54 protein-coding genes and 1 tRNA gene (1 of these 55 only partly in view) are annotated in these 56,907 nt (G+C 71.4%); 27 read left to right on the plus strand and 28 right to left on the minus strand.

The features are described from left to right. Positions 1 to 2,705, plus strand: a 2,705-nt coding sequence (locus QSK37_RS12965) for an amidase family protein (protein WP_285620110.1), incomplete at its 5' end; no start/stop codon positions are given. 152 nt (positions 2,706 to 2,857) lie between these two features. Here QSK37_RS12965 and QSK37_RS12970 read toward each other — a convergent pair. The 7 genes from QSK37_RS12970 to galU form a co-directional block, all read right to left on the minus strand. Continuing rightward, positions 2,858 to 2,931 (minus strand) — tRNA-Ala (locus tag QSK37_RS12970). A 150-nt stretch (positions 2,932 to 3,081) separates the two neighbouring features. Then, positions 3,082 to 3,705 carry a divisome protein SepX/GlpR gene (sepX, locus tag QSK37_RS12975; protein ID WP_285620112.1) on the minus strand — a complete coding sequence of 208 codons (624 nt, stop codon included), beginning with the start codon at positions 3,703 to 3,705 and terminating at the stop codon, positions 3,082 to 3,084. A gap of 169 nt (positions 3,706 to 3,874) precedes the next feature. Further along, positions 3,875 to 4,489 (minus strand): GNAT family N-acetyltransferase, encoded by a 615-nt coding sequence (locus QSK37_RS12980; RefSeq protein WP_285568816.1) that lies wholly within the window; start codon positions 4,487 to 4,489, stop codon positions 3,875 to 3,877. Positions 4,490 to 4,549: 60 nt separating this feature from the next. Next, positions 4,550 to 5,029 (minus strand): MogA/MoaB family molybdenum cofactor biosynthesis protein, encoded by a 480-nt coding sequence (locus QSK37_RS12985; RefSeq protein ID WP_285620113.1) that lies wholly within the window; start codon positions 5,027 to 5,029, stop codon positions 4,550 to 4,552. Next, on the minus strand, positions 5,029 to 5,523 hold the full coding sequence (gene moaC / locus QSK37_RS12990) for a cyclic pyranopterin monophosphate synthase MoaC (RefSeq protein ID WP_285620114.1): 495 nt from the start codon (positions 5,521 to 5,523) through the stop codon (positions 5,029 to 5,031). The genes QSK37_RS12985 and moaC overlap by 1 nt, the downstream gene beginning before the upstream one ends. Continuing rightward, positions 5,520 to 6,728: a molybdotransferase-like divisome protein Glp gene (gene glp / locus QSK37_RS12995; RefSeq protein WP_285620115.1), complete on the minus strand. Its 1,209-nt coding sequence runs from the start codon at positions 6,726 to 6,728 to the stop codon at positions 5,520 to 5,522. The genes moaC and glp overlap by 4 nt, the downstream gene beginning before the upstream one ends. After that, positions 6,725 to 7,633, minus strand: coding sequence for a UTP--glucose-1-phosphate uridylyltransferase GalU (galU, locus tag QSK37_RS13000; protein WP_285568808.1), 909 nt, complete (start codon positions 7,631 to 7,633; stop codon positions 6,725 to 6,727). The genes glp and galU overlap by 4 nt, the downstream gene beginning before the upstream one ends. 111 nt (positions 7,634 to 7,744) lie before the next feature. Here galU and QSK37_RS13005 point away from each other — a divergent pair, with 111 nt between their 5' ends. From QSK37_RS13005 to QSK37_RS13020, 4 genes are all read left to right on the plus strand, one after another. After that, positions 7,745 to 8,332, plus strand: coding sequence for a 5-formyltetrahydrofolate cyclo-ligase (locus QSK37_RS13005; RefSeq protein WP_285620116.1), 588 nt, complete (start codon positions 7,745 to 7,747; stop codon positions 8,330 to 8,332). A gap of 94 nt (positions 8,333 to 8,426) precedes the next feature. Further along, entirely contained in the window at positions 8,427 to 9,437 is a 1,011-nt protein-coding gene (locus QSK37_RS13010) for an NAD(P)-dependent oxidoreductase (RefSeq protein WP_285620118.1), read from the plus strand. A gap of 104 nt (positions 9,438 to 9,541) precedes the next feature. Next, a complete protein-coding gene (locus QSK37_RS13015) occupies positions 9,542 to 11,023 on the plus strand; it encodes a potassium/proton antiporter (protein WP_285620120.1) in 1,482 nt (493 codons plus the stop codon). 97 nt (positions 11,024 to 11,120) lie between these two features. Next, positions 11,121 to 11,462, plus strand: coding sequence for an FmdB family zinc ribbon protein (locus tag QSK37_RS13020; RefSeq protein WP_285620121.1), 342 nt, complete (start codon positions 11,121 to 11,123; stop codon positions 11,460 to 11,462). Between the two features lie 40 nt (positions 11,463 to 11,502). Here QSK37_RS13020 and QSK37_RS13025 read toward each other — a convergent pair whose 3' ends face one another. Next, positions 11,503 to 13,563: an MMPL family transporter gene (locus QSK37_RS13025; protein WP_285620123.1), complete on the minus strand. Its 2,061-nt coding sequence runs from the start codon at positions 13,561 to 13,563 to the stop codon at positions 11,503 to 11,505. Between the two features lie 133 nt (positions 13,564 to 13,696). Here QSK37_RS13025 and QSK37_RS13030 point away from each other — a divergent pair, with 133 nt between their 5' ends. Then, positions 13,697 to 14,515 carry an S-methyl-5'-thioadenosine phosphorylase gene (locus QSK37_RS13030; protein ID WP_285620125.1) on the plus strand — a complete coding sequence of 273 codons (819 nt, stop codon included), beginning with the start codon at positions 13,697 to 13,699 and terminating at the stop codon, positions 14,513 to 14,515. Between the two features lie 241 nt (positions 14,516 to 14,756). Then, positions 14,757 to 15,341: an SAF domain-containing protein gene (locus QSK37_RS13035; protein WP_285620126.1), complete on the plus strand. Its 585-nt coding sequence runs from the start codon at positions 14,757 to 14,759 to the stop codon at positions 15,339 to 15,341. Here QSK37_RS13035 and QSK37_RS13040 read toward each other — a convergent pair. Further along, positions 15,322 to 17,469: a hypothetical protein gene (locus QSK37_RS13040; protein WP_285620127.1), complete on the minus strand. Its 2,148-nt coding sequence runs from the start codon at positions 17,467 to 17,469 to the stop codon at positions 15,322 to 15,324. The genes QSK37_RS13035 and QSK37_RS13040 overlap by 20 nt on opposite strands. Before the next feature lie 203 nt (positions 17,470 to 17,672). Between QSK37_RS13040 and QSK37_RS13045 the strand changes: the two genes are divergently transcribed. After that, positions 17,673 to 18,488 carry an SDR family oxidoreductase gene (locus tag QSK37_RS13045; protein ID WP_285620128.1) on the plus strand — a complete coding sequence of 272 codons (816 nt, stop codon included), beginning with the start codon at positions 17,673 to 17,675 and terminating at the stop codon, positions 18,486 to 18,488. 127 nt (positions 18,489 to 18,615) lie between these two features. Here QSK37_RS13045 and QSK37_RS13050 read toward each other — a convergent pair whose 3' ends face one another. Continuing rightward, a complete protein-coding gene (locus QSK37_RS13050) occupies positions 18,616 to 18,975 on the minus strand; it encodes a Rossmann-fold NAD(P)-binding domain-containing protein (RefSeq protein WP_285620129.1) in 360 nt (119 codons plus the stop codon). A 172-nt stretch (positions 18,976 to 19,147) separates the two neighbouring features. Continuing rightward, the gene (locus QSK37_RS13055; RefSeq protein WP_285620130.1) at positions 19,148 to 19,741 is read right to left on the minus strand and encodes a TetR/AcrR family transcriptional regulator; all 594 of its coding nucleotides are present in this window, start codon (positions 19,739 to 19,741) and stop codon (positions 19,148 to 19,150) included. 154 nt (positions 19,742 to 19,895) lie between these two features. Here QSK37_RS13055 and QSK37_RS13060 point away from each other — a divergent pair, with 154 nt between their 5' ends. Both QSK37_RS13060 and QSK37_RS13065 read left to right on the plus strand, forming a co-directional pair. Beyond that, complete coding sequence (locus QSK37_RS13060) at positions 19,896 to 21,140, plus strand: FAD-dependent monooxygenase (protein WP_285620131.1); 1,245 nt, start codon at positions 19,896 to 19,898, stop codon at positions 21,138 to 21,140. After that, a complete protein-coding gene (locus QSK37_RS13065; protein ID WP_285620133.1) occupies positions 21,137 to 22,411 on the plus strand; it encodes a M24 family metallopeptidase in 1,275 nt (424 codons plus the stop codon). The genes QSK37_RS13060 and QSK37_RS13065 overlap by 4 nt, the downstream gene beginning before the upstream one ends. A gap of 117 nt (positions 22,412 to 22,528) precedes the next feature. Here the strand turns inward: QSK37_RS13065 and QSK37_RS13070 are convergent, their stop codons facing one another. From QSK37_RS13070 to QSK37_RS13080, 3 genes are all read right to left on the minus strand, one after another. Then, positions 22,529 to 23,953 carry an ATP-binding protein gene (locus QSK37_RS13070; protein WP_285620134.1) on the minus strand — a complete coding sequence of 475 codons (1,425 nt, stop codon included), beginning with the start codon at positions 23,951 to 23,953 and terminating at the stop codon, positions 22,529 to 22,531. Continuing rightward, on the minus strand, positions 23,950 to 25,584 hold the full coding sequence (locus QSK37_RS13075) for an NAD(P)/FAD-dependent oxidoreductase (protein ID WP_285620136.1): 1,635 nt from the start codon (positions 25,582 to 25,584) through the stop codon (positions 23,950 to 23,952). Before QSK37_RS13075 ends, QSK37_RS13070 begins: the two co-directional genes overlap by 4 nt. A gap of 248 nt (positions 25,585 to 25,832) precedes the next feature. Continuing rightward, positions 25,833 to 26,207 (minus strand): hypothetical protein, encoded by a 375-nt coding sequence (locus QSK37_RS13080; protein ID WP_285620138.1) that lies wholly within the window; start codon positions 26,205 to 26,207, stop codon positions 25,833 to 25,835. A gap of 61 nt (positions 26,208 to 26,268) precedes the next feature. Between QSK37_RS13080 and QSK37_RS13085 the strand changes: the two genes are divergently transcribed. Then, positions 26,269 to 27,327 (plus strand): D-alanyl-D-alanine carboxypeptidase family protein, encoded by a 1,059-nt coding sequence (locus QSK37_RS13085; RefSeq protein WP_285620139.1) that lies wholly within the window; start codon positions 26,269 to 26,271, stop codon positions 27,325 to 27,327. 275 nt (positions 27,328 to 27,602) lie between these two features. Here the strand turns inward: QSK37_RS13085 and QSK37_RS13090 are convergent, their stop codons facing one another. Both QSK37_RS13090 and QSK37_RS13095 read right to left on the minus strand, forming a co-directional pair. Further along, positions 27,603 to 28,265, minus strand: a complete 663-nt coding sequence (locus QSK37_RS13090) for a choice-of-anchor P family protein (RefSeq protein WP_285620140.1) — start codon at positions 28,263 to 28,265, stop codon at positions 27,603 to 27,605. 79 nt (positions 28,266 to 28,344) lie between these two features. Next, a complete protein-coding gene (locus QSK37_RS13095) occupies positions 28,345 to 29,100 on the minus strand; it encodes a L,D-transpeptidase (protein WP_285620141.1) in 756 nt (251 codons plus the stop codon). Positions 29,101 to 30,304: 1,204 nt separating this feature from the next. Between QSK37_RS13095 and QSK37_RS13100 the strand changes: the two genes are divergently transcribed. Continuing rightward, on the plus strand, positions 30,305 to 30,691 hold the full coding sequence (locus QSK37_RS13100; protein ID WP_285568755.1) for an SCO5389 family protein: 387 nt from the start codon (positions 30,305 to 30,307) through the stop codon (positions 30,689 to 30,691). 87 nt (positions 30,692 to 30,778) lie between these two features. Here the strand turns inward: QSK37_RS13100 and QSK37_RS13105 are convergent, their stop codons facing one another. From QSK37_RS13105 to QSK37_RS13115, 3 genes are all read right to left on the minus strand, one after another. Beyond that, entirely contained in the window at positions 30,779 to 31,750 is a 972-nt protein-coding gene (locus tag QSK37_RS13105; protein ID WP_285620143.1) for an ATP-binding protein, read from the minus strand. A 484-nt stretch (positions 31,751 to 32,234) separates the two neighbouring features. Then, entirely contained in the window at positions 32,235 to 32,651 is a 417-nt protein-coding gene (locus tag QSK37_RS13110; RefSeq protein ID WP_285620145.1) for a Fur family transcriptional regulator, read from the minus strand. Positions 32,652 to 32,686: 35 nt separating this feature from the next. Then, positions 32,687 to 33,484, minus strand: coding sequence for a TrmB family transcriptional regulator (locus tag QSK37_RS13115; RefSeq protein ID WP_285620147.1), 798 nt, complete (start codon positions 33,482 to 33,484; stop codon positions 32,687 to 32,689). Between the two features lie 240 nt (positions 33,485 to 33,724). Here QSK37_RS13115 and QSK37_RS13120 point away from each other — a divergent pair, with 240 nt between their 5' ends. The 3 genes from QSK37_RS13120 to QSK37_RS13130 all read left to right on the plus strand — a co-directional run bounded on the left by QSK37_RS13120 (position 33,725) and on the right by QSK37_RS13130 (position 38,694). After that, on the plus strand, positions 33,725 to 35,665 hold the full coding sequence (locus QSK37_RS13120) for a putative Ig domain-containing protein (protein ID WP_285620148.1): 1,941 nt from the start codon (positions 33,725 to 33,727) through the stop codon (positions 35,663 to 35,665). Between the two features lie 178 nt (positions 35,666 to 35,843). Continuing rightward, the gene (locus QSK37_RS13125) at positions 35,844 to 37,256 is read left to right on the plus strand and encodes an amino acid permease (RefSeq protein ID WP_285620149.1); all 1,413 of its coding nucleotides are present in this window, start codon (positions 35,844 to 35,846) and stop codon (positions 37,254 to 37,256) included. 112 nt (positions 37,257 to 37,368) lie between these two features. Next, positions 37,369 to 38,694 (plus strand): S41 family peptidase, encoded by a 1,326-nt coding sequence (locus QSK37_RS13130; RefSeq protein ID WP_285620151.1) that lies wholly within the window; start codon positions 37,369 to 37,371, stop codon positions 38,692 to 38,694. A gap of 15 nt (positions 38,695 to 38,709) precedes the next feature. On the opposite strand, the gene QSK37_RS13135 is transcribed toward QSK37_RS13130, so the two are convergent. Further along, a complete protein-coding gene (locus QSK37_RS13135) occupies positions 38,710 to 39,930 on the minus strand; it encodes a cytochrome P450 family protein (protein ID WP_285620153.1) in 1,221 nt (406 codons plus the stop codon). A gap of 218 nt (positions 39,931 to 40,148) precedes the next feature. Between QSK37_RS13135 and QSK37_RS13140 the strand changes: the two genes are divergently transcribed. Then, positions 40,149 to 41,108, plus strand: a complete 960-nt coding sequence (locus tag QSK37_RS13140) for a helix-turn-helix transcriptional regulator (RefSeq protein ID WP_285620155.1) — start codon at positions 40,149 to 40,151, stop codon at positions 41,106 to 41,108. A 20-nt stretch (positions 41,109 to 41,128) separates the two neighbouring features. Here the strand turns inward: QSK37_RS13140 and QSK37_RS13145 are convergent, their stop codons facing one another. Further along, positions 41,129 to 42,100 carry an aldo/keto reductase gene (locus QSK37_RS13145; RefSeq protein ID WP_285620156.1) on the minus strand — a complete coding sequence of 324 codons (972 nt, stop codon included), beginning with the start codon at positions 42,098 to 42,100 and terminating at the stop codon, positions 41,129 to 41,131. Between the two features lie 71 nt (positions 42,101 to 42,171). Continuing rightward, complete coding sequence (locus QSK37_RS13150; RefSeq protein ID WP_285620158.1) at positions 42,172 to 42,834, minus strand: GntR family transcriptional regulator; 663 nt, start codon at positions 42,832 to 42,834, stop codon at positions 42,172 to 42,174. Positions 42,835 to 43,056: 222 nt separating this feature from the next. Here QSK37_RS13150 and QSK37_RS13155 point away from each other — a divergent pair, with 222 nt between their 5' ends. The 5 genes from QSK37_RS13155 to tsaA all read left to right on the plus strand — a co-directional run bounded on the left by QSK37_RS13155 (position 43,057) and on the right by tsaA (position 47,919). Further along, a complete protein-coding gene (locus QSK37_RS13155; RefSeq protein WP_285620160.1) occupies positions 43,057 to 43,782 on the plus strand; it encodes a DUF969 domain-containing protein in 726 nt (241 codons plus the stop codon). Beyond that, entirely contained in the window at positions 43,779 to 44,747 is a 969-nt protein-coding gene (locus tag QSK37_RS13160) for a DUF979 domain-containing protein (protein WP_285620162.1), read from the plus strand. The genes QSK37_RS13155 and QSK37_RS13160 overlap by 4 nt, the downstream gene beginning before the upstream one ends. A gap of 11 nt (positions 44,748 to 44,758) precedes the next feature. Further along, positions 44,759 to 45,763, plus strand: coding sequence for a DUF2891 domain-containing protein (locus tag QSK37_RS13165; protein ID WP_285620164.1), 1,005 nt, complete (start codon positions 44,759 to 44,761; stop codon positions 45,761 to 45,763). Between the two features lie 81 nt (positions 45,764 to 45,844). After that, positions 45,845 to 47,422, plus strand: coding sequence for an MFS transporter (locus QSK37_RS13170; RefSeq protein WP_285620166.1), 1,578 nt, complete (start codon positions 45,845 to 45,847; stop codon positions 47,420 to 47,422). An 80-nt stretch (positions 47,423 to 47,502) separates the two neighbouring features. Continuing rightward, positions 47,503 to 47,919 carry a tRNA (N6-threonylcarbamoyladenosine(37)-N6)-methyltransferase TrmO gene (gene tsaA / locus QSK37_RS13175; protein WP_285620168.1) on the plus strand — a complete coding sequence of 139 codons (417 nt, stop codon included), beginning with the start codon at positions 47,503 to 47,505 and terminating at the stop codon, positions 47,917 to 47,919. Here the strand turns inward: tsaA and QSK37_RS13180 are convergent. Then, positions 47,916 to 48,854 carry an NAD-dependent epimerase/dehydratase family protein gene (locus QSK37_RS13180; protein WP_285620169.1) on the minus strand — a complete coding sequence of 313 codons (939 nt, stop codon included), beginning with the start codon at positions 48,852 to 48,854 and terminating at the stop codon, positions 47,916 to 47,918. The genes tsaA and QSK37_RS13180 overlap by 4 nt on opposite strands. A gap of 128 nt (positions 48,855 to 48,982) precedes the next feature. Here QSK37_RS13180 and QSK37_RS13185 point away from each other — a divergent pair, with 128 nt between their 5' ends. Together QSK37_RS13185 and QSK37_RS13190 are read left to right on the plus strand one after the other, a co-directional pair. After that, positions 48,983 to 49,393 (plus strand): MarR family winged helix-turn-helix transcriptional regulator, encoded by a 411-nt coding sequence (locus tag QSK37_RS13185; protein ID WP_285620170.1) that lies wholly within the window; start codon positions 48,983 to 48,985, stop codon positions 49,391 to 49,393. Between the two features lie 87 nt (positions 49,394 to 49,480). Next, positions 49,481 to 50,470, plus strand: coding sequence for a LacI family DNA-binding transcriptional regulator (locus QSK37_RS13190; protein WP_285620172.1), 990 nt, complete (start codon positions 49,481 to 49,483; stop codon positions 50,468 to 50,470). Positions 50,471 to 50,491: 21 nt separating this feature from the next. On the opposite strand, the gene QSK37_RS13195 is transcribed toward QSK37_RS13190, so the two are convergent. From QSK37_RS13195 to QSK37_RS13205, 3 genes are read right to left on the minus strand one after another with little or no spacing between them, the layout of a single operon-like run. After that, positions 50,492 to 51,319, minus strand: a complete 828-nt coding sequence (locus tag QSK37_RS13195) for an ABC transporter permease (protein WP_285568708.1) — start codon at positions 51,317 to 51,319, stop codon at positions 50,492 to 50,494. Next, complete coding sequence (locus QSK37_RS13200; RefSeq protein WP_285620173.1) at positions 51,276 to 52,082, minus strand: ABC transporter ATP-binding protein; 807 nt, start codon at positions 52,080 to 52,082, stop codon at positions 51,276 to 51,278. The genes QSK37_RS13195 and QSK37_RS13200 overlap by 44 nt, the downstream gene beginning before the upstream one ends. A gap of 13 nt (positions 52,083 to 52,095) precedes the next feature. Beyond that, entirely contained in the window at positions 52,096 to 52,581 is a 486-nt protein-coding gene (locus tag QSK37_RS13205) for a MarR family winged helix-turn-helix transcriptional regulator (RefSeq protein WP_285568704.1), read from the minus strand. 69 nt (positions 52,582 to 52,650) lie between these two features. Here QSK37_RS13205 and QSK37_RS13210 point away from each other — a divergent pair, with 69 nt between their 5' ends. From QSK37_RS13210 to QSK37_RS13220, 3 genes are read left to right on the plus strand one after another with little or no spacing between them, the layout of a single operon-like run. Beyond that, positions 52,651 to 52,821, plus strand: coding sequence for a hypothetical protein (locus QSK37_RS13210; RefSeq protein WP_285620174.1), 171 nt, complete (start codon positions 52,651 to 52,653; stop codon positions 52,819 to 52,821). Positions 52,822 to 52,832: 11 nt separating this feature from the next. Continuing rightward, on the plus strand, positions 52,833 to 53,540 hold the full coding sequence (locus tag QSK37_RS13215) for a pyrimidine reductase family protein (RefSeq protein ID WP_285620175.1): 708 nt from the start codon (positions 52,833 to 52,835) through the stop codon (positions 53,538 to 53,540). A 36-nt stretch (positions 53,541 to 53,576) separates the two neighbouring features. Next, entirely contained in the window at positions 53,577 to 54,347 is a 771-nt protein-coding gene (locus QSK37_RS13220) for a glycosyltransferase (RefSeq protein WP_285620177.1), read from the plus strand. Here the strand turns inward: QSK37_RS13220 and QSK37_RS13225 are convergent. Next, positions 54,315 to 55,055: an SDR family oxidoreductase gene (locus tag QSK37_RS13225; RefSeq protein ID WP_285620178.1), complete on the minus strand. Its 741-nt coding sequence runs from the start codon at positions 55,053 to 55,055 to the stop codon at positions 54,315 to 54,317. The genes QSK37_RS13220 and QSK37_RS13225 overlap by 33 nt on opposite strands. Positions 55,056 to 55,185: 130 nt before the next feature. Here QSK37_RS13225 and QSK37_RS13230 point away from each other — a divergent pair, with 130 nt between their 5' ends. Beyond that, positions 55,186 to 56,082, plus strand: a complete 897-nt coding sequence (locus tag QSK37_RS13230) for a helix-turn-helix domain-containing protein (protein WP_285620180.1) — start codon at positions 55,186 to 55,188, stop codon at positions 56,080 to 56,082. A 52-nt stretch (positions 56,083 to 56,134) separates the two neighbouring features. Here QSK37_RS13230 and folP read toward each other — a convergent pair whose 3' ends face one another. Then, on the minus strand, positions 56,135 to 56,907 hold the 3' portion of the coding sequence (gene folP / locus QSK37_RS13235) for a dihydropteroate synthase (protein ID WP_285620182.1). The gene runs 34 nt beyond the window's last position; only the last 773 of its 807 coding nucleotides appear in the window; its start codon lies beyond the right edge, outside the window — the gene reads right to left on this strand; the stop codon is at positions 56,135 to 56,137.

Genomic DNA, 56,907 nt, shown 5'->3' on the forward strand with positions numbered 1-56,907 from the left:
GGGACGGGCTCTTGAAGGACCTGACCTGGACCGTGAACCTTTTGCGGGCGATGGCCGCGGGTCTGGTGGTGGCCGGGGGGACGTACCGGGAGGCGGACGGGACGATCGCGGAGGGGCTGGGCGGGCCGGGCCCGGCCGGGCAGGATCCACCGCGGTGGGCACGGATGCCGGAGTCCTACGTCCTGCCGCCGGTCCCGGGTGGCCTGCCGGCCGCGGCGCCTGCGCCGGATGTGTGGGCCTGGGCCGAGAAGGTACTGGGATGGTGCGGGATACCGGTCGCGTGGCCCGAGGGGGACCTGACCGCGCTGGCCGATCTGCGCGATGCCGCGCTGTCGATGAAGAGCGTGCTCGACGAGGTGGCCGAGGAGGTGGCCGGGCACGCCAGACGGGTCGGTGACGGATCCGGTGCGGCGACCGAGGCGTTCGCCGCGACCGCGAACGTGGTGCACGGCGAATCCGGCCTGCTGAGGTCCCTCGCGCACCGGTGCGGGGAACTGGCGCGCTACTGCGACGACAGCCGGCGCGCGATCATCAGCGCACGGTGGCAGTGCGTCGCCACGGCGGTGTTCGTGGTGGCGCTGACCCTGCTCGCGGGTGCGCTGGGGCGCTGGGTCCAGGGCCTGGTCGCGCGGTTGATCAAGCTGGAGGGCGCGGCGCTGTGGATCGCGCTGCGGGTGATCCGGGACGCGGTGCTGGGAATGGCGTTCACGGCCGGGACCGGGGAGATCGGTCTGCTGTTCCACGGCGACGGCCTTGATTTCGGTGCGCTCGCCCGCCTGGCGCTGGAAGGACTCCTCGTCGGGGGGCTGACCGGCTTCGCCGTCCACGGGGCGCTGCCGGCCCTGCTACGGCGGTCCCCGGCGCTGGAATGGCTGTCGCGGTGGAGCCGGTCCCCCAGCGCACGAGGAGTCACCACCCGGTACGCCCTGTCCGGAAGCGCCGGCACCGCCGCGATCTGGACCGCCGGAGGACTCACCGGCCACGGCTGGGGTCTCGACCAGCTCCAAGACGCCGCCAAATACGGCTTCGGCATGGCTTTGACCGGCACCGGAACCGAACTGGCCGGCCGCCTCTTCCACCACTCCCCATCCGCACCACCGGCTGGACCGGTCCACAGCACGGCACCCGGCCCGCTCGACGGCCCGGCCACCGCGGGGCTCGGCGGCGTCCACGACCACCCGGTGAACCCCGGCAGCGTCCACGATCACGTGGTGAGCCCCGGCGACCTCACCGCCAGACTCGATGCCGGGGCCGGAGCCCCCCATCTCCAGCACGTCCCACCGGCCTTCCCCGAGACGATGACCGTCCAGGACCTGCGAACCGAGATGGCCGCCGGCCGGCTGACCTCAGAAGAACTGACGCAGCGGTGCCTGGACCGCATCGACGCGATGAATAAGGAACTGGGCGCCGTCATACCGGGCTCACTGAACCGCGACGCGGTCCTCGCCCAAGCCCGCGAGGCCGACCGGGTCCGCGCCTCCGGCGTCGACCTCGGCCCGCTACACGGCATCCCCGTCCTCGTCAAGGACAACATCGACACCCGTGACCTGCCCACCACCGCCGGCTCCCTCGCCCTGCTGCACAACAAACCCTACGCGGACGCCAAGGTGGTCACCCAACTCCGCGACGCCGGCGCGATCATCCTCGGCAAGACGAACCTGTCCGAATGGGCCAACTTTCGTTCGGACACCCCCCGGCACGGCTGGAGCGCGACCGGCGGCCAGACCAGGAACCCCTACGTCCTCGACCGCAGCCCGTCCGGGTCCTCCAGCGGCTCCGCGGTGGCGGCCGCCACCGGCATGGCGCCCATCACCATCGGCACCGAGACCGCCGGCTCCATCGTCTCTCCCGCGGCGATGAACGGCGTGGTGGGTTTCAAACCTTCTTTGTGGCGAGTCAGCGCGCACGGCGTCGTGCCGGTCTCACTCTTCCAGGACACCGTCGGGCCGATCACCCGTAACGTGGCCGACGCCGCGGCGGTCTTCGAGGCCATCGCGACCACGTCCGAGCCGATCCGCCTGAGCCCGGACCTGCCACCAGGAACGAGGATCGGCGTGTGGAGCAGGCCCGGAAATCATCCCGATGTGGACCGCGTCCTCGCCGAGACGGTCGAAAGCCTCCACGAACTGGGCGCCACCACGGTCGTCGTCGACCTGCCCCTCCCCGACGCATCGGCCCTGCTGCCCCACGAGTTCAAGCAGGCCATCAACAGCTACCTGGCCACGACTGGCGGCGAACACCCACGCGACCTCGCCGAACTGATCGCCTTCACCCGAGATCACCCCGGCGAACGATCCTCAGACTTCGGGCAGGCCGTGTTCGAGCGGGCCCAGGACTCGGACACGCTCCACTCCCCGCGCGAGTGGAAGGAGGAGCGCGAACGGATCACCGAGCAGGCCCGTCAGGACCTCGACCGCATCCTCGACACGCACCACCTGGACGCGATCGTCGCCCCGACCATCTCGCCCTCCACGAGGGTCCTCGACAACAACGGTTCCTGGAACGGCACCTGCGGCCCTGCGGCCGTCGCCGGATACCCGAACATCAACGTCCCGGCCGGGTTCGCCGAAGGTGAGCTCCCCATAGGCGTCTCCTTCATGGGACACCAGAACGCCGACGAGAAGATCCTCAGCCTGGCCTACGCCTTCGAACAGGCCACCCAGTCCCGCCGCCCCCCGAAATACCTCCCCACCCTCCCAAAATAGGAAGGGCAACGACCCGAGCGAGACCCCAGCCCGAGGGGGGCGTGGGGGGCGCCAGCCCCCCACATCGGGGGGCATGGGGGGTCGTCCCCCCAAAAAAAATAGCGGGCCACCGGAAAGGCGCCCAAAGGCGCCGAACACGATGGCCCGACTCGTGGAGCTGAGGGGATTTGAACCCCTGACCCCCTCGATGCGAACGAGGTGCGCTACCGGACTGCGCTACAGCCCCAACGACGCAGTAAGGCTAGCAAACATTCGGCACTGCTCGCGCATCCGAGGGGGCTCGGAGACCCCGTGAATGACATCGCGGGCCACCGGGACGCGCCGACGGCACCGGTCCGGTGGCCCGCCTCATGTCGCGGTCGGCCGTACGGAGGGGTCAGTCGCCGACCGCGCGGCGGTCGGTGTACTGGTCGTAGACCTCTTCGTGCGCCCAGGCGGGGAGTTCGATGACCTCCGCCGTACGGGCGGCCTCGGCCTCCCGCTCCTGCTCTTCCTCGCGGGCGCGCCTGGCCGCCGCCGCGCGGGCGGCCGCGGCGCGGCGGCGCATCTCCTGGCGGCGGACCTGGTCCATGCGGACGGCGACGCGGAGCAGGGAGAGGTGGCCGGCCAGCAGCAGGACGGGCGGGATGGTGAACCACCACGGCGCGGCGTGCGACGCGGCGACCACGATCGCGGTCAGGGTGAGCAGGCTCAGGCCCAGCGTGCGGCGACGGCGGCGGGCGATGACGGCTCCCCGGGTGACCCGGCGGCGTCGTGTCTCATGAGCCACAGGCGCCTCAGGAGCCGCAGCGGCCTCATGGGTGGAGGGCGCGTCCGTCTCCGGAACGCCCTGCTCCGCCTCGGGCTCCTCGTACGCGAGGTCGTCGGACGCGAGCGCCTCGGAGTCGGTGCGACGGTGCAGGAGGCGGCCGATGCCGTCGCCGTCGCGGCGGAGCCACATCGGCACGAGAACGACGCCCCAGACGGCTACGATCGCCAAATAGAGGACTGCACTGCTCATCAGCCCTCCCCATTGCCGCGTCCAGGCCCGCGCCGACCTTGGATACGCGCGCGCTCACGTCCCGCACGCTAGGACCCACAGTCAGTGGTTGACGAGCATTCGGGGCGGTGTGTCGCGAGATCGGGCCGCACATAAACGTCGGGATACCAATCTTTTGCGATCCGCCGGTTCAGCGGGGAAAAGCCTGCCGCATGCTGGCTCGCCAGCGGGACATCAGTCCGCCGGGTACATCTTCGGTGGTCAGGGCATAACAGATGTGGTCACGCCAGGCTCCGTCGATGTGCAGATGCCGCTGGCGGACGCCTTCCTCGCGGAATCCGAGCTTTTCCACGACTCGGCGGCTCGCGGCGTTCTCCGGCCGGATATTGGCCTCGACGCGGTGGAGCCCGACGTTGAAGAAGCAGTGGTCGACGGCGAGGGCCACCGCGGTCGGCATCACGCCCCGGCCGGCGACGGTCTTGTCGACCCAGTAGCCGATCTGCGCCGACCGCGCGGAGCCCCACACGATCGCGCCGATGGTGAGCTGACCGGCGAAGTCACCGCCGTACGTGACCACCCAGGGCAGGGCGAGGCCCTGACGTGCCTCGCGGCGCATCGTCTGCGCCATGCTGAGGTAGGGGCCGATCCCGCTGCGGAACAGGGGCGTCTCCGGGTTGGTGGGTTCCCAGGGGCGCAGCCATTCGGCGTTGCGGATCCGCACCTCGCGCCAGATGGAGGCGTCGCGAAGACGCAATGGCCGGAGCCCTACCGGGCCCTCGGCCAAGGTGGCGGGCCAACCCCGCATACGATCCACCCCTCCATGATTCCCCCGAGACTCGCCGCGCGCCACCATCGGCCGGGAGACTCAGGAGGTGCGGGGGTGGTCGCCGCCGCGGATCTGGTCGACCGCGTGCCGCAGAATTCCGGCGAGTACCGCCATGCCGTCCTTCACTCCCCCGGCCGAGCCGGGCAGGTTGACGATGAGCGTGCGGCCGGCCACGCCGGCGAGGCCGCGGGACAGCACCGCCGTCGGCACCTTGGCGAAGCCGGTCAGACGGATCGCCTCCGCGATGCCGGGCACCTCGCGTTCGATCACCCGGCGGGTCATCTCCGGCGTCAGGTCCATGGGCGTGAGCCCGGTGCCGCCGCTCGTGATCACCGCGTCGTACTCCGCGGCGACCGCCTCCCGCAGCGTCTTCTCGACGGACTCGCCGTCGGGGATGACGACCGGATCGCCGGCCTCGAAGCCGAGCTCGCGCAGCCCGGCGACGATCAGTGGCCCGGAGGTGTCCTCGTAGACGCCCGCCGACGCCCGGTTCGACACGGTGACCGCCAGGGCCCGCATCAGCGCTCCTCTCCGCCGGGCCGCCGCCAGTGACCGGTCTTGCCGCCGGTCTTCTCCTCGACCCGGACATCAGTGATCACCGCGGCGGGATCGACGGCCTTGACCATGTCGATCAGTGTCAGAGCCGCGACGGAGACGCAGGTGAGCGCCTCCATCTCCACGCCGGTACGGTCCGCGGTGCGCACCTGGGCCTCGATGGCCACGCCCTCGTCGCGTACGGCCAGGTCCACGGTCACGCCATGGATGGCGATCGGGTGGCAGAGGGGCACGAGGTCGGGGGTGCGCTTGGCCGCCTGGATACCGGCGATGCGGGCCACGGCCAGGGCGTCGCCCTTGGGGACGTCTCCGGCGCGCAGGGCCGCGACGCAGTCCGCCGACAGGCGTACGAAACCGCTCGCGGTGGCGGTGCGGGCCGAGATCTCCTTGGCGGAGACGTCGACCATGCGGGCCGCGCCGGACTCGTCGAGGTGGGAGAACCCGGAAGGATCCGTCATGGCAGCCTCAGAACCTCGACCCGGTCGCCCTCGGACAGCTCCGTGACGTCCTCCCCCACCACGATCAGGCAGTTGGACGCCGAGAGCGCGAAGATCTGGTGTGACCCCTGACCCTTCGCGGGGCTCACCTCGTAGTCGCCGTCGCGGTAGCGGAGATCGCCGCGCAGGAAGTGCCGCAGCCCCGAAGGGGACCTGACCGGCGAGGTGAGGCGCGCCGCCACGGTCGGCAGCGGCTCCGGCGGCAGGCCCTGCAGGGCGCGCAGCGCGGGCCGTACGAAGATCTGGAAGGACACGAAGGCGCTGACCGGGTTGCCGGGCAGTGTGAACACCGGCGTGCGGTCATCGAGCAGGCCGAACCCCTGCGGCTTGCCCGGCCGCATCGCGATCTGCTCGAACCTCATCGTGCCCAGGCCCGACAGGACCTCCTTGACCACGTCGCGGGCGCCCATGCTGACCCCGCCGGAGGTGATGACCAGGTCGGCGAAGCCGAGCTGTTCTTCAATACCGGCGAGCACCCGGCGCGGGTCGTCGCCGATCACTCCCTGCCGGAAGCCGACGGCTCCGGCCTCGGTGGCGGCGGCGGTCAGCGCGAAGCCGTTCGCGTCCCAGATCTGGCCCGGACCGACGGTGCCGCCAGGTTCGACGAGCTCGCTGCCGGTGGACAGCACGACGACGCGCGGGCGCGGCCGTACGGAGACGCGGGCCCGGCCGACCGCGGCGATCATGCCGATCTGGGCCGCGCCCAGGCGCGTGCCCGCCTCCAGCACGGTCTGGCCCGCGGTGACGTCCTCGCCGCTGCGGCGGATGTAGCGTCCGGCCTCGGCGGCCTGCCGGATCGAGACCTTGGCCGTGCCGCCGTCGGTCCACTCGACCGGCACGATCGCGTCGGCGCCGGCCGGCATCGGGGCACCCGTCATGATCCGCGCGCACAGGCCGGGCCGGATGGCGTGGGTGTCCTGGTCGCCGGCGGCGATGTCGCCGACGACCGACAGAGTCACCGGCGACGTCTCCGACGCCCCGGCGACGTCGGAGGAGACGACGGCGTAGCCGTCCATGGCGGAGTTGTCGAACGGCGGCAGGTCGACGGGCGCGGTGACCGGCTCGGCCAGCACGCCGTGCACCGCCTCCAGGAGGGCGACCTCCAGAGGCGGCAGCGGGCGTGTCGCCGCCAGGATGTCGGCGATGTGCTCGTCGACCGTCTTCATGACTCGTCGTGCTTGGCCGTGAACTCGCGCAGCCACGGCAGGAACTCCGCGGCCAGGTCGGGCCGGTCGGCGGCGAACTGCACGACGGTGCGCAGGTAGTCGAGCTTGTTGCCGGTGTCGTAGCGGCGGCCGCGGAAGAGCACGCCGTGCACCGGGCCGCCCTGCGAGCGGTCGCGCTGCGCGAGGGTCATCAGCGCGTCGGTGAGCTGGATCTCGCCGCCACGGCCGGGCGGGGTCTTCTCCAGCACGTCGAAGACGGCCGGGTCGCAGACGTAGCGGCCGATGATGATCCACCGGCTCGGCGCCTCACCGGGCACCGGCTTCTCGACGAGGTTGGTCACCCTGACGACGTCGTCCTCGTCGGTGGGCTCGATCGCGGCGCAGCCGTACAACGACACCTGCTCCGGCTCGACCTCCATCAGCGCGACGACGCTGCCGCCGAACTGGGCGCGTACCTCGATCATCCGCTTGAGCAGCGGGTCGCGCCCGTCGATGAGGTCGTCGCCGAGCAGCACCGCGAACGGCTCGTCGCCGACGTGCTGGCGGGCGCAGTGGACGGCGTGCCCGAGGCCCTTGGGCTCGCCCTGGCGTACGTAGTGAACGTTGGCGAGCTCGCTGGACTCGCGTACGGCCGCGAGGCGCTCGGGGTCGTCCTTGGCGCGGAGCGCCTCCTCCAGCTCGTACGCGCGGTCGAAGTGGTCCTCGATCGGACGCTTGCCGCGTCCGGTGATGAGGAGGACGTCGTTCAGGCCGGCACCGACGGCCTCCTCGACGACGTACTGGATCGCCGGCTTGTCGACGATCGGCAGCATCTCTTTGGGAGTCGCCTTCGTGGCAGGCAGGAAGCGGGTTCCAAGGCCGGCCGCCGGGACGACCGCCTTGGTTACGGATTCGTGGTCGACCATGGGAAGACCCTAGTGCCGTGCCGGTCAACGGTTGCCTCGTGGGTGCGATGGATCTGGTTGATCTTCGCTGGACAGGCGCACCCCGGTCGCGGAGGGCGGGAGAATGGATCCGTGCGTGACATCGCCGAGGACAAGACGACCCTGCGGGCCGGGCTGCTGGCGGCGCGCGCCGGGATGAGCGAGGACGAGCGCGCCGCCGCCGCGCGGGCCGTGCGCGACACGCTTCTCACCCTCCCCGAGGCCGAGATGGCCGGCACCGTCGCGGCGTACGTCTCGATCGGGGACGAGCCGGGCACGCACAGTCTGCTGTTCGCGCTGTGGAAACGCGGGACGTACGTGCTGGTGCCGAAGCTGCTGCCCGGCGGCGATCTCGACTGGGCCTCCTACGAGGGCCCGGACTCCCTGCGGCCCGGCCCGTACGGGCTGCTCGAGCCGGTGGAGCCGCCACGCGGCGTCACGGCCGTCCGCGGGGCGGACCTGATCATCGTGCCGGCGCTGGCGGTGTCGTCCGCGACCGGCACCCGTCTCGGGCGTGGCGGCGGCTCGTACGACCGGGTGCTGGCGCGCGTCGACCCCGGCATCCTGACGGTCGCGGCGGTGTACGACGCCGAGCTCGTCGCGTCGGTGCCCACCGAGCCGCACGACCAGGCGGTCCGCGCCGTCGTGACACCCTCGCGGGGCATCGCACGTTTCACTTGATCACAAAAGAGGCGCTGATCACACTCTCTCGGCGTAGCGGAGATGCCTCCGGTACAGAAGAATCGGACTGAACACCCCGATTCCCGAGGAGATGATGAGTGCGCCGGACGACCGGAGCGGTCTCGTGAACGGCACGCCGTGGCGATTGCTCGCCCTGATGCCGCTCGACGAGGAGGTGAACCGCGGTCTCTTCGAGCCGCTGGGCGCCGAGGTGAGCGTTCCCGCCACCCGCGACCGGGACGGACTGCGCGCCGCACTCTCCGAGGCGGAACTGGTCGTCGGCGACTTCAGCGGCACGCTGGCGATGGACGCGGAGGCCGTGGCCTCGGCGCCGCGCCTGGCGTTCGTGCAGATGCCGTCGGTCGGTGTCGACTCGTGCGACCTGGAAGCCCTGACCGGCGCGAACGTGCCGGTGGCCAACGCGGCCGGGGCGAACACCCGGTCGGTGGCCGAGTGGGCACTCGCGGCCGCTCTCGACCTGTCCCGCCGCCTCACCTGGTCGGACCGGCGGATGCGCGCGGGCGGCTGGCCGCAGCTGGAGGCCGCCACGCACGGCGCGGACGAGCTGGGCGGCAGGCGCGTCGGCATCCTCGGAATGGGCGCGATCGGCGCGGAGGCCGCGCGACTGTTCGCCGCGATCGGCTGCCCGGTGGCGTACTGGTCGCGCCGGCGCCGCCCTGACGGGGTGTACAAGGAGCTCGACGAACTGCTCGCCACCTCCGACGTGCTGGTCGTCTGCCTTCCGCTGACCGCCGAGACGCGCGGGCTGCTCGGCCCCGAACGCCTCGCGCTGCTGCCGGACGGCGCGCTGCTGATCAACGTCGCGCGGGGCGGGATCGCGCCGGATGACGCCGTGCTCGCGGCGCTGGACGGCGGCCGGCTCGCGGGCGCCGCGCTCGACGTGTACGACCAGGAGCCCCTGCCCGCCGACCATCCGCTGCGCGGCCACGACGACGTCCTGCTGTCGCCGCACGCCGCGGGCGGCACCCGGCGGGCCCAGAGCAACATCATCACCAAGGTCATGGACAACGTACGGGCCGCGATCGAGGGCCGGCCGGTGTCGGACGTGGTCAACGGTGTGGACGCGGTGATCCGGCGCCGCTAGAGGCGTGGCGCGCCGTTTCGCGACGGCGCCACCGAGGCAGGGGCACGTTGAGGGCCCGGCAAATGCGGTTTTGACCTGGCAGAAGTCACAGTGAGGGGGGAGCGTTGAAACTCGATCTGTGGCTGCTGCTCGGCTCCCTCGTGCTCATCACGGCCATCGTCGCCGTGCGGGTGGCGCACCGCACCGGGCTGCCCAGCCTGCTCCTCTACCTCGCGCTCGGGCTGCTGCTCGGGGAGGCCGGGTTCGGCATCCACTTCGACGATCCGGCGCTCGCCGAGACGCTCGGGCTGTCCGCGCTCGTCCTGATCCTCGCCGAGGGCGGGCTGACCACCCGATGGGCGGACGTACGTGAGGGCGTGCCGGCGGCCCTCTCGCTGGCCATCGTCGGTTCGGCGGTCAGCATCGCGGTGGTCGCCGCCGCCGCGCACTGGCTGATCGGCGCCGAGTGGCGCAACGCCGTGCTGCTGGGCGCGGTGCTGGCGCCGACCGACGCCGCGGCCGTGTTCTCGGTGTTGCGACGGCTGCCGCTGCCGGCACGCCTGTCCGGCATTCTCGAGGCCGAGTCCGGCTTCAACGACGCGCCGGTGATCATCCTGGTGCTCGCGCTGACCGCCCGGCGGGTCCCCAGCACCCTCACCATGGCCGGTGAGCTGGTGGCCGAGCTGATCATCGGCGGCGTGGTCGGGCTGGTCGTCGGGTGGATCGGCGCGTTCGCGCTGCGGCGCCTGGCGCTCCCGGCCTCGGGCCTGTACCCGATCGCGGTGCTCTCCCTGGTGGTCGGCGCGTACGGCGAGACCTCCGTGATCCACGGCAGCGGGTTCCTCGCGGTGTACGTCGCGGCGCTCGTGCTGGGCAACAGCCCGCTGCCGCACCGCCCGGCCACCCGTGGCTTCGCCGAGGGACTGGCCTGGCTCGCCCAGATCGGGCTGTTCATCATGCTCGGGCTGCTGGCGTCGCCGGCCGACCTGCCGGCGCAGGTCTGGCCGGCGCTGGTGTGCGGCTTCGCGCTGGTCCTGGTGGCGCGGCCGCTGTCGGTGCTGGTGTCCACCCCGTTCCTGGGGCTGTCCTGGCGGGAGAAGGCGTTCCTGTCATGGGCGGGGCTGCGCGGTGCGGTGCCGATCGTCCTCGCCACGGTGGCGATGACGGCCGGCCTGAGCGGCGCGGACGAGCTGTTCGCCCAGGTGTTCATCATCGTGGTGGTGTTCACGCTGCTGCAGGGCCCGACGCTGCCCTGGCTCGCCCGCGCGCTCCGCATCACCGTCTCCGACGCGAGCCGCGAGATCGACGTCGAGGCCGCGCCGCTCGAGGAACTGCACGCGGATCTGCTGACCATCCGCATTCCGCCGGACTCCCGGCTCGACGGAGTGGAGATCTTCGAGCTGCGGATGCCGTCCGGCGCGTCGATCACCCTGGTCGTACGGGACGGCAAGAGCTTCGTGCCCGAGCCCAGCACTCGCCTGCAGGCGGGCGACGAGTTGCTGGTCGTGGCCACGAGCGAGGCCCGCGGCCCGGCCGAACGGCGCTTGCGCGCGATCAGCCGGCGCGGCAAGCTGGCCGGTTGGTATGGCGAACGAGGGGATGGATGAGCCCTGGTCGGGAATGATCCGGCGCCCCGTACACTTAGCAGTCATCAGGTGAGAGTGCCAGGTTGCCCCACGTGGCCTGTGCAGCAAGGAGGATCTCGTGCCGACGTATCAGTACGCTTGCACGGAATGCGGTGAGCCGCTGGAGGTCGTGCAGAAGTTCACCGATGACGCGCTGACCGAGTGCCCCGCGTGCGGCGGGCGACTGAGGAAGATCTTCTCCCCCGCCGCCATCGTGTTCCGTGGCTCGGGCTTCTATCGCACCGACAGCCGGTCGGGCTCCGGCGGGACGAGCACCACGTCCAAGGAGACCGCCAAGAAGGACGACGCGAAGACCAAGAGCGAGACGAAGACCGAGACCAAGACGGAGTCCAAGTCGGAGTCCAAGTCGTCCGGCTCCGCGTCCTCGAAGTCCAGCGGCACTTCGGAGAAGGTGGCCTGACCGGGCCCGGCGAGACCGCCGGACCCGGTCGGTCTCCCGCTCAGCCGACGGACGCGCGCGCCCGCGGCTCGCTCTCACGCCGCGGCGCGGTCCGCAGCCGTCCCGGCCACCACAGGCCTGCCCCGATGTCGCAGGCCAGCGCCGGCACGAGCAGGGACCGTACGACCAGGGTGTCGAGCAGCACGCCGAACGCCACCGCGAAGGCCATCTCCACCAGCCCGGTCAGGGGCAGGGTGGCGAGCGCCGCGAAGGTGGCGGCCAGCACCACGCCGGCCGAGGTGATCACACCCCCGGTGACGGTCAGGCCGCGCAGCACGCCCCGCCGGGTCCCCAGCCGCCGCGCCTCCTCGCGTACCCGGGTGAGCAGGAAGATGTTGTAGTCCACTCCCAGGGCGACCAGGAAGATGAAGATCTGCAGCGGGAACCCGGAGTCGACGCCCTCGAACCCGAACACATGGGTGAACACCAGTCCGCACACGCCGAGTGACGCGGCGAAGGACAGCACCACGGTGCCGATGAGGAGCAGCGGCGCCACGACCGCCCGCAGCAGCAGGACGAGGATCACGAAGACCACGCCGAGCACCAGCGGGATGATCACCTTGCCGTCGTGGACGGCCGCGCGTTGCGTGTCCACGTTGATCGCGGTCGTACCGCCGACGCGACCGCCGAGGGGATGTACGGCGGCCCGGAGCCGGTCGACGGTGTCGCGCGCGGCCGGGCTGTCCGGCGGGTCGGCGAGCGTCGCCTCGTACTGCGTGTAACCGCTCCCGGCGATGGGGCGGCCGACCTGCGCCACACCGCGGGTGTTCGCGATCGCGTCGTGCAGGCCGGGCGAGGTCGGCGCGATCACCACGGCGGGGTCGCCGGTGCCGGCGGCGAAGTGCCGGGCGATCACCCGTTCGCCGGCGACCGAGTCCGGGGTGCCGACGAACTGGCCGGCGTTGGACACCGGACCGACCTTCAGCGACATCAGGCCGAGCGTCAGGGCGCCGAGCAGGACGGCGGTGCCGATCCAGATGACGCGTTGCCGTTCGCCGACGAACCGGGCCACGGCGGCCCAGAGACCGTGCCCGCCCTCCTCGTACGCACTGTCGAACCGGGGCACGGCGGGCCAGAAGACGCCGCGCGGCAGGACCACGAGCAGAGCGGGCAGCAGGGTGGTCATGGCGCCCAGCGCGCAGACGATGCCGGCGGCCCCGACCGGGCCGAGGCCGCTCGTGGAGTTGAGCTCGGCGACGAGCAGGCAGAGCAGGCCGACCGTGACGGTGGCGCCGCTGGCCAGGACGGCCGGGCCGGCGCGGCGCAGGGCCAGGCGCATGGCCTCGTGTTTGTCCTCGTGGCGGTGCAGCTCCTCGCGGTACCGGGCGATGATCAGCAGCGCGTAGTCGGTGCCGGCGCCGAAGACGAGGACGGCGAGGATGCCGGTGCTCTGCCCGCTGACGGTGAGGCCGGCGCGGGCGAGCAGGTACACCACGCCCTGCGACAGCGTGTACGCCGAGCCGGCGGCGACCAGCGGGACGATCCACAGGAACGGGCTGCGGTAGGTCAGCAGCAGCATCAGCACGACCACCGCGAGCGTCACCATGAGCAGGGTTCCGTCGATGCTGCCGAACACCTTGACCGCGTCGGACAGCCCGCCCGCGGGACCGGTGACGCGGACGTCCAGCCCGGGCGGGGCCCGTTCGACGGTGTGGCGGATGGTGTCGACGGCCTTCAGGACGGCGTCTCCCTCGCCGGTGATCGGCACGAGGAGTTGCATCGCCTGGCCGTCCCTGGCCGTGAGCGGCCCGGTGACGGCGCCGAAGTGGGCGAGGTTCGCGGCGGCCTGCCGCGCGTTCGCCCGGTCGGCGGGGGTGATGCCGCTGCGGCGCTCGTACGAGACGACGGCGAGCATCCCGTCTTCCTTGTGCACCTTGTCCTGGAGCCTGATGACCTGGGTGGCCTCGGCACTGCCGGGCAGGTAGGCCTCGGCCGTGTTCTGGGTCACGCTCTGGAGCCTGCCGCCGAGCGTGCCGCCGGCCATGAGCAGGACCAGCCAGACGCCCAGGACCAGCCACTTCGTACGGCGGCCCGTGAGGAGCCGTAGAAGCCTTCGGTTCATATTGGTTACCATCCTCTCGTTTAGCGAGAAGATATTACGCGTTTGAGCGGCGGTCAAGATATGTCGCGTTCCTCGTCCACAGGGGGTGGCGTGGTCTCGCGTGATGGTTCGGCGGGCGGCTAGGGTCCCGCTCATGCATGCAGAGATCGGTGTGATCGGCGGCTCGGGCTTCTACTCGTTCCTCGACGACGTCGAGGAGATCGAGGTCTCCACGCCCTACGGCCCGCCCAGCGACCCCATCGCCATCGGCACGCTGCCGAGCGGTCACCGAGGCGCGGGCCGGCCCGTCGCCTTCCTGCCCCGGCACGGCCGCGACCACCGCTTCCCCCCGCACCGGATCCCCTACCGCGCCAACCTCTGGGCGCTGCGGTCCCTGGGGGTGCGCCAGGTAGTGGCGCCGAGCGCCGTCGGGTCCCTCACCGCGGCGTACGGGCCGGGCACGCTCTGCGTCCCCGACCAGCTCATCGACCGCACGAGCGGGCGCGCGCAGACCTACTACGACGAGGGCGGCGCGATCCACGTGTCGTTCGCCGACCCCTACTGCCCGGCCGGCCGCCGCACGGCCGTCGAGGCGGCGACCGCCGCGGGCTGGCCCCCGGTCGACGGCGGCACGCTCGTGGTCATCGAGGGTCCGCGCTTCTCGACGCGAGCCGAGTCCCAGTGGTACGCGGGACAGGGCTGGACGCTGGTCGGCATGACCGGGCACCCGGAGGCCGTGCTCGCCCGCGAGCTGGCGCTCTGCTACATCCCGGCGTGCCTGGTGACCGACCTGGACGCCGGCGTCGAGGAGGGCGAGGGCGTGACGCACGAGGAGGTGTTGCAGGTGTTCGCCGAAAACGTCGACCGTCTGCGCGGCCTCGTCGGCGACATCGTCGCCGCCCTGCCGGCCGCGCGCGACTGCCCGTGCCCGCGGACCCTCGACGGGCTGAAGCCGCCGTTCGACCTGCCATGACATCCCCCCGGGCGGGCCGGGTGTCCGTCGGCTCGCCCTGGGGTGTTCCTTCGACCGCTCCCCCGGTGCGTGCCGGTGAGGTCCCCACAGCGACACCGGCCCGACGGCCGAAGGGCCCTCACCCCGGCGGACGAAACCTCCCTGGAGGCGATCAGATGAGGACGACGCTGAGCCGACACCACCGACCCGACGACCGAAGAACCCTCACCCCGGCCGGCGAAACCTCCCCGAAGGCGATCAGATGAGGACGACGCTGAGCCGACACCGCCGGTTGCTGGCCGCGGTGTTCGCCGCGGCCGCGGCGGCTCTGGGCCTGGCCGCCGCCCGGCCGCACAGTGACGGCGTACGCGTGTGGGTGGCCGCCCGCGACCTGCCCGCCGGCGCCACGCTGACCGCACGGGACGTGGACGCGAGGTCCCTACCGCGGGCGGCGGTCCCGTCCGGCCTGGTGCGCGCGGCGGCGGGCCGGACCCTGTCCGGCCCGATCCGGCGAGGCGAGCCCCTGACCGACGCCCGCCTGCGGTCGGCCGGCCTGCTGGACGAGACCGACCCGGCCGCCGTCGCCACCCCGATCCGCCTGGCCGACGCGGCGGTCGCCCGCCTCCTGCGTCCGGGCGACCGCGTGGACGTCCTGGCCGCCCGCTCCGACAACCCCATGCCCGCCCGCACGGTGGCCTCGTCCGTCCCGATCCTGGCCGTCCCCAAGCCGGCCCTCGACCCGGACGAGGGCGCCCTGATCGTCGTACGGACCGACCGCCCTCAGGCCGCGGCCCTGGCCAGAGCCGCCACCGACTCCCGACTGTCCATCACCATCCTCGGCCGGTGACCGGCTCGAGCGCGCGTACGGCGGCGGCCAGGGCGAGGGGGACCGCGATGGCCAGGGCGATCCCCGGGACGCTGATCCCCGAGTCCTCGACCAGAAATCCGATCATCGAGGTGGCGAAAGCACCGCTCAGGCCCGCGCGCAGCGCGGGTGCCCGCCCATAGGCCAGTTCCAGAGCACCGGCACGCCACCGGGTCGGGCGGATGAGCGCCAGCCACAAGAACAGCAGCGCCGCCACGGTCAAGATCGTGAGTTCCGGGGAGTGACCGACGCTTCGCAGCATCGCGCCGGCCTTGCGGCTCACGACCGTGGCGGCCTGCCCGTTCAGTACCTGGCCGGCGAACTCGCCGAGGTGCGTGCGATGCGCGGGAGGCCGCAGGTGGTCGACGAACGCCGAGGTCGCGATGACGGCCACACCGGCGACCACGCACCCCACGACGTGCGCCGGTGAGATCCGGCGACCGGCGACGATCAGGGCGGTGATGACGATGCCGGGGACGAAGGCGATGGTGCCGCCGAATTTGGCGCCCCAATCCGGCCACGCGGTCACCACCTCGGCGGCCGCGCCGAGTGCCAGCACGACGAGCACGGCCCCACGGCGATGTCCGCGGGTGACCAGAAGGTGAGCGAGGCCGGCGGCGGTGAGCAGAACCGCGGTGGCGTAGGCGGCGAAGGCGATGTTCGCGAAGCCGTAGAAGCGTCCCGCGATGATCGGGTTGTAGCCGGTCACGCTGTTCCACTGCAGCCGTGCGCCGGTCATCACGTCGGCGGCGAAGGTGACCATGGTCAGGGCTGCGATGATCGTGCCGGGCGCGATCACGTCGCGCCGCCACCGGCCGGCCAGTGCCGCCGCGACGATCAGGATGTCGAAGCCCGCGACGCAGGCGAGCATCGTGGTGACCGGATGAGGGGAACGCGACCACGGCAGCAGGTTCACCAGATAGGTCGCCAGCGGTCCGGCCGCCCCGCACAGCGCGACCGTCCGGGTCGCCGCCAGAACGCGGCGCCGTCGTCGGCCCTGCCAGTCGCGCCGCAGCGCCAGTGCCCCTGCCGTGTACAGCAGCAGTTGCCCGGCCATGAAGGCGATCCAGAACGGCGTCATGGAGTGCTGGCTGATCTCGGCGGCGCGGTTGGCGTCGCTGAGCCAGGACGCCGCCGCGGCCACCGTGACCGGCTCGCCGTTCGGATGCCAGGCCCTGCCGACCACGGTGCCCGGAACCGGGACGCCGGCGGCGGACAACGCGCCGGCGGTCAGGTCGGTCAAGGTCACCAGACCCTGCCGGCGGGTCGAAGCGGAGGTCAGATATCCCGGCCGAGCGGCCGGAGCCGCCAGGACGACGTGCAGCGAGTTCCGCCGGGAGGTATCGGACACGCCCGCGACCAGGACTTTCGCCGACGCCGGAAGGGCAGTGAGCACGATGCCGATCCGGCGGTCGGCCTGGCGCACGGCGGCCGCCCGCCGCGTTCGGGTGATGTCGACCGATCCGGCGCTCTGGATGTCCTCCACATCCACCACCGCCAGCCGCGCCGAGGCCCAGGCAGCGGGGGGAACGGCCTCCGGCGCCGACGCGTAGAAGTCGACGCGTCCCTGGTCGTCGGCCGCGGCGAACGCCGCCCCCGGCCCGGCCGCCATCGTCAGCCCACCGGATCGGTGGATCGCCGTGCCCAGCGAACCGACCGATGCGGCGTACTCGCCCCGCAGGTTCCGGGCACGGATCCCGGCGAAGCCGGGCAGGACCGCCCCGGACCCGCTCGCCGACGGCGACGGAGGCAGGCCGCACTCCCTTGGGGCGCCACTGCCAAAAGATGCGCGTTGACCTGCGGAGACCGTCAGCCAGCCGTCCACCGGGCAGGTGACACCGGAGACCGTGTAGGTGGACATGTTCGCCAATTCCGCGCGTCCGGCCAGGCGCCACAGGTTCGGGGTACCGCGCGGGCCGAGGTCGTCCCACCGCAACCCGGGCACGCCCACGACCACGACCGGCCCGGCGGTGTTCGTCCTCGTGGCGGCGTGCGCCGTCCCGGGCCCCAGTGCACCTCCGAACAGTGCGACCAGGAGAACGAGCACCGGCAGGCGACGCCACGGCCACCCTGCGATCGGCCACCGCGCGCCGGAACAGCTCAGCCGCATGCCCGCGAGCCTCTCACAACGGATCAGCCGAGGCGGTAACCGGTCGTTCCAGAGACCCGCCGACCGGAGCTCGCCGGTGACTGCTGGATGAGATGCCGCGGCGCGCGAGGGAGGTCATTCACGCCGCCGCGAAGACGCGGAGCTAATCGCGTACGCGGAAAAACCGGTTGCCGCTCCTCCCCCGCGCGTTCAGGCTGGCGAGCATGAGCGCTGCCGGCTCCGCCCCATCGCGCACGTTGCGCGGCAGGGTCGCGCTCGTCACCGGGGTCAGCCGCCGGGCCGGTATCGGGTTCGCGGTCGCGCGGAGGCTGGCCGGGCTCGGGGCCGGGGTGTTCCTCCACCACCACGTTCCGCATGACGTCGAGCAGCCCTGGGGTGCCGATCCCGGCGGGGTCCAGGCGGTGGTCGGCGGTGTCCGTGACGTCCTCGCCGAAGACGCCTCCGTTCACCACCTCGGGCTGGACCTCGGCGAGCCCGACGCGCCCGAGCGCCTCGTCGACGCGGCCGTGGCGGCGTTCGGCCGTCTCGACATCCTCGTCTGCAACCACGCGCGCAGCGGAGGCGACGGGCCGCTCGGCACGCTCGACGCCGCCATGCTCGACGCGCACTGGGCCGTGAACACCCGCTCCACCATCCTGCTCACCCAGGCGTTCGCCGCCCGGCACGACGGGCGGGCGGGCGGCCGGGTCATCCTCATGACCTCCGGGCAGAACCTCGGCCCGATGCGCGACGAGGTCGCGTACGCCAGCGCCAAGGGCGCCCTCGCCGCCATCACCCCGACGCTGGCCGACCACCTCGCCGACCAGGGCATCACCCTCAACGCGGTCAACCCCGGGCCGGTCGACACCGGCTACGCCCCGCCCGCCGCCCACGAGGAGGTACGCCGGCGCTTCCCGGCCGGCCGCTGGGGAACACCGGACGACCCCGCCCGCCTCATCGCCTGGCTCGCCACCGACGACGCCTCCTGGATCACGGGTCAGGTCATCAACAGCGAGGGCGGCTTCCGCCGCTCGGTCTGAGCCGTCGACGATCAGGCGTCGCCGGCATCCTCGGTGAACGCCCGGTGTCGCCCGGCTCGGACCGTAGTCGCAGGTCACCGCGGTGTTCCTTGGACCACGCGGTTCTTGCTCGTGGCCGGCTCCTCCGTCAGCTCCGGAAGGCGGCGGCGTGGTCGGCGACCCACTCGGCGTACGTCCGTGCGGGACGACCGAGGATCTTCTCCACCTCGTCGGTGACCGCCTCCGCCGGCCCGGCGCCCCGGGCGTACCTGGCCAGCAGTGCCTCGACGAACGGTGCCGGGAAACCTCGCTGGACCATGGCCTGCTTCACCGCCTCCGCCGGGACCTCCTGATAGCGCAGCGGCCTGCCCAGCACCTCGCCGATGATGGCCGTCATCTCCTCGTGAGACAGGGATCGCGGCCCGGTCAGCCGCACCCGCCGGCCCGTCAGGTCATCGGTGAGCAGCGCGCGGGCGGCGACCCCGGCCAGATCCCCTTCGTGGATCACCGCTTCGGTGAAGGCCGCGTACGGCCCCCGTACGACGTCACCCGCGTCGGGCCGTGACGGGTCGCCCGCGACGACCTCGGCGTCGGCGGGCAGACCGGCGGTCCCCGGCTCGCGGGTGACGGCACGGACCTTACATCCACCGCAGGGTCGCCGAATGCCGGAGGGCGTACGGTCAGGGCCTCGCCGCAGGGAGGATCACGCGGTCGACGATGTCCTCGAGGTGGGACCGGGGCGGCACCGTCCCGTACATCAGCAAGTGCTGGAACAGCAGTGCGGGCCCGGTCCTGGCCAGGAGGGGAACCGCCGCCTCGGCGCGGATCTCACCTCGGCCGACTCCTCTGAGCAGGACGTCGAGGACCACCTGCAGGCGAGGTTCGAGGACCCGGTCGCGGATTACGGTGACGAGGGTGTTGTCGGCGGAGTCGTGCAGTTCGGCGGCGACGGCTTGGAGCGCGAGCCGGCCGAGCCCGTCGAGAAGCCGGTGCATCCGCTCGAAACAGGTCAGCAGATCCTCACGCACGCTGCCGGTGTCCGGCGTCTCCTCCATCGGCGGGAGCGCATGGGTGACCGCTTCGGCGACGAGGTCCTGCTTGCTCGACCAGCGCCGGTACAGCGACGACCGGCCGATCTTGGCTCGCTGGGCGATCCGGTCCAGGGCGAGGTCGGCGTAGCCGGCCTCGGCCAGTTCGTTGAGCGTCGCGGCGTAGATCGCCCTTTCCAGGTCGGCGCCTCTGCGACGTGTGGAGCCGGGAGCCTTCTCCGTCACCGTCGCTCCTTTCTCTGCGAGGTCATCGACTCTACTGTGGTCGGCTACTCGTCTTAGGGTACAGATCTCTTCACAAAAACATCCACCATAGCCAGTGCGTTTGACTGTTTAAAGTACACACTGTCTACTACTGGAGATCGAACGAGGAGGGCGCATGGACGCGAGATCGGACTCCGCCGAGGAGGTAGTGATCGTGGGCGCGGGACCGACCGGGCTGACGGCCGCCCTCCGGCTCACCCAACTCGGCGTTCCGCACGTGGTGCTCGATGCCGCCGCGACGCCGACACAGACGTCGAACGCCGCCCTGGTCCACGCGTCGACCCTCGAGCTCCTCGCCGAGCTCGGCGCCGCCGACCAGTTGATCGAGGCGGGTGGCAAGGTCGTCCGTATCGTCATGGTCGACCGGGGCAGGGTGCTGGCACGCATCGGACTGACCGGCGTCCCGAGCCGCCATCCCTTCGCCCTCAGCGTGCCGCAGAGCACCACGGAACAGGTCCTCCTGAGGAGACTGGGGGCGTCCGTACGGCGCGATCACCGCGTGACCGCGGTCCGCGAGGACGGAGACGGTTACCTGGTCACGGGCACGGCGGGCTCCCCAGCCGGGCCGGTTCCCTTCGAGGTGAGGGCCCGGTACGTGATCGGCGCCGACGGCTCGAACAGCGTGGTCCGATCCGCTGCCGGTCTGGACTTTCCCGGGGAGACCTATCCGTCACAGTTCGTGCTGGCCGACGCCGAGCTCGCCGGCCGACCGTTCGCGGACGACGAGGCCACCATCAACCTGTCGGCCCAGGGAGTGACCGTGATCGGCCGGTTGCCCGGCGGCACCCACAGGATCATCGCGACGGTGGTCCCCGGATTCGACGTCCCGCGGGCGCCCGGCAGGGCGTACATGGACTCCCTGCTCAGTGAGCGCGGCATCGACGCGAGGCTCGCCGCCGACCCGGTGTGGTCATCGCGTTTCCGGGTCCATCACCGGGTCGCGGACCGGTTCCGGGTCGGTGGCGTGTTCCTCGCCGGGGACGCCGCCCACGTACACAGCCCGGCGGCCGGCCAGGGCATGAACACCGGGATCGCCGACGCCTACGACCTGTCGACCAGGCTGGCAGCGGTGCTCAACGGGCTCGCCGCGGAGCCGGTCCTCGACGGTTACGAGACCGAGCGCAGGGCCGCGGCGCTGGAGGTGCTCCGCTTCACCGACCGGATGACGAAGCTGGCGACGCTGAACGGCCCCGTCGCCCGTACGGCGCGCCGCGTCGCCGTCGGAACCGGGAGCCGGATCGGACCGCTCCGGCATCAGGTCACCATGTGGATCACGGGCCTGAAACGCAGCCCGCTGCGAAGCGACCTGCCCTTGGTCACACCTCGCCGCGCCGAGCCGACGCGTGAGGAGTCCCGGTGATCGACTTTCCCCTGCTGTCATCGCGTGAGCGGGACCGCCGCTGGGCGCTGGCCCAGCGGCTCATCGAAAGCCGCGGCCTGGCGGCCCTGCTCGTCTACGGCGAGCCCGAAGGCGCCGGAGTCCCGCACTTCGCCGCCGACAACTACTTCACCGGTGACCGCACCGGTGGCGTCGTCCTGATACCGAACGGTGAACCGCCGCAGTTGTTCGCGCCGGTCCATCTCATGGTCGGCGGCCACCATGAGGCGGTCCGGCGCGGTGACGACACCTGGCTCGAACCCGGCCAGTTCATCACTCACGCCGAGCGCCGGCCGGCCGGCGCCGCGAGGGGCGGCGCGTTCATCGCCGAGTGCCTGCGCGAACGCGGGCTCGCGACGTCCACGATCGGTGTCATCGGTCTCGGCGCGGCGGCGTTCCATCCGGACGGCATCATCCCGGCGGGAACCTGGCGCGAGCTCACCGAACGGCTCCCCGACGCGACGCTGGTGCCCGTCGACGCCGAGTTCATCGCGGCGACCCGGTGCCTCAGCGACGAGGAGCGCGACCTGGTGCGCTGGTGCGGGCGCGCGGGAGAGGCGATGTGCGCCGCCATCATCGAGGCCTCGGCCGCCGGCGTGCCGGAGAACGTGCCGTACGCGGCCGGCATCGCCGCGAGTCTGCGGGCCGGCGCGCATAACAGCGGCAGCGTGTTCGTCGTCGCGCCCGGCGGCGAGAGCGTGGAGTGGGGCCCGCCGAGATGGACCTACCGCGCCCAGCCCCCGCGCGTCCTCGCCGACGGTGACGTGGTGCTCGCCGAGCTCTTCCCCGTCTACGGGATGCGGGAGACGCAACAGCAGCTCACCGTCGCGATCGGGGAGACGCACCCCGGCACCGACCGCGCGGCGGCCGCCGCCGAGGCGAGCTACGACGCCGCGATCGCCGCCATCCGGCCAGGCGTCACCTTCGCCGAGGTCGTCCGTGCCATGAACGAGCCTGTCGAGGAGGCCGGAGGCTGGAATCTCACTCCGCTCATCCACACGTTGAATCCCCTGGACGCCTTCAGCGGCTGCGGACTTCCCGGCGAGCAGGTCCCGGCCATCGACAGGTACGGAGCGGTGGGAGGCGTGTCCACCGTGGGCGGCGACCTCGTGCTGAAGGCGGGCATGACCCTCGCGCTGGAACCGAACTGCGTTCTCGGCCGCCGACGGGTCAACATCGGCGGCACCGTCATCGTCACCGAGGACGGGGTCGAGGAGGTCAACACGCTCCCGAGAGTCATGCACCGGGTCTGAGCTCGACATCTGGGAGTGAACGCGATGGTCATCACGCTCTGAGGAAGGAAACAAAAATGCGTTTGCGCACGGCACTGGTGAGCGTGGCGGCCGACCGGCCTTGGTCTCAGACCTGGGTCAGTCCTCGTCCGAGCCTTCGGTGAACGGCAGCAGCACCTCGAACCGCGTGTCCCCCGGCTCGGACCGTACCCGTAGGTCGCCGCGGTGCTTCTTGACCACGATCCGCCACGAGATGTCCAGGCCCAGCCCGGTGCCCTCGCCCACCGGCTTGGTCGTGAAGAACGGTTCGAAGATCCGCTGGGTGAGGTCCGCCGGCACGCCCGGGCCGGTGTCGCCGATCTCCACCAGCAGCCGGTCGTTCTCCCTCGCCGTACGGATCGTCAGCCGCCCGTCGCCGTTCATCGCGGAGACCGCGTTGTCCACCAGGTTCGTCCAGACCTGGTTGAGCTCTCCCGCGTACGCGGGGATCTGCGGCAGGGACCGGTCGTAGTCCTTGACCACCTCGATGTGCCCGAGCTTGCCGGAGAGCATGATCAGCGTCGAGTCGATGCCGTCGTGCACGTCGATCCACTGGTACGGCGCGCGGTCCATCTGGGAGTACTGCTTGGCCGCCGCCAGCAGCGTGGAGATCCGCGTCGTGGCGTCCTCGATCTCGCCCATCAGCGACTCGGTCTCCACGGCGTACCCGAGCCAGCGCAGCGCCGCGTTGAGGAACTCCTCGCCCACCGCCGCGTGGACCTCGTCCAGGCGCTCCACCGTGATCCCGGCCGGGACGAAGACCGCGGCCAGGTCCCAGCCGTCGGTGATGTCGTGGTCCTCCAGCCAGTCGGACAGCTCGTCCTCCCGGTCGCTGGTCTGGATGGCGGTCAGCTTCGGCGCGTCCGCGACCTGCTTGACCAGCACCTCCTGCACGTCGATGAGCTGTTCGAGGAGGTTCGGGTCGATGTCCTTGCTGGCGAGCAGCGCGAGTTTGTGCCGCATTCCGGCGACGCGTTCGCGCAGCGAGGACGTGGCGCGGACGGCCGCGGCGGCGGGGTTGTTCAGCTCGTGGGTCAGACCGGCGGACAGCGCGCCGAGTGCGAGCAGGCGTTCGCGCTGGCCCACGACCGCGTCGGTGTTGCGCCGCCCGAGGAACATGCCCTCCAGCAGGTGCGCGGCCATCGGGAACCACTCGGCGAACTTCGCGCCGAACTCCGCGGCCGGCAGCAGGAAGAACGCCGCGTCGGTCAGCGCGTGCACCGAGGCGGAGTACCGCTGCTCGCCGCGCTGGCCCATGAGGAACTGGGTGGCGCCGGCGTACGCCCCGCGCTGGTCGCTGCGGACCATCTCCAGCTCGTCGCCGTGCACCACCCGCGTCATCCGCAGCGTGCCGGACAACAGCACGTAGAAGCAGGTCGCGGGATCGCCCTCGCTCAGGACCTTGGTGCCCTCGGCGTACTCCTCGACCTCGCCGTTCGCGCTCACCCAGGCGAGCTGGTCGTCCGTGAGCTTCTCGAAGAGGAAGAGCGTGCGCAGTTCGTCCGGGGAAAGTCGCGTGCTCATCGCTCCTCCAGGTACCGGTGCACGAGAGTGACCGCCATCGCGCCCTCGCCGACCGCCGAGGCGACACGTTTGACCGACTGTGAGCGTACGTCTCCGGCGACGAAAACGCCCGGCACCGACGACTCCAGGTACAGCGGATCGCGGTCGAGTGGCCAGCCCTGCGGGCGCCGCCCCTCGGCGAGAAGGTCCGGGCCGGTACGGACGAAGCCGTGCTGGTCGCGCAGGATCGACTCGCCGAGCCAGTCGGTGTACGGGGCCGCGCCGATGAAGACGAACAGGTGCCCGCACGGCACCGTCTCGGTCGTGCCGCTCTCCCGCTCGCAGAGCGTGATGGACTCGAGATGATCGTCGCCGTGGGCCTCGACGACGCTCGTGCCGACGCGTACGTGCACGTTCTCGATGGCCCTGAGCTGCTCGATCAGGTAGTGCGACATCGACTGCTCCAGCGACGCGCCCCGTACGACGAGGGTGACGGACCGGGCGTGGCGGGAGAAGAACACGGCGGCCTGGCCGGCGGAGTTCGCGCCGCCGACGATGTAGACGTCCTCGCCGCTGCACGCCTGCGCCTCAGTGGACGCCGATCCGTAGTACACGCCGCGGCCGGTGAGGTCGCCGCAGCCGGTGGCCTCCAGCGACCGGTACGCCACGCCGCTCGCCAGCACCACCGCGTGGGCCGCGATCTCGCTGCCGTCGCTGAAGGTGATCACCCTGGCCGAGCCGCGCGCCTCCAGGCCGACCACGTCGCGCGCGGTGAGCACCTCGGCGCCGAACTTGCGCGCCTGCCGGCGGGCCCGCTCGGTGAGCTGGCTGCCGGACACGCCGTCGGGGAAGCCGAGGTAGTTCTCGATCCGAGAGCTCTGACCGGCCTGACCGCCGGTCGCCTGCCGCTCGACGAGGACGGTCCGCAGGCCCTCCGAGGCGCCGTACACCGCCGCGCCCAGGCCCGCGGGTCCGCCGCCGATGACGATCAGGTCGTAGAACTCGGCGGCCGGCTCGGTGGACAGGCCGACCACGGCGGCGATCTCCGCTCCGGTCGGCGCACGCAGCGCCTTGCCGTCCGGAGTGATCACCACCGGGATGTCCCCCGACCCGAGACCGGCCGCCTCGAGCAGCCGGCAGCCCTCCGGCTCGTCCACCGAGTACCAGCGGTACGGCACGGAGTTGCGGGCCAGGAAGTCACGCACCTCGTACGTCGGGGCCGACCACCGATGGCCGATGACCTTGGTCTCCTCCACGGGCCGGTCACCGACCGCGCGCCAGGTCTCCACCAGCGCGTCCACGACCGGATAGAGCTTCTCCTCCGGCGGGTCCCAGGGCTTGAGCAGGTAGTGGTCGACGTCCACCACGTTGATCGCCTGGATGGCGGCGTCGGTGTCGGCGTACGCGGTGAGCAGCGCCCGCCGCGCGTGCGGGAACAGGTCCATCGCCTGCTCGAGAAACGCGATGCCGTCCATCTGCGGCATGCGGTAGTCGGCGAGCATCGCCGCGACGGTGTCACCACGCAGCTTGATCTCACGCAACGCTTCGAGCGCGTCCTGCCCCGAGTCGGCCCGTACCACCCGGAATTCCTGTCCGTACCGGCGTCTGAGGTCACGGGCCACCGCCCGGGACACCGACGGATCGTCATCCACGGTCAACAAGATCGGCATCCCCATAAACAGCGAGTATTCCAGGCGAGTGCCGTCCGGACGAGAGCAGCCCGGCGGGTGGCCTCCGGCCGCCTACGGCGCTGACCTGGTAACCCACCGGAGTGGAAGCGCGACGGGGCGTTCCTCGCTACCCTGCTCGGCGTGAATCGGCGACACAGGTGGACTTCGGTTCTGGTTCCGACCGTCATGGCGCGCCGTCTCTGGGCCCGGTTCGAGGTCGTTCCGTTCCGCTACGGCGTGACAGCGCTGGCCGGCACCATCGTGGCGGCCGGCCTGCTGGTCGCGGTGCTGACCGCCGGCGGCGGGTCGTCCGGAGACGCCGCCGCGCGCCCCCGGCCGAGCCGCAGCCCGGTGGAGGCGGCGCCGCCCGCGCCGACCTGGGGCACGTACGTACCGCCCCGGCCGGAGCCGACCCCCGTACCCGCGCGGCCCCTGGTCACCTCGGTGCCCTCCCATCCCCGGGCCACCCACGCGCCCTCCCATTCGAGCCCGGCCACGGCCTGCCCGACGAGCCTGAAGAAATGGCCGTGGGTCTGGGAGGTGTGCAGGCGCAGATCGAACGGATGAACCCGTGTCCCGGCCGTCACAGACAGGCGTCGGATCACACTGGCACCTGTAGTACGGTCGAGCAGCGTCACACAGTCGCCCGCCCCCGGAAGGATCCCCGTGCGAAGCCCTCGTCCGGTGGCGCTGATCGCGGCGGTCTCGGTGTTCATGTCGTTGTGGGTGACCGGTGCCTCGGACCGGTCCTCCGCCTCTCAGACACCCTCGCCCAGCAGCGTCGAAGCTCTCCGCAAGCAGGCCGACAAGGCCAGTGCGGAGCTGGCCAAGGCGACCAAGACGTGGGAGGACCGCAACAAGAAGTTGAAGGCCTCCGAGGAGAAGCTGAAGCAGACCCTGGCGGACCTGGGCGTCGCCGACGAGCAGCTCAACCAGATCCGCGAGCCCCTGGCGCGCCTGGCCGCCAACACGTACAAGGATCCGGGGGCGCTCGGGATACCGGCGCTGATCGGCGGCAAGGACCCCGACCAGGACCTCGCGGCGGCGACCGACCTGACGATGTTGTCCAACGACCAGAAGACGCTCATCGACAAGGGAAACCAGCTGCGCAAACAGCATGAGCAGCTGGCCGCCACGGCCCAGGATCTGCAGTCGCGCAACGCGATCGAGCAGACCCGGCTGCAGCAGGAGGTCAGCGGCCTGAAGTCGCGCGCCGCCGCGCTGACGGCACAGCTGACCGCGGCGCTCAAGAAGCTGGACCCGAGCACGCGGCTCCGGCTGACCTGCAAGAAGAGCCTGGTCTCCGAGGCCCGCAAGTTCCCGAACGGACTGATCCCGGCGCGATACCTGTGCAAGCTCCCGCAGCCGGGCCGGTCCCTGCGCGCCGACGCGGCGCTGGCCTTCTACAACCTGAACGACGCGTACAAGCGCCGGTTCGGGGTGCAGATGTGCCTGACCGACTCCTACCGGCCACTCGCCGAACAGCAGCGCATCTACGCCGACCGCCCGGGCATGGCGGCGGTGCCGGGCCACAGCAACCACGGGTACGGCACGGCCGTGGACCTCTGCGGCGGCGTGCAGAGCCAGGGTTCGGCGGAGTTCAACTGGCTCCAGGCGAACTCCAAGAAGTACGAGTTCTTCCACCCGTCGTGGGCGTACAGCAGCCCGTTCGAGCCGTGGCACTGGGAGTACACGAAGGAGAACACCCCGACCAGCAGCGACTGACCCGGGGAAACGCCCCTCCTCCGCTCCCGCCGCGGCGAGCCGACGAGCGAGCGAAGCCGCCGGTGAGGAACGAGCCGCCCGCGCAGCGCATGAGAAAACGGACGCGACCGGCCAACGCGCGGCAGACCCACGAGCGAGTGGAACGGCCACGCCGCGGGTGAGGGCGAGCGTGGCCGTGGATCGTCCGAGCGGTTCGAGGGCCCCGCGCCGGTGGCGGCGCGGGGCCCTCGAACGTGTGCTTGCGGCGGCCTGGTCAGGGGCCGCCAACCGGTGGGTCAGCCGGTGACCGGAAGGTCGCTGGGCACCGGGGTCGGCTTGGGGGCCTCGCCGGACGACTGGCCGGCGCAGGTCGCGGACGAGATGGCGATCGTCTGGCTCTTGCCGAGCGCCTGCACCGCGAGTTCGAGCGCGGTGACCGTGATGCTGCCGTCAGCGTTGTGGACCTGCTTGTTGACCGTGACCTGCACGCCGCCGAGCCCCTCGACCGGGACGGTGATGCGGCTGTTGGGGGACGTACCGGCCTGGATGGCGCGTCCCGCCAGGCGTACGTCCACGAGGCGGGAGGAGCCGGCGCCGTCGTCGCACCGGGCCGAGATCAGCTTGGCGGACAGGACGGCCTTGGGGCTGATGGCGGCCTTGGCGATCTTGAGGTCGGCCACGCTGGCCTCCGCGTGGCCGGGGACGGCGCGCGTGTGGATCACGGACAGGTGGACCAGCGGGCTGGCCGGTACGGAGACGACGCTCCGGGACCTGGGCCCGGACTCGGAGGACACCACGGGCGTCCGGGGGATGTTCACCAGGCCGACGGCGGAGATGCCGAAGGCCGAGGACGGACTGCCGCCGCCGGTCGCGGAGGCCGCCGGCACGACGGCGGCGGCAGCGGCCACCGGAGCCGCGATGACGCCCGCGATCACGCCGTATCTCAGTCGTTTACGCATTGTTGTCTCTCTCCTAATGGGGGTGATGGCTTCCCGAGGAAGCCAGGACGGCACGTCGTGCCGATGTGACCGGTCTGAGCTAGCCGGAGATCTGCACCGGCGTGCCGAGCGGGACCTTGGACAGCTGCCGCAGCGCGTCCGCCGGCACCCGTACGCAGCCGTGCGTGACGGCCTGCCCGAACACCGACTTCTGCGGCCAGCCATGGAACGCCACGGTGCCCGGCCCTCCGCCGAACGTGTCGAGCGAGTCGGAGTGCGCGCCGACCGGCAGGATCAGCGGGCTGTAGGTGGCCTTCGCCGGGGCGAGCGAGGCGAGGATGAACGTACGCCCGGTGGGCGTCGGGGTCTTGGGCGCACCAACGGCGACGGTCCAGGTGCCGAGCGACTTGCCGGACTTGAGCAGGGTGAGCCGACGCGCGGAGGTGTCGACCTTCACGTCGTACGGGCTGTGCGCCGTCTCCACCTTGCCGTTGCCGGAGGGGATCCAGCCGGCCGCGCCGTTGGGACGGCTCGGCAGCAGCACGCGCTCCCAGCCGGGCTTGGTCTCGACGACGGGAACCCAGGTCGGCCCGCCCAGTTCCTTGGCCGGCAGTGTCGCCACCGGCTGACCGCCGGGGGTCACGGAGACGGGCAGCGCCGCGGTGGGGTGGACGACGGTGCCGTCGGCGGACGCGAGCGCGGCGGTGTCCTTGGGGATGTTCTTGAGGGTCGTGAAGGTGGTCGCCTCCGGCAGCTTGCCGGTCGGAGCCGAACTCCCGGCGGCCGAGGACGTGGAGGGGCTCTTGCTCTTCCCTCCACAGCCCGTCACGAGCGTCGCGATGGCCGTCACGGCCACGGCGCCCACCATCAGACTGCGCGAGCCCCCGACCGGCGAACACACCGAAACCGATCGCCCGAGCCGAGCCCGCGTGGAGCGATTGCGCACGAAAACTCCAAAGATCACGAGAATTGGAACATGAGGGGTGGGGGATCTTGCGAGCCCTTAATCTCGCAGGAGAGTCACATAATTACCACATGTAACGATGGCCTGTAGGCGGAGTGGCACAAAGGGGTTGCGACGCTGTCGGATTACATCTGACTTGTTACGTAAATCCCTGAACGTCCCGTGTGTCCGACGTCGGCCGACGTCGTGCTCGCCGCCCCGACGCCCCCCAGCGGATCGGCACCGAGATCCGCGTCGACGGCGGCGTCGCGGACGCCGTGACAGTGGGCCTCACCGACCGGGCGAGCATCCGCGCGGCACTCGACCGCGTCGAGGAGGTGCACGGCCGGCTCGGCAGAGGACGACCAGGGTCACGCGCTGGCGGCCGGTGCACCGCGAGGCGCCCACGAACTGTAAGGCGTTGTCGAGCATGCGGACCTCGCGGCCCGGACAGCGTCCAGCCAAGACACGGTCGCGAACGCCGTGGACGAGGACCGCACGGACACGAACGGCCGGCCCGAACGGCGCGGACTAGAACACCGTGGGCGAGGACCGCGCAGGCACGCACGGGGCGGCCCGAACGACGTAGCCGAGAACGGCGCGAGCGAGGACCACGCGCGCCCGAACGGCGCGGACTCGAACGGCGTGGGCGAGGACCGCGCGGGCACGCACAGGGCAGGCCGAACGGCGTGGGCGAGAACGGCGTGAGCGAGGACCACGCGGGCACGCACGGGGCGGGCCGAAGGGCGTAGGCGAGAACGGCGTGGGCGAGGACCGAGCGGGCACGCACGGCACGACCCGAACGGCGTGGGCGAGGACCACGCGCGCACGCACGGGGCGGACCGAACGGCGTGGGCGAGAACGGCGTGGGTGAGACGAGCGCCTGGGCGAGGTCCGCCGCGTCGCCGAGGGCGATGCAAGTCGCCGGCCATGACCGCTGGACCGCCGCCCGTCGCCGTTCGGGGGAGCAGCGGGTGATCCCACGAACGACGGCACGACCCGGCGGGGCGGCTGGAACCGTCCGTGATCGGACGGCTCTGGCTGTTGATTTCTCTGGGATGGCTATGGAAGATGAAAACCGTTCCCGAAAAGCGTGGCCGACCCGACAGGAGAATCCATGTCGTTGACCGTGTCCCCGCAACTTGTTCAGCAGGCGCAGCTTGGCGAGGTCGATGACGCCGCGTTCCTCGACTGCGTCCGAGACTCCCTGCCGTACGCCTGGAAGGTCGTCACCGGCCTGATCGACGAGCTTCGGGTCGGCGATGCCGACTTCACCGATAACCAGACCCCGCCCCCCGACGAGGTCGCCCGCGGGCAGCTCCTGCGGATGATGGCCAGCGACGCCATGCGCTCGGCGATCGAGCGGCACTTCGACGTACGCCTCGCGTTCCAGAACTGCCACCGGGTCGCGGCCTTCCGGCCGAGTGCCCGGCAGGCATACGACGACTTCGTCACCGCACGCGAGCAGATCCTCAACCAGAAGCCCGAACTCGTCGACTGCTGAGGGATCCCCCTTCCCGGGTGCCCGGACCGCCTTCGCGGCGTCCGGGCACCACCACGTTCGGACACGACCCGGCGGACGGCCCGTCCGTCAGAGCGGGGCGGGGGTGGCAGTGTGCGACGGACCCAGGACGAAGCCGGGGTCGATCTGGGCTTCCAGGTCTTGGCCGGTCGCGGCGTTGGCCCAGGCTCGGGCGTTCTTCACGTGGAACTCGATCGCCTGGCGAGTGAACTTGTCCCAGTCCTTCGCCTGGCCGTCGACGGCCGCCTGGAGGCTCGCCAGCGCCGAGCGGTCGTCCGGGGACAGGTCGGAGATGCTCATGGGACGGCCCTGCTCCATCGCCCGTACGGCGGCGGACTGGCCCACGCAGCACAGCAACGCGTCGCCCACGCTCTCGCGGAGGAACGCCACGTCGTCGGCGTCGTGGACCTTGTTGCCGATGACCCGCAGGGCGACGTCGTAGTCCGCGGCGTAGTCGACCCACTGGCGGTAGACGGCGACGCCCTTCCTCGTCGGCTCGGCGACGAGGAACGTCAGGTCGAAGCGGGTGAACATGCCCGACGCGAACGACTCGGCGCCGGCCGTACAGTCGACCACCGCGTATTCGCCCGGGCCGTCGACCAGGTGGTTGAGGTAGAGCTCGACGGCGCCCGTCTTGGAGTGGTAGCACGCGACGCCCAGATCCTCGTCGGTGAACGGCCCGGTGACCATGAGCCTGGCCCCGGCCACCTCGGTGGACAGCTTGGTGTGAATGGGGTCGTCGCCGCCCAGCCGGAGCAGGCGTGAGCCGGTGCCGGGCGGAGTGGTCTTCACCATGGACGCGGTGGAGGTGATGCGGGGGTTGGCTCCGCGCAGGTACGTCTTGATGTCGGACAGGTGCTCCCCCATCGCCGGGATCGTGGCCGCCGCCTCCTCCGACATGCCCAACGCGACCCCGAGATGCTGGTTGATGTCGGCGTCGATCGCGACCACCGGCGCGCCCGCGGCCACCAGATGCCGGACGAACAGCGAGGACAACGTCGTCTTTCCGCTGCCGCCCTTACCGACAAAAGCGATCTTCACGGTCCCTCCCAGGACGGACGGGCGCCGACGGGTGGCCGGCACCGGCACAGCGCTCCGTACAGCGCTTCCGCTGACAGAGCGTTGATCTGGTTGCTACATAGCGTGACAGCACCACGACAGGCGGGGATAGCGGTGACCGCCGGCTGTGGATGACCGCCGGGAGAAACTCTACCGATAGTGAAAACCGTTTTCATGCTTTCCAGGCCGACGGGCCTGCGGCGGCGGCAGGGACAGGGGGGCGGTAGCCCGGGAGGCCGCGGGCTCAATTGGCCGCAGCCGCAGGGGACAGGGATGGCGACCGCGGATCTACGGGAACGTGCTCAAGCAGCCACGGACCCCGAGGGCGCACGGCTCAAGTGGTCACGGACTCGGGTGGCCCCGATACGGACAGGGGATGGCTACGGCAGAGTCGCGATCGTCGGGCTCACACGACCGCGGCGGGCGGCCTCGGCGAAGGTCGGTCGCGGGTGGCGGCGCCGGGTTCTCACTTCGCCGCGCAGGCCGGGCACAGGCCGAAGATCTCCACGGTGTGGTCCACGTCCACGAAGCCCGCCTCCGCCGCCACGCGGTCGGCCCAGAGTTCGACCGCTCGGCCCTCCACCTCCACGCTCCGTCCGCAGGAGCGGCATGTCACGTGATGGTGGTGTTCGCTGGTCTCGCAGCGGCGATAGAGCGTCTCGCCGTCCTCGTCGCGGATCGTGTCCACCGCGCCGTCCTCGCTCAGCACCATCAGATGCCGGTACACCGTCGTCAATCCGATGCGTTCGCCGCGGCGGCGGAGCTCCGCGTGGATGTCCTGGGCGCTGCGGAATCCGGCGAGGCATTCCAGGGCGGAGGCCAGTGCCTCCGCCTGCCGTGTTCCGCGGACCCGGGTGCCCCGGACCGGCTGCGACGCGCTCACCCCCGCACCGTAGCAGCGCCCGCCCCGCCAGGCCGTCACACCGGTGACGCTCCCTCCCAGATCGCCTCGAAGGCGTAGGTCAGGCACTGGGCGAGCGCCGGGTGTTCGATGAGGACGTTCGTCGTGGACGAGGAGTCGGCGACCGGGTCGCGCAGCGACATGACCACGCGTGTGCCGTCCACGATCCACATGCGCATCGGGACGGAGGCGGCGATCCGGGCGTGCTCCCCCGCCGCGGCGTAGCGCCGGATGTCGGCCAGCATCTCCGAGTGGACCAGCGCGTCGCCCTCGTAGATGCAGCGGACGGTGCCGCCGGCCTGGGTCAGGCGCCGGATGGTGGCCAGGCCGGAGGTGCTGTCCCCGGTCAGGTACGGCAGCTTGGCCATGGCGAGGATCTCCTTCTTCGCCTCGGCCTGGATGTCCTCCAGCCGTTCGGAGAGCATCTCGCGGTCGCGGAGCACCTCGACGTAGTCGAGCGGGTCGGTCTCGTCACGGCCGTGCGACCAGGCGGGGACGAGCGCCTCGACCAGGCGGGCCGTGGCCTGCTCCAGCTGGCTGAACTGCGCGCGGTGCGCGGCCAGGAGCCGCTCGATCGCCGACGCGGGATCGACGGCGGTGTAGCGCGTGACCTGACCCGGAAGCGCCCGTACGAGGCCGCGCTCGGTCAGGCCGGACAGCACGTCGTAGATCCGCTGGCGGGGCACGCCCGACTCCCGGGCGACCTGGGCCGCCGTGTAGCGCGAGCGGTTGACCAGCGCCAGGTAAACCCGCGCCTCGTACCCGGTCAGGCCGAGTTCGGTGAGCTCGCGCCGCCATCGATCCAGATCACCCATCTCCGACACGTTATCGGGCGAGACACCGATCGCAGTCCAGATCCGGACGGGGCGGTCAAGAGAGAGTAAAGGCATATTGACCCGTTTATGGCATATGCCTATCGTCCGCAGGCATGCACCACTGACCGTGGTGTCACAGGCCCGGACGCGTCGGAACCCCCGCCCCGTCGTGCCCCGGCCTCCCGCCAGAAAGGGAGCAGGATGTCACCCCCAGCCCTTGCTCGACGGACGCAGCGCCGCATGAGACGTGCCGGACTCACCGTGCTCGCCTCGGTCGCGCTCGCCGCCGCCTCCCTCGTCACCACCGCCCCCGCGCACGCCGCCATCCCCGCTCAGGCGAAGACGGCCGCCGCCCCGGTCGAGCGCGCCTGCGCGACCCCCACGCACAAGAACGAGATGGCCTGCCTCTCGCTCGTCCGTACCGACGTGCAGCCGCGCAAGGGCCTCCAGCCGCAGGTCGCGCCCTCGGGTCTGGGCGCCGCCGACCTGAAGAGCGCCTACGCCCTGCCGTCGGGCGGCTCGGGCCAGACCGTCGCGATCATCGACGCGTACGACGACCCGAACGCCGAAGCGGACCTGGCCACCTACCGCAGCCAGTACGGCCTGTCGGCGTGCACCACCGCCAACGGCTGCTTCAAGAAGGTCAACGAGACCGGTGGCAGTAGCCTCCCGAGCGCCGACTCCGGATGGGCCGAGGAGATCTCGCTCGACCTCGACATGGTCTCGGCCGTCTGCCCGAGCTGCAAGATCCTGCTCGTCGAGGCGAGCCAGCCGAGCATGGACGACCTCGGCACCGCGGTCAACACCGCGGTCAGCCTGGGCGCCAAGTTCGTCTCCAACAGCTACGGGGGCAGCGAGGACTCCACCGATCCCAGCTCCGACTCCTCCTACTTCAACCACCCGGGCGTGGCGATCACCGTGTCGTCGGGCGATGACGGGTACGGCGTGGAGTACCCGGCCGCGTCCCGCTACGTGACCGCGGTCGGCGGCACCAGCCTGTCGCGTGCGTCCAACACGCGTGGCTGGAGCGAGACCGCCTGGAGCGGCGCCGGCTCCGGCTGCTCCGCGTACGACGCGAAGCCGACGTGGCAGACCGACACCGGCTGCTCCAAGCGGACCGTCGCGGACGTCTCTGCGGTCGCCGACCCGAACACCGGCCTCGCGGTGTACGACACGTACGGCGTCGGCGGCTGGGTGGTCGTCGGCGGCACGAGCGCCTCGGCGCCGATCATCGCGGGCGTGTACGCGCTGGCCGGAGCGCCGGCCGCGGGCTCGTACCCGGCGTCCTTCCCGTACGCCCACACCAGCGCGCTGAACGACGTGACCTCCGGCAGCAACGGCTCGTGCAGCCCGAGCTACCTCTGCAGGGCCGCGGCCGGGTACGACGGGCCGACCGGGCTGGGCACGCCGAACGGCGTCACGGCGTTCGGCGGCGGCTCCACCGGCGGGAACACCGTCACGGTCACCAACCCCGGCAACCAGACGAGCACCGTCGGCACGGCCGTCAGCCTGCAGATCCAGGCGAGCGACTCCGCGTCGGGCCAGACGCTGACCTACAGCGCGTCGGGCCTGCCCGCCGGGCTGTCGATCAACGCCTCGACCGGTGTCATCTCGGGGACGCCGACCACGGCGAGCACCTCGACGGTGACCGTCACCGCCCAGGACACCACCGGCGCGTCGGGCTCGGCGAGCTTCACGTGGACGGTGAACCCGGTCGGCGGCGGCTGCTCCTCGACCGGCAACAAGGTCACCAACGGCGGCTTCGAGTCCGGAACCTCACCGTGGACGACCACGTCCGGGGTCGTCTCGGCCAACGGCAGCGGTGAAAGTGCCCACTCCGGCACGCACTTCGCCTGGTTCGACGGCTACGGCACCACCCACACCGACACCGCCACCCAATCCATCAGCATCCCGTCCGGATGCCACGCATCGCTCACGTTCTACCTGCACATCGACACGAACGAGAGCGGATCCACCGCCTACGACAAGTTCACCGTCAAGATCGGCGGAACGACCCTCGCCACCTACAGCAACGCCAACGCCGCCTCCGGCTACACGGCCAGGACCTTCGACGTGTCCTCCTACGCCGGCCAGACGGTCACGTTGTCGTTCAGCGGCACCGAGGACTCGTCCCTGCAGACCAGCTTCGTCCTCGACGACGTCGCGGTGAACGCGTCCTGACCCGTACGGCCTGAAGGGCCGCGGGGGACGACGGCGTCCCCCGCGGCCCTTCTCGTCCGACGGCGAAGTGATCACCTCGGTGGAGTTACCGGCCCCCGACGTTTGGGTATCGGCGGGCTGACTGATTTCGGACTTTTGCCACGCTTGGAAGCCCCCCGAAACCAAGGAGCTGCTCCGAATGCCCCAGGCCGGAAGCACCGGAACACCCGAGAAGAGCCTCAAACCGGGGCTGAAGAACCGTCACGTCGGGATGATCGCCATCGGGGGTGTCATCGGCGCGGGCCTGTTCGTCGGCTCCGGCGCCGGCATCCACGCCACCGGCCCGGCCATCCTGCTGTCCTACGCGCTCGCCGGGCTGCTCGTCATCCTGGTCATGCGCATGCTCGGCGAGATGTCGGCGGCCTCACCGGACACCGGGTCGTTCTCCGCGTACGCCGACCGCGCGATCGGGCGGTGGGCCGGCTTCACGATCGGCTGGCTGTACTGGTGGTTCTGGGCGGTCGTGCTCGCGGTCGAGGCGACGGCGGGCGCGAAGATCGTGCACGGCTGGATCCCGTGGATCCCCCAGTGGACGCTGGCGCTGATCCTGATGATCCTGCTCACCGCGACGAACCTGTTCTCCGTCGGGTCCTACGGCGAGTTCGAGTTCTGGTTCTCGGCGATCAAGGTCGCCGCGATCGCCGTCTTCATCGTCCTGGGCGTCCTGGCCATCTTCGGCCTGCTGCCCGGCACCGACTCCGTGGGCACGAGCAACCTCACCGGCCACGGCTTCTTCCCGCACGGGTACGGCGCGATCATCACCGGACTGCTCACCGTGGTGTTCTCCTTCATGGGCAGCGAGATCGTCACCATCGCGGCCGGGGAGTCCCGCGACCCGGGCCGGGCCGTGACCAAGGCGGTCAACAGCGTGATCTGGCGGATCATCGTCTTCTACCTCGGCTCGATCGCCGTGATCGTCACGCTCCTGCCGTGGACCTCGACCAGCAGCTCGACGAGCCCCTACGTCGCGGTGCTCGATCGCATCGGCATCTCCGGCGCCGGCACCATCATGGACGTTATCGTGCTGACCGCCGTGCTGTCCTGCCTGAACTCCGGGCTGTACACCGCGTCGCGGATGGCGTTCTCGCTGGCCGAACGCGGCGACGCGCCGAAGGCCTTCGCCGCGACGACCGCACGCGGCGTCCCGCACGTCGCGATCTGGGTGTCGGTCTCCTTCGGCTTCCTCGCGGTGATCTTCAACTACACCAGCCCGGACACCGTGTTCCTGTTCCTGCTGAACGGCTCCGGCGCCGTCGCGCTGTTCGTATGGACGGTCATCGCCGTGTCGCAGCTGCGGATGCGCCGCCGCCTCGAACGCGAGGCGCCCGAGCGCATCGTCGTCCGGATGTGGCTGTACCCGTACCTGACCGTCGCCACGATCCTCGGCATCGCCGCCATCCTCGTGGTGATGCTGTTCGACCACGACGGCCGCCCGCAGGTGCTGTGGTCGGTGGCGGTCGCGGCGGTGGTGCTGATCGCCGCGTTCATCCGCCACGGCCGGTCGCGCGCCACCGAACCGGTCGCCCACGACCCGCTCCCCGCCGACCGCTGACGAACCCCCGTACTACCTGAGAGCGACACCGAGGTCGGCTCTCCAGGACGACGAGGCGGCGGCCGCCCGGTCACTAGCTTCTCCTCCGTTCCCGCCGAACGGAGGAGAAGGCATGTTGACACATGGAGTGCTCGCGGCGGCCGTCGCGATGACGCTGAGCCCGGGCGCGGCCGCCGCCGCGCCGTCGGCCGACGGCGTCTGGCGCACCGACGGCTACGGGACGGTCATCGCCGTCGACCACGGTCACCTGCGGAGTTACGAGACCACGGCGATCAGTTGCCTGCCGGGCTTCACCGCCGACCGCACCGGTGAGGACGGCACGTACGTCACCGACGACGGCGACACCGTCACGGTCCGGCCGGGGCGGATGAGCTTCGCGGGCTCCCCCGGCGTCCGTCTGCTACGGCGGATCCCCGCGCTCCCCGCCGCGTGCGGTCGCACGCCGGCGAAGGACCCGCTGACCGCCTTCGACGTCTTCTGGCGGACGTTCGCCGAGAACTACCCGTTCTTCGCCGCCAAGGGCGTCGACTGGCAGCAGGTCCGGCACCGGTACCGCCCGCTCGTGACCCCGGCGACGACCACGTCACGCCTCGCCGAGATCTTCAACGAGATGATCGCGCCGCTGAACGACGCGCACACCTGGGTGAGCACCGGCGGCCCGCCCGTCCCGCACCTGCGCCCGGGCACGGTCCTGCCCTCCCCCGACTACGACCAGCGCGTCAAGACGTACGTCGAGCGCCGCGACCTGCACGGCGCGCTCACGGAGTACGCCCAGGGCCGCGTCGGCTACGCCGATCTGCCCGGCGACCTCGGCTACCTGCGGATATCCGGCTTCGGCGGCTACACCGAAGCCGACGACTACGCCTCCAACGCCGCCGAGCTGACCCGCGCCCTCGACGCCGTCTTCACGCCGCGACGTGTCGGCACGCTCCGCGGGCTCGTCATCGACGTCCGGGTCAACGGCGGCGGTTCGGACTCGCTGGGGCTCCAGGTCGCCTCCCGGCTCACCGGCCGTCCCTACCTCGCGTACGCCAAGCGCGCCCGGAACGACCCGCGGGACCCGGCCCGGTTCACCGCGCCGCAGCCCATCGAGGTACGGCCGCACGCGGATCCCTACCTCGGGCCGGTGACGATCCTGACCGGCGGGTCGGACTTCAGCGCCGGGGAGACCTTCGTCCAGGCCCTCATGGACCGGACGCCGGCGCCGGTACGGATCGGCGAGAACACCCAGGGCGTGTTCTCCGACGTCATGGAACGCTCGCTCCCGGACGGCCTGGTCTTCGGGCTGCCGAATGAGGAGTTCCGCACCCGTACGGGCCGCACGTTCGACGGCGCGGGCATCCCGCCGGACGTACGCGTCCCGGTCCTCACCGACGAGGAGTTCGCCCACGACCGCGACTCGGCCTTCGACCGCGCGGTCGAGCTCCTGCGCCGCTGACCGCCCGGCGAACGGTCAGGACCGGGTCGCGCCCAGGTTGATCGGCAGCGACAGCGGGCCGATGGTGAAGAACGACGGCGAGTAGGGAATGTCGTCCGGGTCGATCGCGAGGCTGAGGTCGGGCAGCCGCCGGTACAGCGAGGCGAGCGCGAGCCGGCTCTCCAGGCGGGCCAGCGGGGCACCGATGCAGTACCGCGGGCCGTGGCCGAAGCCCAGGTGGCCGGTGGCCCGGCGGGTGATGTCGAAGGTGTTCGCGGTCTCGCCGTACTGCTCCGGGTCGACGCCGCTCGCCTGGTAGACCACGCCGACGGCGTTGCCCTTGGGGATGTCCACGCCCGCGATGGTCACGTCGGCGGCGGTGAAGCGGAAGCTGGTCATCATCACCGAGTGGCGGTACCGCAGGGTCTCCTCCACCACGTCGGCCCAGCGGTCCCCGGCCCTGGCCAGCCCCAGCTGGCCGGGGTGCTGGGACAGCGCCACGATGGCGTGTCCGAGCAGGTGGACCGTTGTCTCGTGGCCGGCGATCAGCATCAGCCACAGCACGGCGACCAGTTCGTCGGTGGTGAGCTTGTCGCCCTCGTCACGGGCCTGGACCAGGCCGCTGGTGAGGTCGTCGCCGGGCTCGGCCTGCTTGCGCTCGACCAGTTCGTACAGGTACCTCATGAGCGCCTCCTGCGTCGCGAACGCCTCTTCCGGAGGGGTCGTGTGCGACAGCAGGGCGGCGGTCCACTTGCGCAGCCGCAGGCGTTCCGGCTCCGGCACGCCGAACAGCTCGCAGATCACGGCCATCGGCAGTGCCTCGGTGAGGGCGGGGACCAGGTCGACGCCGTCGCCGGCGGCGACCACGTCGTCCAGCATCCGGTCGATGATCTCCTGGACCCGCGGCTCCATCGCCTGGACCCGGCTCGGGGTGAACGCCTTGCCGATCAGTCCGCGCAGCCGCCGGTGGTCGCCACCGTCCTTCGTGGACAGGTGGTCGCCCTGGACGATGGTCCGCAGCGGCCAGTCCTCCGGGATCGACCCGTCGTACAGGGCGGGCCAGTGCTTGGGGTCCCGCAGGAACGTCTTGTTGTCACCGGCGAGGATCTCGCGCACGGCGTTGTGGCTCAGCGCCAGGTAGGCGGGCACGCCGCCGGGGAACTCCACCTCGACCACGGGCGCGATCTCCCGGAGCCGGATACAGGTGTCGAGCGGGTATTCACCGATGACGGGAAATGCGGGAAGGCCTGTCGTCATGAAGTTCCCCTTCGGCAGCAAGCCCATCAACGGGCCGTCCGGCGAAAAGTCTCCGACGGCGCGGGCCCGCGGGAAAGACGTGCCCGCCGTTCCTGCCCCGGAACGGAAGCCGAATGTCACGAGAACAGAAGACCGGCCAACGATCAGCGACGGCGCTTGACACACCTCGCGTCGCTGCGTCATAGCTACCATCAGCGAGCCGAGGCGGAGGTGGGCGCTTGAGATATCACTCCTGGACCACGGTGAGAACCGATGAGTGGCGGGAGCTCTCCGACGGCATCCTTCCGATGGACCACCGTTTCCGGTCTCCAGGAAACTGGCGCGCGGACCTCACCGTCCAGGAGAGCAGCGCCTATGTGCTGCTGCACTGGACACAGCGCACCGACCGGATAGCGGTCCGCACGCCCTCGCACATCCGCGCGGTCCCCGGCGACGAGCACTACTGGATCGTCGTTCCGCAGCAGGGCGTCTACACCGTCCGGCACGGCGAACACGAGACACGGACACCACCCGGATACGCCTCTGTGATGGGCATGGACGAACACTGCCGGCTCACGATCCCGGCGTCCCGGGCGTACGCGATCCAGGTTCCCCGCACCGAGATCGACCGGAACGTCGGAGCGCCCCGGCCCCTGCGCGTCGTCCTCAGCATGAACACCGGCCTCGGCCGCGTCCTCGAGGGCCTGATGAGCAGCCTGCACGCCGAACGGGACAACCTCTCCGACCAGGAGTTCCACGCGGTGTGCGACCGGATGGCCGAGCTGTTCTGCCTGATCGCGCTCAGGGACACCCGGCCGCCGGAGGACCACCTCGCCGAGGTCGCCCAGGTCGTACGGCGCTACGTCCGGCAGCGGCTCGGCAGCGGCAAGCTGCCGCTCACCGCCGTCTCGCGTGCGCTCGGCTGGTCACCGCGGCAGCTGCGCAACGCGCTGCGGAGCGCCGGCACCACGTACCGCGACCTCCGGCACGAGGAGACGCTGCGGGCGGCCCGGGACCTGCTCCAGAACCCGGACTGCGCCGAACTCGGCGTCGGTGAGATCGCCGCCCGGGCCGGCCTGACTCCCACCTGGTTCTCCTCGGCGTTCAGGAGCCGCTACGGCGAGAGTCCGCGGGAGTTCCGCCGCCGCAGGTTCGACGAGATGGCCCGCGAACCGGGCGGGCCGCCCGGCTCTCCGTAGCGGCCCGCCACGGCGGGGTGTCAGCGGAAGCCTGCCACCGGGCGCGGGGAGTAGTGCTTCTCCAGCGCGGCCACCTCGTCGTCGGTCAGCTCGACCGACAGCGCGGCGATCGCGTCCTCCAGGTGCTGCGACCTGCTCATGCCGACGATGGGCGCGGACACCGCCGGGTGACGCAGGACCCACGCGAGGGCGACGGCGGCGCGCGTCACGCCCCGTGCCTCGGCGACCTGGCCGACCGCGTCCACGATCTCCCGGTCGCCCTCCTGGTACAGGGACTTGCCGAACTCGTCGGTCTCGGCGCGCGCGGTCGTGGTGTCCCAGTCGCGGGCGAGACGGCCGCGCGCGAGCGGGCTCCACGGGATCACGCCGATCCCCTGGTCCAGGCAGAGCGGCAGCATCTCCCGCTCCTCCTCGCGGTAGACGAGGTTGTAGTGGTTCTGCATCGTGACGAACCGCGTCCAGCCGTTCAGCCGGGACGTGAAGAGCGCCTTGGCGAACTGCCAGGCGTACATCGAGGACGCGCCGATGTAGCGCGCCTTGCCGGCCTTGACCACGTCGTGCAGCGCTTCGAGGGTCTCCTCGATCGGGGTGCGGGGGTCCCAGCGGTGGATCTGGTAGAGGTCGACGTAGTCGGTGCCCAGCCGGCGCAGGCTGGCCTCGATCTCGCTCATGATCGCCTTGCGGGACAGGCCCGCGCCGTTCGGACCCGCGTGCGTACGGCCGTGCACCTTGGTCGCGATCACGACCTCGTCGCGGCGGGCGTACCGGGCCAGGGCCCGTCCGGTGATCTCCTCGCTGCTGCCGTCGGAGTAGACGTTGGCGGTGTCGAAGAAGTTGACGCCGGCCTCGATCGCCTGCCGGATGAGCGGAGCGGCCTGCTCCTCACCGAGCGTCCACGTGTGGTTGCCCCGGTCGGGCTCGCCGAAGCTCATGCACCCCACGCAGATCCGAGAGACGTCCAGGCCGGTCGATCCCAGTTTCACGTAGTCCATGGGGCCCAGTCTCTCCCCGTCACGCACCGTCGCGGAGGCGGGCTCGCCCCGGTGCGGCCGAGCCGCTGGTGTCACCGTCGCCTGTCTCGCGTCCGTTCGGCGATGCCGCCGAGGAGCTGGGCCTCGGCGTCGTCGAGGTAGGCGGTCAGCGCCTCGGCGGCCTCCCGCGTACGGCCCTGTTCGATGAGTGTGGCGATGGCGGCGTTGCGGTGCACGTACGGCTCGTGGAAGCGGTGCGGGTCGGCCATCACGTGGAAGACCAGGCGCAGCTCGGCCAGGAGGCGGCGCGTCATGTCGTTGAGGCGGCGGCTGCCGGCGAGTGCGACGATCGCGGAGTGGAACCGCAGGTCGGCCGTTCCCACGTCGTGCCAGCGCGACTCGGCGACCGCGGCCTCGGCGGTCTCCACCGCGGCGCGGATCTCGGCCACGGCCCGAGGCGGCGGCCCCTCGGTGCGGACGGCGGCGCACTCGACCAGGCGGCGCGTGGTGTAGATGTCGCGGACGTCGCCGGCGTCGAGGGTGCGCACGAACACGCCCCGGTGCGGTTCGTGGATCACCAGACCCTCGTGCGCGAGCAGCCGGAACGCCTCGCGCAGCGTGTTGCGGGAGACGCCGAGCTCCTTCGCGGCGGCGTGCTCGGCGAGCTGCGTGCCGGGCGGCAGCCCGCCTTCGATGATCTGCGCGCGCAACGCGTCGGCCAGTTTGGACACGGTGCTCGTACGGTCGAGCAGCACGCGCGCGCCGGACAGGCCGGCGAGCGGTGAGGTTCCTGAGTTACCGGATCCTCCGGCGTCGCCGGAATCCGGTCCGGCAGAAGAGCCGCCTTGTGACATCTCGCCCCTTTACTGCTCTGGTTGACATTGCCCTCTTGCCGGATTGCTCAACAATACGTACGGTACCCGCAACGGCTGCACCCTGTCTGCCCCTCGGTCCCCTACTCGGGAAGGAGGGCGGTCGTGCTCGTACTCATCGGCGTGCTCCTCGTCGTTCTCGGCTTCGCGCTACGACTCAACCCCCTCGTCGTCGTCACGGTCGCGGGCATCGTCACCGGATTCCTCGGTCATCTGTCGGTGACGGCCATCCTCAACGCCTTCGGCAACGGCTTCGCGTCGAGCCGATCGGTCACCCTGTTCGTCCTCGTCCTGCCGGTCATCGGCCTGATCGAACGCTTCGGCCTGCAAGAACAGGGCCGGCGGCTGATCGCCCGGCTGGACGGGCTCACCACCGGCCGGCTCCTGGTCATCTACCAGTTCATCCGGCAGGTCAGCTCCGCGCTGGGCCTCGCCTCGATCAACGGCCCGGCGGCGCTGGTCCGTCCCCTGATCTACCCGATGGCCGAGGGCGCCGCCGAACGCCGCTTCGGCCGCGCGCTCCCCGAGCCCATGCGCGAGAAGGTCAAGGCCTTCTCGGCCAGCGCGGACACGGTGGGCCAGTTCTTCGGCGAGGACATCTTCGTCGCGATCGGCTCCATCCTGTTGATCACCGGCTTCGTCGACACGACGTACCACCTGAAGCTCGACGCGCTGGACGTCGCACTGTGGGCCATCCCCACCGCGATCTGCGCATACGTGATCCACGGCACGCGGCTCTACCTGCTGGACCGCCGGCTCGGCCGGATGGCCGAGGCGGCGGGCCTCTCCGGTCGTACGGACCGGGCCGAGGCGCGGGAGGCCGGCCGATGATCAAGGTCGAGTGGTTCTACTGGCTGTGCGGCGCGATCTTCCTCGCGGTCGCCGTGCTCACCCTCGCCGACCGCACCAACGCCAAGCGGTACGGCAGCGCGGCGTTCTGGGGCCTGCTCGGCGCCGCCTTCGTCTACAGCACGTTCGCCGTCCACAAGACCGCGCCCGCGTGGGTTCTGGGGCTGGCGGTCATCGCGATGGCGCTCCTGGTCGCCACCGGCCGGCTCGGCCGTGGCACCACCCCCGGACCGACGCGTGCCGAACAGGAGGCCGGCGCCGACCGCTTCGGCAACCGGCTCTTCGTGCCCGCCCTGACCATCCCCGTCGTGGTGATCATCTTCGCGGTCGGCCTGGCGAAGATCCATACGGGTGCGGAGCCGCTGCTGGAGAAGTCCTCCGAGACGCTGATCGGCCTCGGCGTCGCCGCGATCGTGGCCGTGCTCATCGGGTTCGTCATGCTGCGGCCGAAGTCGCCGCTCGCGCCGCTGAACGAGGGCCGGCGGCTGCTGGAGGCGATCGGCTGGGCCGCCGTGCTCCCCCAGATGCTCGCCACGCTCGGCCAGCTGTTCGTCGCGGCCGGCGTCGGCACCCAGGTCGGCCGGATCACCGAGAACGTGCTGCCCGGCAACTCGCTCATCGGCGGCGTCATCGTCTACTGCGTCGGCATGGCACTGTTCACGATCGTCATGGGCAACGCGTTCGCCGCGTTCCCGATCATGACGGCGGCGATCGGCTATCCGGTGCTGGTGCAGCACTTCCACGGCGACGCGGCGGCGGTCTTCGCGATCGGCATGCTGGCCGGATTCTGCGGCACCCTGTGCACGCCGATGGCCGCCAACTTCAACATCGTCCCCGCGGCGCTACTGGAGATGAAGGACAAGTACGGGCCGATCAAGGCGCAGATCCCCACCGCGATCCCGCTGCTGGCCTGCAACATCATCCTGATGTACGCCCTGGCGTTCTAGAGGAGGTGACGATGACCACGATCGGTGAGGTGGCCGCCCGCTACGCGCGCGTCGCCGTACGCAACATCGGCACGGAGTTCCCGCACGCCACCCAGCAGGTGGTGCGCTGGCCGGGCGCGGCCTCACGGCCCCGCGAGCTGCACCCGGCGTTCCACGGCGCGTACGACTGGCACTCGTGCGTGCACATGCACTGGCTCGCGGTCCGGCTGCTGAGCGACCAGCCGGGCGAGGTGAACCCCGAGCAGATCCGCGGCACCCTCGACTGCACGCTGACCGCGCGAGCGATCGAGGCGGAGGCGGCGCACCTGCGCTCGTTCCCCGCGTTCGAGCGGCCGTACGGCTGGGCGTGGGCGGTCGCGCTGGCCGCCGCCTGCGAACGCTGCCCGGACCCGGCCGCGCGGCCGTGGGCGGCGGCGCTGCGCCCGCTCACCGACACGATCGAGGAGCTGGCCCTGGGCTGGCTGGACCGCGCCGTCGCACCGGTGCGGCACGGCGTGCACACCAACACGGCGTTCGCGCTCGCGCTGCTGCACGAGAGCGGCACCGCGCTCGGCCGCGACCGGCTGGTCGCCACGATCGGCAAGCGCGCGGCCGACTGGTACGGCGACGACCGCGACTACCCGGCGAGCTGGGAACCCAGCGGCCAGGACTTCCTGTCCCCGGCGCTGTGCGAGGCGGACCTGATGCGGCGGGTGCTGCCCGCCGAACAGTTCCCCGGCTGGCTGACCGGCTTCCTGCCGGGCCTGGACGACGGCCGGCCGCGGGCCCTGTTCACCCCGGCCCAGGTCAACGACGCGAACGACGGCCACCAGGCGCACCTGTACGGGCTGAACCTGTCCCGCGCGTGGCAGTTCCGCCGGCTGGCGGCCGCCCTCCCGGCGACCGACCCACGCGTCGGCCCGCTACGTGAGTCGGCCGCCCGGCACCTGGACGCGAGCCTGCCCCATGTGACGGGCAAGGGCTTCGTCAGCGACCACTGGCTGGCCACGTTCGCCTTCCTCGCCCTGACCGCCTGACGCTGTCGCCGGAGAGGCCACGAGCGGCGCGGTCAGCGGGTGGTGCGCGGACGGTCAGCGGGCGCGGCGACGCTCGGGGACATGAACTCCTTCGCCCCCGTGGGGACCGCCCGCAAGTGGGCCACGCTGTCCCTCTGCTGCCTCGCCGTACTGGTCCTGTCCGTCGACCTGACCGCTCTTCACCTGGCCATCCCCAACCTGATCAGCGACCTGCGGCCGTCCGGCACCCAGATCCTGTGGATCGCCGACGTGTACGGCTTCGCGCTCGCCGGGCTGCTCGTCACCATGGGCGGGATCGGGGACCGGATCGGCCGCAAGAAGCTGCTGCTCATCGGCACGGCGGCGTTCGCGGCGGCCTCGGCCGTCACCGCGTACGCCACGAGTGCCGCGATGCTGATCGCCGCGCGTGCCCTCCTCGGCGTCGCGGGCGCCACGATCATGCCGTCCACGCTGTCGATCACCCGGAACGTCTTCACCGACGCCAAGGAGCGCACGATGGCGGTCGGGATCGCCAGCGGCGTCGGCGCGCTCGGGGTCGGGCTCGGGCCGATCATGGGCGGCGCGCTGCTGGACCACTTCTGGTGGGGTTCGGTGTTCCTGATCAACGTGCCGATCATGGCGGCGGTGCTCCTCGCCGGGCTGTTCGTGCTGCCCGAGTCGCGCAACCCCCGGCCCGGCCGGATCGACGTGCCGAGCGTGCCGCTGTCGGTCGCCGGTGTCCTGGGAGTCGTCTACGCCGTCACCGAGGCCGGGCACATCGGCCTGTTCCACGCCAAGGTCGGCATCGGTCTCGTGGTCGGCGTCGCCGGCCTGGCGGCGTTCGTCTGGCGGCAGGCGCGCCTGTCCGAGCCGCTGATCGACATCGCGCTGTTCCGCAACGCGGCCTTCTCCGGCTCGGTCGGTGCGAACCTGTTCGCGATGTTCGCCCTGGTCGCGCAGTCGCTGGTGTTCTCCCAGTACTTCCAGCTCGTGCTGCACTGGTCGCCGCTTCGGGCCGGGCTCGCCGGGCTGCCCGGCGGTGTCGCCGCGGCCGTCGGCGGTGCCGTGCTGGCCGCACCGCTGATCGGTCTCGTGGGACGCGCCCGCACCGTCGCCCTCGGCCTGACGGTGTCCGCCGCCGGGTTCGCGCTGTACGCCCTGACCGGGACCGAGTCGAACTACATGACGCTGCTGGCGGCGATGATCCCGTGTGCGCTCGGCATCGGCGTGGCCCTGACCGTCACCGGCGACACGATCCTCGCCTCGGTGCCGAAGGACCGGGCGGGGGCGGCCTCGGCGATCTCCGAGACCGCCACCGAGCTGGGCGGCGCGCTGGGCATGGCCGTGCTCGGCAGCGTCCTGACCGCCGCGTACCGTACCCACCTCGACCTGCCCGCGGGGCTGCCGGCGGGCGCCGGCCGGAGCGTACGGGACTCGATCGGCTCCGCGCTGGAGGTCGCCGCCGTCCTGCCCGGGCGGCTGGGAGCCGAGGTCACCGGCGCCGCGCGGCACGCGTTCGTCGACGGGATGCACGCCGCGGTCTTCTGCAGCGCCGGGCTCGCCGCGCTGACCGGCCTGGCCGCCCTGTTCGCCCTCCGCAGCGTGCCGAAGGTGATCCCCGAGCACGTCGAGGAGGCCGACCCGCTCCCCGAGGCACCGGTGCGGACGGCGATCCGTTGACCGTTCCTCCGAAAGGCCCGCCGCCCCGGCGGGCCTTTCGGCCGTACGATGATCGCGGCCGACTGTGGAGGGAGACCGCCGTGACCGACGGGACGTTCGCCGTGGAACCGATCGGACGGGTCGAGTCGTCTCTCGTGGACCTGACCGAGGCGCCGCGTCAGGGCGACGAGGGCACCCCCGAGTCGTGGCTGGTGTTCGTCCCGGAGGTGGCCGAGGGCCTGCGGGGCCTCCGGCCCGGGATGGACGTGCTCGTGCTGACCTGGCTCGATCGCGCGCGCCGCGACGTGCTGGTGGTCCACCCGCGCGGCGACACGGCGCGCCCCGCGACGGGGGTGTTCGGCACGCGTTCACCGAGCCGCCCGAACCCCATCGGCCTGCACCGGGTGACCATCGTCGCCATCGAGGGCACCCGCGTGCGCGTACGCGACCTCGAGGCCCTCGACGGCACCCCGATCGTCGACGTCAAACCGGTGCTCGGCGCGATCTCCGAACGCTAGCGTTCGTTGCCGGCGCGCAGCCAGGCGACGTAGTCCGCCACCGCGCGTTCGACGTCGTAGCGGGGCCGGTAGCCGGTGTCCTCCCGGATCCGCTCGGTGTCGAGGCAGACGGTCGCGCCCGGTCCGGCCGGATCGTGGCCGGTGGACAGGTCCACGCGCGCCTCCGGGACGACCGCCCTGATGGCGGCGGCGACCTCGGCGTTCGTCGTGGCGTACCCGTTGCCGACGTTGTAGGTGTCGTGGCGCAGGGTGCCGGCGGTCTGGAGCAGTGCGATGGCCCGGCCGCAGTCCTTCACGTAGCACATGTCGATGCCGTCCTCGGCGTGAAGCGTGCCCGGGTCCTCGCCGTTCACGGCCGCGTGGACCAGGCGGGGTGTGGCGAAGAAGGGTGAGGCGGCGCGCCCGAGCGGGCCCCAGATCGCCGCGATGCGGAAGTTCACCACCGCGAACCCGGCGTCGGCCGCCGCGCGCAGGGCCAGGATCTCCATGGCCTTCTTCGCCGCGGGGATCATGTGGGGGCTGGCCGTCGGCAGCGGGGCGTCCTCGCGGAGCCGGTCGCCGGGCACTCCCCCGTACACGCCGATGGTGCTGGCGATCCCGACCCGCGGCACCTCCCAGACCTCGGCCGCGCGCAGCACGCTGAGGAGCCCACGGGTGTTCTCGGTCAGGGCGTCGAGGGTTCCGCCGGCGCCGATCCCGGCACCGGCGAGGTGCACGATGCCGCTGACGGTGTGCCGCTTCCCCAATGCCAGGAGCGCGTCCTGGTCGGTGACGTCGACCGGCTCGACCAGGAGCCGCCCGCCCGCCTCATCGGCGAGGAACTCCGGAACCCGTGCCGTACGGCGCCGCGTGACCACGCACGTCTCGCCGAGATCGAGAAGGGCCCGCGCGACGTGGGAGCCGATGAAGCCGAGCCCGCCGGTGATGAGGATCATTCGCCGTCCTTGAAGGTCGCTAGTGAGCTAATGACACCTAAGCATTAGAGTCACTAGCATGCAAATGAGTTGGCCGCGTGTAGTGTCGGGACGCCGGTGATCGGGCGGACGGAGGAACGGGAGACGGCGTGGACGACCTGCTCTACCTGTTCGTCCGGGCGAACAAGCTCATCCACACCGCCGCCGACGAGGCGATGAGCCGCCACGGCGTGCGCGTCGGCCAGAACCGCGTGCTCGCGGCGCTCTGGGAGCGCGACGGGCTGACGCCCGGAGAGGTGGCCGCCCGCGTGCACCTGAGCACGCCGACGGTGGTCAACACCGCGACCCGCATGGAGGAGGCCGGCCTGCTCACGCGCGTGCGCGACCCCGATGACGGCCGGCTCGTACGGCTCCACCTCACCGAACGCGGCCAGGCCGCGCGCGAGCCGGTCGAGGAGGAGCGGCGGCGTCTCATGGAACGGGCCACGGCGACGCTCACCGACGAGGAGCGCCGCCACCTGCGGAGTGCGCTCACGAAGATCGTCGACCGGCTGTCCTGAACCCCTCCCGCCGTGGTGCGGCGAGCCTTCCCCGGCGTGTGTCTCGTAAGGTCGACTCGTCACGACGTCACGACAGGGCGGAGCCAGATGAGGCGACCCACGCTGGAGGCGGTGGCGGCGCGGGCCGGCGTGTCGCGTGCGACGGTGTCGCGCGTCGTCAACGGCGCCGAGAACGTCAAGCCGCACCTGCGGACCGCGGTGATGCGCGCCGTCGAGGAACTCGGCTACATCCCGAACTCCGCGGCCCGCAGCCTGGTCACCCGGCGCACCGACTCCATCGCCCTCGTCGTCTCCGAACCACCGTCACGCGTCTTCTCCGACGACCCGTTCTTCTCCGCCGTCATCCGGGCGGTGAGCCAGGAGCTGGAGGCCGCCGACCGGCAGGTCATCCTCATGCTGGCGTCCTCGGCGGCCGGGCACGCGCGGGTCGAACGCTACGTCGCCGGCGGCCACGTCGACGGGGTGATCATGCTGTCGATGCACGGCGCCGACCCGCTGCCGGCCTCGCTCGGCCGTTCACGGGTGCCGATGGTCTCCCACGGCCGCCCGGTCGCCTCGCTGCCGGTGCCGTACTGCGACTGCGACAACCGCGGAGGCGCCCGCGCCGCCGTCGAACACCTGGTCTCCCGCGGCCGCCGGCGCATCGCCACCATCGCCGGTCCGCCGGACATGACCGCGGCGCAGGACCGGCTCGACGGCTACCGGGAGGCCATCGAGGCCGCCGGCGTACGGCCGGTCGTGGCGACGGGCGACTTCACCCGCGAGTCCGGCGCGACCGCGATGCGGCAGCTGCTGGCCGCCGAACCCGGGATCGACGCGGTGTTCGCCGCCTCGGACCTGATGGCCGTGGGAGCGCTGGGCGCCGTGCGCGCCGCGGGCCGCCGGGTGCCGGACGACGTCGCGGTGGCCGGCTTCGACGACATCACCCTCGCGAGGTTCAGCGAGCCCCCGCTCACCACCGTCCGCCAGCCGGTCGCCGAGGTCGCGGCCTGCATCGTACGGATGCTGCTGAGCGCCGAACCGTCGTCCGATCCGGTGATCCTCCCGACGGAGCTCATCGTCCGCGAGTCGACCTAGCCGGTGCGACCCGAGCCGGTGTCAGCGGACCAGGCGGCCGAGCAGCGCGGACGCGGCGGTGATGCCGGCCGCGGCGGCGACCACGAGGACGCCGAAGTCCAGGAGCAGGTGGCCCGGCGTGCCGATGAGCAGATGCCGGAGGGCGTCGACCTCGTAGCTGAGCGGGTTGACGTGGCTGATCACGCGTAGCCACGTCGGCATCAGGTCGACCGGGTACAGGGCGTTGGAGCCGAAGAACAGCGGCATCGTGATCGCCTGCCCGATGCCCATCAGGCGGTCGCGGGACATGGCCAGGCCGGCGATCGTCATGGACAGGCAGGAGAAGAACGCCGTGCCGAGCATCACGATGACGATCACGCCCAGCCAGCGCAGCGGGTTCAGGGTCAGCGTCACGCCCAGGATGGCCGACAGGACGAGGATGGCCACGGCCTGGGTGAGCGCCCGCGTGCCCGCCGCGAACGCCTTGCCGGTGATCAGCGCGGCGCGCGGCGTCGGCGTGACGAGGAGCTTGGCCAGGACGCCGGCGTCGCGGTCCCAGATGATCTGGATGCCGTAGAAGATCGCGATGAACAGCGTCGACTGAGCCAGGATGCCCGGTGCCAGGTAGTCCAGGTAGGGCACCTTCCCGGTCGGGATGGCCCGGAGGCGTGAGAACGTCTCGCCGAAGATCAGCAGCCACAGGGCGGGCTGGATCGCCCGCGTGTACAGCTCGGTGCGGTCGTGGCGGATCTTCTGCAGCTCGACGATGCACATCGCGACCACGCGGGCCGGCAGGAGGCGCCAGGTGGTCCAGGCGGGCGGGACGTCAGCCGAGCCGGCTGGCGGTACGGCGGGTGCGGCGTGCGTCACGGAAGTCTCCTGATTCTTCGAGTTGGTCACCGGTGTAGGCGCGGAACACCTCCTCGAGGGTGGCGCCCGGTTCGAGGCCGGACTTGAGCTCGTCCGGGGTGCCCAGGGCGCGGATCCGACCGCGGTGCATGAGCGCGATCCGGTTGCAGTACTGGTCGGCCTCGTCCATGTAGTGCGTGGTGACCAGCACGGTCATCCCGGTCGCCCGGCGCACCTCCTGGATGCGCTCCCAGACGCCGTCGCGCGCCACCGGGTCCAGGCCGATCGTCGGCTCGTCGAGGATGAGCAGCCGCGGGGAACTGATCAGCGCCTGGGCGAGCTCCAGCCGGCGGATCATGCCGCCGGAGTAGGTCTGCGCGCGCCGTTCGGCCGCCTCCTCCAGCCCCACGGCGGCCAGCACCTCGCGTACGCGCTCTCTCCGCTCGCCCCGCGGCACGTCGAAGAGGCGGGCGAACAGCTCGACATTCTCGCGTCCGGTCAGGGAGCCGTCGGCGGACAGCTGCTGCGGCAGGTACCCGATGGTGCGGCGGACCGCCATCCGGTGGCTCGCCACGTCGAGGCCGAAGACCTCGACCATGCCGGCCCCGGCCGGGAGGAGAGTGGTGATCAGCCGGATCGTCGTCGTCTTCCCGGCGCCGTTCGGCCCGAGGAGCCCGAAGATCTCCCCTTCGACGACGTCCAGGTCGATGTCGTCGACCGCCACGGCACTGCCGAACGCGTGCCGCAGTCCTCGGCAGACGACCGCGTACTTCTCGTCACTCATGGGTCCCCCCGTCTCAGGTGGTCGTGCGGGTCGGGGTGTCCTCGGCCGGTCCGGCCTCTTCCTGCAGGCTCGCGAGGAGGCGGCCGAGCGCGGGCAGGGCCGCGGCGATCGCCGTACGGTCCTCCTCCGCCAGCTCGTCGATGCGCGCGCCGATCATCCGGGCCCGGCGGTCACGCCATTCGGCCAGGCGCCGCCGCGCGTCCGGCGTGAGCTCGAGCCGTACGGCCCGCCGGTCGTCCGGATCGGTCTCGCGGCGCAGCATCCCGGCCGCGAGCAACTGGTTGACGAGGGTGCTCACCGAGTTGTCCGCGAGATGCAGCTCCCGCGCGGCGGCGGCGACGCTGATGCCGGGACGGCCGCCGACGACGATCATCAGCTCGACCTGCGCCGGCCGCAGCCGTGGCGGCACCTGCTCCCGCAGCCGCCGCCGTACGAGCCGGCGCATCGCGGTGTTGACGGACATCAGCTCGGCGGCGAGGCGTACCCCCTCATCGGTCACCAAATCAGAATACCTCTTAATAAGAGGTAATTAATAGGTACCTGGTGGCGGGCCCGTACGAAGCCGGTCGTGGACCGGGTCGAGAGGGTCACCGGGGTCCGCGGCTGGACACGCGGGCAGGAGCGCGCGCCGGCGTACCCGTTCCACAAGCTGTTCGACAAGGGCGTGCTGGGCGTGACGGCGGTCCGCCGCCTGACGCGAAGGGGTGACCGTGCCGGCATGCGCGGAGATGGCGGCTAGGGTCCTTTCTCGTGGATGGAAGCAGACTCGCCGAAATGTACGCCTACCCGCGGACCGGCCCCTGGCTGCGGGCGAACATGGTGACCAGCCTGGACGGGGCCGCTTCGTACGAGGGGAAGGTCAGCCCCCTCGGCAGCGAGGTGGACCAGCAGGTGCTCTCCTTCCTTCGGGGGCTCGCCGATGTCGTGATCGTGGGAGCGAACACCATCCGGGTCGAGGGGTACGGGCCGATCCCGCCGCAGGACTCCTGGGGCGACATCCGGAAGGGGCGGCCGCCGGCGCCACCGCTGGCGATCGTGTCCGCGCGGCTGGACCTGGACTTCGACGCGCCCGTGTTCGCCGACGCCTACGTACGGCCGATCCTGATCACGTGCGCGAGCGCGCCCGAAGAACGCCTCCAGGTGGCCGAGCGTCGCGCCGACGTCCTCGTCTGCGGTGACCTCATCGCCGACATCGGTACGGCGCTCGACGCGCTCGCGGAGAGAGGGTTCACCCGGCAGCTGTCCGAAGGCGGTCCCCGGCTGCTCGCCGAGATCGCGGCGGCCGGCCGTCTCGACGAGCTGTGCCTGACACTGAGCCCGCGGATCGTGGCGGGGAACGGACCGCGGATCGCCAACGGGCCGCTCATCGAGGACCTGTCGATGCGGCTCGGCCACGTCTTCGAGGAGGACGGCTTCCTGTTCACCCGGTATGTCCGCGAAGACGCCCACAACGGTTGAGCGCGCACCGGCGAAACGACCCGAAAGGACAGGTCCGTGCCGTTGATCTCCGTGATCACCGCTGTCCATGAACCGGTCGCCGGATACCTACGCGAGGCCGCGGACAGCGTCGCCGCGCAGCGTCTGCCCGCCGGCTGGGAGCTGGAGTGGCTCGTCCAGGAGGACGGGGACCGGCCCGCCGCGCGGGACCTCGCGGCCGGAGCGCGCTACGAGGCGAACGGCGCCCGGCTGGGGACCGCGACGACACGCAACATCGCGCTCAGCCGGGCACGCGGGCGGCTCGTCGCGGTACTCGACTACGACGACGTTCTCCTCCCCGACGGGCTGGCCACGCTCATCCAGGACTTCGACCGCCATCCCGGGATCGGCTGGGCGGTCGGCCAGGCCGACGACCTGATCGACGGCGAACGCGTGCCGTTCGAACTGCGGTATCCGTGCGGCGTCGTACCGGCCGGGCAGGTCGGCCGGCTGTACGAGCGGACCGGCCTGTGTCAGGTCGCGTGCGCCGGTCTGGTCATGCCGACCGACGTCGTACGGGCCTTCGGCGGCTGGGGAGCCATACCGCGGGCCCAGGACGTGGCCCTGCTGATCGCCCTCAGCGAGGTCTACGACGGATACCAGGACCCCGCGGTCACGTGGCTTTACCGCAAGCATCCCGGGCAGACCACGCACCCGGCGAAGGTCGACGTCTGGGGGAAACAGCAGGACCGGTTCATCCGGCAGCGGCTCGACGCCGTACGTTCGGGAGCGCTGGCCGGACCCGGCCGGGGCTTCTCAGCGGTCGGGGAGCGTGTTGAGCGCCTGTGACCTCCGTTCCAGGAGTTCGGCGTAGGTACCGTCGCGTTCGGCCCAGCGGTGCATGAGCACGCCCTGGACGAGGATCTCGTGGGCCGTCGGCTCCGTCGCCAGCAGTTCCATGACCTCGTCGAGGTACGCGTCGAGCGGCAGAGCCGCCGGGTTGACCTTCTCCTGTCCCGCGGTGGCGACGGCGGGCGGCACGAGCTCGGCCACCTCGACGCCCGTCCCCGCGAGCTGCGCCCGGAGCGATTCCGTGTAGGCGTGCACGCCGGCCTTCGAGGCGCCGTACGCGGGCATGAGCGGGAACGGGAGGAAGGCGATTCCCGAGCTCACCGTGAGGATGGTTCCGGCGCCACGGGCGATGAGGTGCGGAGTGAAGGCGTCGATGACACGGATGGTGCCCAGAAGGTTCGTGGCGATCGTCGTCTCGGTCGCGGCGATGTGCGCGGGGTCGCGCAGGTCTTCGGTGAGCATGACGCCGGACATGGTGACGACGACGTCGAGGGCGGGATGCGCGTCGAGCACGTCGTCGCGGGCGCGGAGGATCGAGTCCGGATCGGTGACGTCGATCTGGACGGTCTCCAGCCCGTCCTGCGGCTCAGGACTCCGTCCTCCGACGATGACCGTGCTGCCGGCATCCACGAATCGCCGCGCGAGTCCACGCCCGATTCCCGAGGTGCCGCCGACGATGAGGACCGTGCGGTCGGTGATCTCCACCATGGCCTCCTTATGGCTCTTGGGTCGGTGAGCAGGTTCTCTCGGGTGTCCGGAGGCGGGAAGGTCCCTGCTGGTCCGGGGAGTGACAGGACCCCCTGTCCGGAGAGAACGCCGGGCTAGCGTGGAGTTGATGAACCACGACGAGGAGACGAATCGGCTGGGCGCGTACCTTCGCGCCCGGCGTGGCCTGGTCACCCCGGAGCAGGCCGGTATTCCGGCCGGGCCGAACCGCCGCGTCGCCGGCCTCCGGCGCGAGGAGGTGGCCATGCTGGCGGGGATCAGCGCCGACTACTACCTGCGGCTGGAGCGCGGGCGCGACAGGAACCCGTCCGCGCAGGTGCTCGCGGCGCTCGCGCGTGTCCTCCACCTCGACGACGTCGAACATCAGTACCTGCTCGAGCTCGCCGAGCCGTCACGCCGTGCGCGCTCCCGCAAGCGGGCCGAGCGTGTGCCCGCCCGGTTGCATCACCTGCTCGCCGCCCTTGAGGTGCCGGCGTTCATCGAGGGCCGGGCGTTCGACGTGCTCGCGTCGAACCCGCTCGCGCTCGCCTTCTCTCCCCGGCTGCGACCGGGCGAGAACCGGTTGCGGTCCCTGATGCTCGATCCCGAGGAACGTGAGTTCCATGCCGACTGGGACGCGGCCACCGCGGAGTTCGTCGGATCGTTCCGCGGGTCCATCGGCGGGGACACCGACGACGCGCGCACTGTCGAGCTCGTCGGGGAACTGTCCCTGGCCAGCGCACGGTTCCGTACGCTCTGGGCGCGCCACGACGTCCGCCGACTCGAGGGCGGCACGACCGTCGTGAATCACCCCGTCGTCGGCAGGCTGCACCTCCACCGCGACAAGCTCCCCGTCGACGGCCTGACCCTCGTGTTGTACTACGCCGACGTGGGCAGCGACAGCGCCGAGAAGCTACGAGTGCTGGCGTCGCTGGCCACGACCACCGCGAACGACGAGGCGGACAGTCGGGTTATCCACAGCCCCCTGGACGGCCTTCCGCCGGCGGACGAGGGGGCTGGACAATGAAAGTGGGCTGGAGCCCCCCGGGCGGGTGGGGCACACCACGGGCGGCTCGGCCTCAGACGGCGTTGTGGCGAATGACGGCCGGCGGACGCCAGCCCAGGATGCTTTCCACCATCCGTACGGCCGGCACGATTTCGGCGACGTCGTGGACCCGGACGATTCTCGCGCCCTGGAGAACGCACACCGACACGGTCGCGATGGTGCCCACCAGCCGTTCATTCTGCGGCAGGTCGAGGGTCTCGCCGATGAAGTCCTTGTTGGACACCGCGACGAGCGTCGGATAACCGATCCCGGTGATTTCCGGCAGGCGGCGGGTCAGTTCCAGCGAGTGGTGGGTGTTCTTGTTCAGGTCGTGGCCGGGGTCGAGGATGATGCGTTCCGGCGGCAGGCCGCGGCTGATCGCCGCGTCCGCCCGGTCGCGCAGGAAGGCCGCGACCTCCCCGGCGACGTCCTCGTACGTGGGGCGGGGAAACGGCGTACGCGGCGCGGCGAGGCTGTGCGTGATGATCAGGTTGGCGTCCGCCTCCGCGACGACGTCCGCCAAGGTCAGGTCGTGCAGGCCGGTCACATTGTTGATCACATCGGCGCCGGCGGCGAGGACCACCCGGGCGACCTCGGGCCGGTAGGTCTCGACGGAGATCACCGCGTCGGTCCGCTCCCGCGCCGCCTCCACGACCGGGACGACACGATCGATCTCCTCGCGCACGGTCACCTCGGGACCCGGCGCGAACGGAACGCCCCCGATGTCGATCCAGTCCGCCCCGTTCGCGATCGCGTTCTCCACCGCCTCGACGGCCTTGGAGAGCTCGAAGGTGCGCCCACGATCGT

The sequence above is a fragment of the Actinoallomurus iriomotensis genome (genome assembly GCF_030269445.1).
GTDB classification, from domain to species: domain Bacteria; phylum Actinomycetota; class Actinomycetes; order Streptosporangiales; family Streptosporangiaceae; genus Actinoallomurus; species Actinoallomurus iriomotensis.

Bases quoted from the DNA above. Each gene is read 5' to 3' on its own strand.
- sepX (WP_285620112.1), bottom strand. From the start codon at position 3,705: ATGAGCAGTGCAGTCCTCTATTTGGCGATCGTAGCCGTCTGGGGCGTC.
- QSK37_RS12980 (WP_285568816.1), bottom strand. From the start codon at position 4,489: ATGCGGGGTTGGCCCGCCACCTTGGCCGAGGGCCCGGTAGGGCTCCGG.
- QSK37_RS12985 (WP_285620113.1), bottom strand. From the start codon at position 5,029: ATGCGGGCCCTGGCGGTCACCGTGTCGAACCGGGCGTCGGCGGGCGTC.
- moaC (WP_285620114.1), bottom strand. From the start codon at position 5,523: ATGACGGATCCTTCCGGGTTCTCCCACCTCGACGAGTCCGGCGCGGCC.
- glp (WP_285620115.1), bottom strand. From the start codon at position 6,728: ATGAAGACGGTCGACGAGCACATCGCCGACATCCTGGCGGCGACACGC.
- galU (WP_285568808.1), bottom strand. From the start codon at position 7,633: ATGGTCGACCACGAATCCGTAACCAAGGCGGTCGTCCCGGCGGCCGGC.
- QSK37_RS13010 (WP_285620118.1), top strand. From the start codon at position 8,427: ATGAGTGCGCCGGACGACCGGAGCGGTCTCGTGAACGGCACGCCGTGG.
- QSK37_RS13025 (WP_285620123.1), bottom strand. From the start codon at position 13,563: ATGAACCGAAGGCTTCTACGGCTCCTCACGGGCCGCCGTACGAAGTGG.
- QSK37_RS13030 (WP_285620125.1), top strand. From the start codon at position 13,697: ATGCATGCAGAGATCGGTGTGATCGGCGGCTCGGGCTTCTACTCGTTC.
- QSK37_RS13035 (WP_285620126.1), top strand. From the start codon at position 14,757: ATGAGGACGACGCTGAGCCGACACCGCCGGTTGCTGGCCGCGGTGTTC.
- QSK37_RS13040 (WP_285620127.1), bottom strand. From the start codon at position 17,469: ATGCGGCTGAGCTGTTCCGGCGCGCGGTGGCCGATCGCAGGGTGGCCG.
- QSK37_RS13045 (WP_285620128.1), top strand. From the start codon at position 17,673: ATGAGCGCTGCCGGCTCCGCCCCATCGCGCACGTTGCGCGGCAGGGTC.
- QSK37_RS13060 (WP_285620131.1), top strand. From the start codon at position 19,896: ATGGACGCGAGATCGGACTCCGCCGAGGAGGTAGTGATCGTGGGCGCG.
- QSK37_RS13070 (WP_285620134.1), bottom strand. From the start codon at position 23,953: ATGAGCACGCGACTTTCCCCGGACGAACTGCGCACGCTCTTCCTCTTC.
- QSK37_RS13090 (WP_285620140.1), bottom strand. From the start codon at position 28,265: ATGCGTAAACGACTGAGATACGGCGTGATCGCGGGCGTCATCGCGGCT.
- QSK37_RS13100 (WP_285568755.1), top strand. From the start codon at position 30,305: ATGTCGTTGACCGTGTCCCCGCAACTTGTTCAGCAGGCGCAGCTTGGC.
- QSK37_RS13115 (WP_285620147.1), bottom strand. From the start codon at position 33,484: ATGGGTGATCTGGATCGATGGCGGCGCGAGCTCACCGAACTCGGCCTG.
- QSK37_RS13120 (WP_285620148.1), top strand. From the start codon at position 33,725: ATGAGACGTGCCGGACTCACCGTGCTCGCCTCGGTCGCGCTCGCCGCC.
- QSK37_RS13125 (WP_285620149.1), top strand. From the start codon at position 35,844: ATGCCCCAGGCCGGAAGCACCGGAACACCCGAGAAGAGCCTCAAACCG.
- QSK37_RS13130 (WP_285620151.1), top strand. From the start codon at position 37,369: ATGTTGACACATGGAGTGCTCGCGGCGGCCGTCGCGATGACGCTGAGC.
- QSK37_RS13135 (WP_285620153.1), bottom strand. From the start codon at position 39,930: ATGACGACAGGCCTTCCCGCATTTCCCGTCATCGGTGAATACCCGCTC.
- QSK37_RS13145 (WP_285620156.1), bottom strand. From the start codon at position 42,100: ATGGACTACGTGAAACTGGGATCGACCGGCCTGGACGTCTCTCGGATC.
- QSK37_RS13160 (WP_285620162.1), top strand. From the start codon at position 43,779: ATGATCAAGGTCGAGTGGTTCTACTGGCTGTGCGGCGCGATCTTCCTC.
- QSK37_RS13165 (WP_285620164.1), top strand. From the start codon at position 44,759: ATGACCACGATCGGTGAGGTGGCCGCCCGCTACGCGCGCGTCGCCGTA.
- QSK37_RS13170 (WP_285620166.1), top strand. From the start codon at position 45,845: ATGAACTCCTTCGCCCCCGTGGGGACCGCCCGCAAGTGGGCCACGCTG.
- QSK37_RS13180 (WP_285620169.1), bottom strand. From the start codon at position 48,854: ATGATCCTCATCACCGGCGGGCTCGGCTTCATCGGCTCCCACGTCGCG.
- QSK37_RS13190 (WP_285620172.1), top strand. From the start codon at position 49,481: ATGAGGCGACCCACGCTGGAGGCGGTGGCGGCGCGGGCCGGCGTGTCG.
- QSK37_RS13200 (WP_285620173.1), bottom strand. From the start codon at position 52,082: ATGAGTGACGAGAAGTACGCGGTCGTCTGCCGAGGACTGCGGCACGCG.
- QSK37_RS13230 (WP_285620180.1), top strand. From the start codon at position 55,186: ATGAACCACGACGAGGAGACGAATCGGCTGGGCGCGTACCTTCGCGCC.